Raw genomic sequence first — 56,979 nt, forward strand, 5'->3', positions numbered from 1 at the left:
AAGAGCGATACTCTGTAATGTCAACCAACCTCGCGAAACCCAGGAGCAAACCTCCCCGTCGCCAGCAGCGTCGCCGCCGTCGTTGGTGAGCGCCTTATAGACCCCACAAACCAAAACTGTCAACGACCATATTGCAGTTTTTTGACAGGACACCCGTCACGCTGGGGAAAACGAAACGGAAGCTTTGGGCCGTCTCTTACGCGTGCGCGCGCGTGCCTAATTACGGCCCGAATGACCCGGCACCCACACAGATCATGGGAAGCCACTTCACAAGTGCCGCCCTTTCGTTGACTTCGCGGGCAGCGGCAGGCAATTGTCGCTTCCACGAGCTGCAAATCTGCCGCCGAACGGCGCGCTCCTCTTGAAGAGATGGCATGAACGACCACGATCTGGCCGCACGCGAATTGGGAGATGAGCCGCCGCTCAACGGCGCCGGCCGCAGCGGGCCGCCCGATCGCCGTGAGATTTCCGCGCGCTGGTTGTCGGGCACGTTCCTCACCGGCGTTACCTCCAGCATCCTTATGGGCGTTGCGTTGTTCGCCGCGCTCGATGCAGGCAATGTTGTCCTGCGCTCCTCCGCGGCGGTCGCTCCCCGCACCAATGCCGACGCCATGGCCGGCGAAGCCACCAAGACCGGACGTGTCGCCGCGTCGCGCATTTTGACCAACACGTCCGACCGGCGCCGAATGGAGATTTCGACGCTTCTGCGAGACGACGATGTCGACATCGTACGGACCGTGCCGTTCGTGCATGTCGAAATGGCGCTTGCCGCCGGACATTCCACGGATCGGGACTATCCCGCTTTTGATCCGCTCGACGTGTTCGCCGAGGAAGGCGCGCCCGCCGCCCCCAGCGTTGCTATGGGCCAGATCTATGGTGCGCGGGTCGAGAGCGAGGTCAGCCTGCGAATGGACGCCTTTCCGCTCGGATCGGCGACATACGACACGCGCAGCGAATTGTCGGCCGAGGAAGTCGAGGCGGTCGTGCGCAATACGGGTGCGATCCTGACCGATGGCGATATCCAGGTCGCGGCCCTTCATTATGTCGATCCCCAGCGCTTCGGCGATGGACTGCCTGGAACCTCGCTCGGAAATTACGGCATAAGGGTCGTGCCCGAGAACGTGTCGATCGCGCCCCGCGAACGCGCCGTCGCCGAAACGTCGGAATTCGCCGAGGACATGGTCATCGCACGCCGGGACGAGCCGATCGTCGACCTGTTGGCCGAAGCGGGCTACGACGACGAGCCTTCGGTCGCCATGGCCGGAGCGGTCGCACGGATGATCGAGAGCGACACGGTTCCGGCAGGTTCGGTGCTGCGCATCGGACTGGAGATCGTCGACGACAATTCGCGTATCATGCGTGCGAGCCTTTATCGCGATGCCGAGCACTGGGCGACGGTCGCCATCGACGATGGCGGGCAGTTCGTGCCGGGCGACGAGCCGGAGCCCAATCCTGCGATCTCCATCGCCATGCAGGGATCCATTCCGGTCGTCGCATCATCCGGCTCGCTGCCGACCGCCTATGACGGCATCTATCGCGCCGCCTATTCCTACGGTCTCAACCGGGATATGACGCGCCAGCTCATTCGTCTTCTGGCGGCCGATGTCGATTTCCAGTCGCGGTTGAGCCCTACCGACCGGATCGAACTGTTCTTCTCGCACCCGGACACCGACGACAACGCCACGGGCGATTCGGAGCTTCTCTATGTCGGCGCGACCTTCGGGTCGACGACGCGTAATTTCTACAGGTTCGAATACGAAGACGGTTCGGTCGACTATTTCGACGAGGAGGGGCGCAGCGCACGCCAGTTCCTTTTGAGAAACCCGGTGCCGAACGGTCGCTTCACGTCGGGTTTCGGCGGCCGCCGCCATCCGATCCTGGGCTATGTGCGCGCGCATACCGGCGTCGACTGGGCAGCCCCGCGCGGAACGCCGATCATCGCCGCCGGCAACGGCGTCGTGGAAGAGGCCGGCTGGTCGGGCGGCTATGGTCGCCACACCGTGATCCGTCATGCCAACGGATACGTGTCGTCCTACAGCCACCAGCACGCCATCGCCGACGGAATAAAGGTCGGCGCGCGCGTCCGGCAGGGACAGGTGATCGGCTATGTCGGCTCGACCGGACTGTCCACCGGCAATCACCTTCACTATGAGCTGATCGTCAACGGCACGAAGGTTGACCCGATGCGGGTTCGTCTGCCGCAGAATCGCTCCCTTGAGGGCGAAGAGCTCGAGGCCTTCCAGTATGAGCGCGAGCGCATCGTCGCCCTTCTCAACGGCGATCCGGTTCCTCCCTTGCGCATGGCGCAAAGCAGCAACTGATTTGCATCCGGCGGATCACATGAAAAGGGCGGCCATGCGAGCCGCCCTTTTTCATGATGGGATTTGCCGATGGCCGATCCTATTCCTGGAACTCCACCGTCACACCCTTGGAAACGAGCTTCGCCAATTCCTGCGCGTCCCAGTTGGTCAGGCGGATGCAACCGTTGGAATAGGTCTTGCCGATCTTCGACGGGTCGGGCGTGCCGTGAATGCCGTAGGTCGGCTTCGACAGCGCGATCCAGACCGAACCGACAGGTCCGTTCGGGCCGGGCGGAATGCGCAGCACGCGGTCGTTGTCGCCCTGCTGGAAATTGATCTTGGGATTGTAGGTGTATTCGGGGTCGAGCGCGATGCGTTCGACCGTATGCGTGCCCGTCGGCGACGGCGTTCCCTGCGATCCGATCGTCGCGGGATAGGCAACGACGAGACCCCCCGACGCATCATAGGCGCGAACCTGCTTGGCGCTCTTGTCCGCAATGATACGCGCGACCTGCTCGCGCTTGGGACGCGGCACGTTGGCGACGCGGATACGCGTTCCCGGCCGGTCGAAATTCAGCCCCGGATTGAGGGCGCGCAGATAGTTTTCGTCCATGTGAAAGCGCTCGGCGAGCTTTTCGGCGACAGAAGTGTAGCCGAGATGCTCGAGCTGCGCCTTCTCGCCATAATCGGCCGGCACCGACGCGATGAAGGGACCGGCGGCGTCGACGGCGGTGATTTCATAGTCGACGAAGGCATCGCCCCCCGTCTCCTGAAGGATCGCTTCGATGGACTGCGTATCGTAAGTTCTTAGCGCTTCGCCGCGCAGGTCGCGATAGGCGGCGATCGCCTTGTTGACGTTGTCGCCCATGCGTCCGTCGACCACGCCCGGCGATGCACCGATGCGCGACAGGACGATCTGGATTTTGGCGACATCCTCGCTCGCGCCGGAAACAGTGGCGCGCGGGGTGGAAATCGAAGGCGGCTGGTTCTGCGGATTGACCTCGATAACCGAACCGGGCTGGGTCAGGCCCGGCTGCGTCACGTCGGGCTCGTTGCCTAGGCTCGCAGTCGACGGTTCGTCGAGCGGCTGGCGTGTCACGCCACCGTCAGGCTGTGCGGGAGCGGCCAAGCTCGGCTCTTCGCGCGGAGCGACCTGAGGCGCCTCGCGCACATCGGGAAAGCCGTTGGGGCGCGCGCCGGGGTAACGGCCAAGCTCACGCATCCGCTGCTCGCGCCGAAGCCGGCGATCATCTTCATAAGGCTCGTATGCGTAAGGATCGCGTTCATAGGGATCGACATATTCGCCGCCCCATGGATCGGGCTCGACATAGCGTTCCCGCGCGACCGGTCCTCCCTGCTCCCCGACGATGCCGACGATTTCGCCGGTATACGGGTCGACCAGAACTTCGCGGCCGAACTGGTCGTAATAGACGTCGACTTCACGCTGCGCGAGCTGGACATGCTCCGAAGCCTTTGCACTGGGCTGCGGCCGCTCGCGATCGGGCAACGCCGCCGAAGCGGCCCCTGCCGAAACGAACAGCGCGAGAAGTGAGAAAGAAAACGGTCGAGTGATCATTTTATCCTAACAGGCCAGAAGCGTAGCGGTTGCAGACAGAGACCAAACGTGACCCGGTCGTGCCGACGAGCGGTTGACTATGGTTCATGAAGGATGAACGGGACATGAAAATGGCCGGAATCGCGCCGGCCATTTTCTTTTGCCCTATCCGAGGATCGCCGGTCAGGCAGCCTGTTCGACCGCCCCGCTTTCTCCGGTGACCGTGCGGAAGTTCAGGCGGTCGGAACCCGCCGTTACCTTCACGGTCGACCCGTCGAGGATTTCGCCGAGCAGGATGCGTTCGGCCAGCGGGTCCTGGAGTTCCTTTTGCATCACGCGCTTGAGCGGGCGTGCGCCATAGGCCGGGTCGTAACCCTTCGCCGCCAGCCAGTCGACTGCATCCTGATCGAGTTTGAGAACGATCTTGCGGTCGGCCAGAAGCGCTTCGAGCCGGGTGAGTTGGATCGCGACGATCTTGCCCATGTCCTGACGGCGCAGGCGATGGAACAGGATCACCTCGTCGACCCGGTTCAGGAATTCCGGCCTGAAAGACGACCGCACGACAGCCATCACGTCGTCGCGGGCAGCGTCCGCATCCTGATCTTCGCCAAGAGCGACCAGATATTCGGAGCCGAGATTCGACGTCATGATGATCAACGTGTTGCGGAAGTCGACCGTGCGCCCCTGCCCGTCCGTCAGGCGGCCGTCGTCGAGCACCTGAAGGAGCACGTTGAAGACATCGGGATGCGCCTTTTCGATCTCGTCGAAGAGAACGACCTGATAGGGCCGCCGCCGCACGGCTTCGGTCAACGCCCCGCCTTCGTCGTAGCCGACATAGCCGGGGGGCGCGCCGATCAGGCGCGAGACCGAATGCTTTTCCATGTACTCGGACATGTCGATGCGCACCATCGCGCCTTCGTCGTCGAACAGGAAATTGGCGAGCGCCTTGGTCAACTCCGTCTTGCCGACGCCGGTCGGGCCCAGAAACATGAACGATCCGAGCGGCCGGTTCGGATCCTGAAGACCGGCGCGCGCGCGGCGCACCGCCTTCGATACGGCCTGAACGGCTTCGCCCTGCCCGACGACCCGCTGGGCAAGTTCGTCTTCCATGCGAAGCAGCTTCTCGCGCTGACCTTCGAGCATCCTGTCGACCGGGATTCCGGTCCAGCGCGACACGACCTGCGCGACGTGATCGGGCGAAACGGTTTCCTCGACCATGGAGCCGACGCCGTCTTCATCCGCCTCAGCGTCCTTCAGTCTTTTTTCCAGTTCGGGAATGCGGCCATAAGCCAGTTCGCCGGCGCGCTGGAATTCGCCTTTGCGCTGTGCGATGGCAAGTTCGTTGCGCGCTTCGTCGAGTTCGCCCTTCAGGTCCGCCGCCAGACCGAGCTTCTGCTTTTCCGCCTGCCATTTGGCAGTCAGCGCGTCGGACTTTTCCTCAAGCCCCGCCAGTTCCTTTTCCAGCCGATCGAGACGGTCCTTGGACGCGTCGTCGCGTTCGACCTTCAGCGCCTCGCGCTCGATCTTGAGCTGCATGATGCGCCGGTCGAACTCATCCAGTTCCTCCGGCTTCGAATCCACCTGCATACGCAGCCGCGATGCGGCCTCGTCGACGAGATCGATCGCCTTGTCCGGCAGGAAACGATCGGTGATGTAGCGGTTCGACAAGGTCGCGGCCGACACCAGCGCGGAGTCGGAGATACGCACCTTATGGTGCTGCTCGTATTTTTCCTTCAACCCGCGCAGGATCGAGATCGTATCCTCGACCGTCGGCTCTTCGACGAAGACCGGCTGGAAGCGGCGGGCAAGGGCGGCGTCCTTTTCCACATGCTTGCGGTACTCGTCGAGCGTGGTCGCGCCCACGCAGTGAAGTTCGCCGCGCGCCAGCGCCGGCTTCAGGAGGTTCGACGCATCCATCGCACCGTCTGCCTTGCCGGCACCGACCAGCGTGTGCATCTCGTCGATGAAGAGGATGATGCCGCCTGCAGCCGACTGCACCTCCGACAGAACGGCCTTCAACCGCTCCTCGAACTCGCCGCGATATTTCGCGCCAGCGATCAACGCGCCCATGTCGAGCGCCATCAATTGCTTGTCCTTCAGGGATTCAGGCACGTCGCCATTGACGATGCGCAGCGCGAGCCCCTCGGCGATCGCGGTCTTGCCCACGCCCGGCTCGCCGATCAGAACGGGATTGTTCTTGGTACGGCGGGACAGGACCTGCATGGTGCGGCGAATCTCGTCGTCGCGGCCGATCACCGGATCGAGCTTGCCCGCCCGTGCATCGGCGGTCAGATCGCGCGCATATTTCTTCAAGGCGTCATAGGTCTGTTCAGCAGATGCAGAATCGGCCGTTCGCCCCTTGCGGATGTCGTTGATGACCTGGTTGAGCGCGACCGGCGTCAGCCCGGCCTTCGTCAGAATGTCGGCGGACTTGGCCGACTTCTCCATCGCCATAGCCGTCAACAGTCGCTCGACGGTAACGAAGGAATCGCCGGCCTTCTTCGCCAGTTCCTCGGCGGTGGAAAACACCTTCGCCAAAGGTTGCGCAAGATAGAGCTGGCCGTTCCCGCCCTCGACCTTCGGCATCGCCTCGAGCGCGGTTTCGACGCCGAGCCGCACGTCGCGGACATGCCCGCCGGCACGCTCGATGAGCGAGGCGGCAAGCCCATCCTCGTCGTCGACGAGAACCTTGAGCAGATGCTCCGGCGTGAACTGCTGATGATTGCGGGCGAGAGCCATGGTCTGCGCCGACTGTATGAAGCCGCGAACCCGCTCCGAATACTTCTCGATATTCATGTCTTCGATGTCTCCATTCCGTCCCCGGCCTGCCATGCAGCGCCGGTTCAGATTGCGGTGACGGACCCCCGGCTTCACCGGCAGGTCCAATTGAGAACGATATGGGAAGCGGACCGCGACCGCTCAAGTGAGCCGAACATCCAGGCAACAAAAAAGGGCGGTGAATGATCACCGCCCTTTCGCAATTCCTGAATGGAGAATTACGCTGCCGCCTCGCCGACATCGTCGTCGGACTTTTCTTCGGCTGCCGCGCTCTCCTGGTCTTCCGCCGGCTTGAGACGCGGGCGGCGGGTGCGGCGCGGCTTTTGCGGTGCGTCCTCGCCGGTCTCGGCGTCCTGCACCTTTTGGGCAAGCTCAGCCGGCGAAGCAGTCGCAGCCGCTTCTTCCGTCGGCGCGGCGCGCGGGCGGCGCGGCGCACGGGTGCGGCGTCCCTCGCTCGCCGTCCCCGCTTCACCGAGCGCGACTTCGGCAGGAACGCCTTCGATCACCGGCTGCGGCCCCGAGCCCTGCACGACCGGCGCGTCCGCACCGGCATCGCTGTTCCGCTCGTCGCGCCGATTGTCACGCTGGCCGTTGCCGCCGTCGCGCTGGTCACGGTTCTGGCGTTCTCCACGCGGCTGTTGATCGCCGCGCTGCTGGTTGTCGCGAGGCTGGCTGTCGCCGCGCGGCTGCTGCTCGCGCTGGTTCTGGCCGCCCTCGAAGTTGCCGTCGTTGTCGTCTTCGTCTTCGTCGTCACGCGAATCGCGCTGCTGCTGCTGGGTTGCCGCCTGCTGCGCGAGCGCGGTCGCGATGATGCGGTTGTAATGTTCCGCGTGCTGGAGATAGTTTTCCGCAATGACGCGGTCGCCGGAACTCTGCGCATCCCGCGCCAGCGTCGTATACTTGTCCGCGATCTGCTGCGCCGTTCCACGGATTTTTACGTCCGGGCCGTTACTCTCATAGCTGCGGGTCAGCGGATTGGGGCCTTTGCGGTTGTTATTATTATTGTTGTTATTGTTGCTATTGTTGTTGTTACCGCGTCCGCGCATGCGCCTGTTTTGCTGTGGCCTCATCAGTTTCTCTTCATTGCCTTGTGGAGGAATATCCATGCGGCATCCGGGCCCTGCCCGTTCCGCAACATCGCTAGGGCGAACAGTCGCATCAAGCGCTATCGCCAGTGTTTCCCGCTTCGGTTTCGCGTCACGCACCGGACATCCCCGCACGAAGCTAAAGGCGTCATCTACGCATGAAGGCAGTTTGTATCTCGGGATACCGAATCGATGACAGCACTGCCTGCTTCGTTACATCCGGTATTTGAAACCTAGCTGGATTGATTGGTGTTGCCAAGTCCTTTTTGCGCGCGTTTCACAGGCCGCCGCTCGGCCCGAAGATCAACACGCGATCGTTTCCGCCCAAGTCTTTCCTTGCCTCGCGGCAGGGGAATCCATGGTGTTCGAAAACTGTCCTGACCGGGTCGTTCTGATCGTACCCGATCTCGACGGCGATCCGCCCGTCATCGGTCAAATGACCGCCAGCACTTCGCGCGATCGCCCGGTAGCAATCAAGCCCGTCTCCACCTCCGTCGAGCGCCCTCGCGGGGTCGAACAATCGAACTTCCGATGCGAGATTTTCAACATCACTGGACGGTATATAGGGCGGATTTGAGACGATCAGGTCGAACCTGCCTGAGATGTTCGAAAACCAGTCCGACCGGGCGGCGTCAAAACGACCGGCCACACCGTTAAGGTCGGCGTTGCGTGCGGCCGTTTCAAGGGCATCGGCCGAAATATCGACCGCGAGGCCCGTTGCCTTTGGCACCTGAGCCAGAATTGCGATCAGGATCGCGCCCGTTCCCGTGCCCAGATCGAGGACGCGGCACCCGCCGGCTTTTGCCCGCGCACGCGCGAAAGGGATCACGGCATCCACGAGGGTTTCGGTGTCCGGTCGCGGTTCCAGCGTCTGCTGCGAAAGCATCATCCGCAGCCCGTAAAACTCGCGTTCACCGAGAATACGGTGAACGGGCTCATGCGCGATGCGTCGCGCGAGCATGGCTTCGATCCGCTCTGCCTGGACCGGCGAAACGGGCTGGTCGGCGCGCGCGATCAGGTCGAGCCGCGTTGCCCCCGTTACATGCTCGACGATCAGTTGGGCATCGATCCCGGCATTGTCGATGCCCGCCGCTTCGAGTCGTCGGCGCGCCTCGCGGATCATCGCGCCGAGAGCGAAGGTGTCAGGCATTGGCTCCCATATCGGCCAGAAGCTTCGACTGGTGGTCGGAAATCAGCGCGTCCACCACCTCGCCGATTTCTCCCTGCATGACCCGATCGAGTTTGTAGAGCGTCAGATTGATGCGATGATCGGTCAACCGTCCCTGCGGGAAATTGTATGTCCGGATACGCTCCGAACGATCGCCCGATCCGACCTGGCTGCGCCGCGATTCCGAACGCTCGTCGGCAAGACGCGTCCGTTCGATGTCGTAGAGGCGGGCGCGCAGGATCTGCATCGCCTTGGCGCGGTTCTGGTGCTGCGACTTCTCCGCCGATACGACCATGATGCCGGTCGGGATATGCGTGATCCGCACGGCCGAATCGGTGGTGTTGACGTGCTGCCCGCCCGCGCCGGATGCGCGCATGGTGTCGATGCGGATATCCTCCGCCTTGATGTCGATGTCGACATCCTCGGCTTCCGGCAGCACCGCGACGGTCGCCGCCGACGTATGGATGCGCCCGCCCCCTTCGGTTTCCGGCACGCGCTGGACCCGGTGAACACCCGATTCGAATTTCAGCTTGGCGAAGACGCCGCGCCCCGAAACCGTCGCGATGATTTCCTTGTAGCCGCCGACCTCGCCTTCGCTTGCCGAGACGAGTTCGACACGCCAGCCCTGCTCGGCAGCGAAGCGCTCATACATACGGAAAAGATCGCCGGCGAAAAGCGCTGCCTCATCGCCGCCGGTGCCGGCGCGGATTTCGAGGATCGCATTCTTCTCGTCGGCCGAATCCTTGGGCAGCATCAGGATTTGAATTTCCTGTTGCAGCGCCTCGACGCGATCCTCCACGGCAGGACGGTCGAGTTCCGCAAGATCGCGCATTTCCTTGTCGAGCGAGCGGTCGGCGAGCATGGCTTCGAGGTCGGCGAGTTCGTTTTCGGCCGCCAGCAATTCACGCACCCTGGCGACGATCTCCTGCAACTCGGAGTATTCCGATGCCAGCTTCACATAGGCGTCGGCCTCCGGCCCGGCCGCCATCTGCGCTTCGAGCATTTCGAAACGCTTGATGACCTGATCCATCCGGTCGCGCGGCAGTTCGATCATGAATTGAGTTCCTAAAGGGAGACGGCGTGCTCGGCGGCGAAGCCGGTCAGCAAGGCACGTATATCGGCATGATCTGCCGTCGAGTCGAGGGCCTCGTCGAGCAAGCGGCCCAATTCGCCGAGCGGCAGGTCGCACAACATCGTCTTGACCGGGCCGATCGCGGCCGGCGACATGGAGATCGACCGAAACCCGACGCCGAGCAGCGCCATCGCCGTCAGCGGACGTCCGGCCATCTCCCCGCACAGCGTCACCGGGGTTTCCAGACGCACCCCGGCCCGCGCGACATGCCGCAAGAGCCGCAGGAACGGCACGGAAAGCGGCGTGAAGCGATCCGCAAGAAGCGTATTGCCTCGGTCGGATGCGGTGACGAACTGGAAGAGGTCGTTCGAGCCGACCGAGACGAAATCGACGCGCGCCATCAACTCGTCCAGTTGCCACAGAAGCGAAGGCACCTCCAGCATCGCGCCCAGCTTGAAGCTGGTCGGCAGATGATGCCCGAATCGGGCGAGATGCCGCACTTCCCGGTCGATGATCGCACGCGCTGCATCGATCTCGGTGAGTTCCGTGACCATGGGCAGCATGACACGCAGCTCCCGTCCGCCGGCAGCCTTCAGCAATGCGCGGACCTGCGTGCGCAACAGCGCCGGGCGATCGAGCGTCAGGCGGATCGCGCGCCAGCCAAGCGCCGGGTTCTCTTCCTGACCCGCGCCCTTGAAGTAAGGCAGCACCTTGTCGCCGCCGATATCGATCGTGCGGAAGGTGACGGGCTTGCGGTTCGCCGCTTCCAGAACGTCCCGGTAGAGCCGTTCCTGCGCTTCGGCGCGCGGGAAGGTCGCCGCCACCATGAATTGCAGTTCGGTGCGGAAAAGGCCGATGCCAACGGCGCCGGATTCGGCAAGCTGCGGCAGGTCGACGGCAAGTCCGGCGTTCATCATCAGATCGATCGCGACGCCGTCCCTCGTCACCGAAGGCTTGTCGCGCATCTCGCGATAGAGTTCCTGCCGGCGGGCGCGGAACTTTACCTTCTCCGCGTAGGCCGATTCGACGTCGGGTTGCGGGCGCAGATGCACGCGCCCTTCCTCGCCGTCGATGATGATCGCGTCACCGTTCTCCGACATGGAGACGACGCCCTTCATCTGGCCGGTGACGGCAATGCCCATCGCCCGCGCCACGATCACGACATGGCTGGTGACCGCGCCTTCCTCCAGCACAAGGCCGCGCAGCTTGTCGCGTGGGTAGTCGAGAAGTTCGGCTGCGCCCATCGAGCGTGCCACGATGATGGCATCGCGCGGCATCAAGGTGGCTATCGCCTCCGGCCCGCGCCCCAGAAGCTGACGCAGGAGGCGGTTGGCGAGATCGTCGAAATCGCTCATGCGCTCGCGCAGATAGGGGTCGGTCATGTGCATCATGCGCGCACGCATGTCCGACTGCACTTTTTCCACAGCCGCTTCGGCGGTCAGCCCGTTGCGCACCGCCTCTTCGAGCCGGCGCACCCATCCGCGATCGTTGGCGAACATGCGATAGGCTTCCAGCACCTCGCGATGCTCACCCTCGAACGCGACTTCACGGCGCGAAAGCATATCGTCGATCGACAGGCGCAGCGAGCCGAGCGCCTCGTTCAGCCGTTCGAGTTCGGCGTCCGAATCCTCGTTGAACAGATTGGTGACGACGATGCGCGGCTCGTGCAGCACGACATGCCCGAGCCCGACGCCGTCGTTGAGCGGCAATCCGGTAAAGGAAACCGGCCGCGACAGGTCGAGTTCGAGGCCGGGCCGCGTCAACCGTGCCAGATCGCCGGTCGCGATCATCTCGGCGATCACCATCGCGATCGTCTCAAGCGCTTCCAGCTCGTCCTCGCGATACTGGCGCATGGTCCGGTTCTGGACGGTCAGAACGCCGAGCGTGCGGCCCGCGCGCAGCACCGGAACGCCGAGGAAGGAGTTGTATATCTCCTCACCTGTCTCCGGGAGGTAGGCGAAGGCGGGATGCGTCTGCGCGTCGGACAGATTGAGCGCCCGCGCGCTCGCCGCGATCGTGCCGACGAGGCCCTGCCCGAGCTTCAACTGCGCAAGGTGGACCGAACCGGGATTCAGACCTTCGGTTGCATAGAGTTCGAGGATCGAATCGGCACGCAGCACGTAGAGCGAGCAGACTTCGGCGACCATGTTCGACGCGATCTCGCGCACGATACGGTCGAGCCTTTCCTGCGGCTCGAGCGCTTCCGCCATGAGTTCGCGCAGCCGTCTCAGCAATACGCGCGGTCCCGCCGCCATGTCACGCATCGACCGTTTTCTCCAACGGCGCTTCGAGGCCTGTCCCGTGGGCAGGCCCGGCAGCCGGCTCGCGTGCCGGCTGTTCCCCTGACTACTGCTTATCGAGCCCGTAGACGGAATGCAAAGTCCTGACTGCCAATTCCGTGTAGGCAGCGTCGATCAGGATGGAAATCTTGATCTCCGACGTGGTGATCGCACGGATGTTGATGCTGCGCTCGGCGAGCGCCTTGAAGGCGATCGCGGCGACGCCCGCATGGCTGCGCATGCCGATGCCGATGACGGAAACCTTCGCCATCCCGTCATCGTGCTGGATCACGTCGAATCCGATCGTTTCGCGGTTCTCGTCGAGGACCGCGATCGCCTTGCCGACATCGGCCGAGGGCACGGTAAACGTCATGTCGGTGCGCGAACCGTCTTCAGAAATGTTCTGGACGATCATGTCGACATTGATATTGGCCTCTGCGAGCGGCCCGAAGATGCCGCCTGCAACGCCCGGCCGGTCGGCGACGCGCCGCAGCGAAATCTGCGCTTCATCCTTGGCGTAGGCGATGCCTGTTACGACTTGCTGTTCCACGATTTCATCCTCGTCGCAAATGAGCGTACCGGGCGGGTTGTCGAAATCGCCCATGCCGGGGGCGTCCGGGTCCTCGAAAGAGGACCGCACGAAAGTGCGCACCTTGTGCACCATGGCGAGTTCCACCGAGCGCACCTGCAGGACCTTGGCTCCCAGCGAGGCCATTTCCAGCATTTCCTCGAAGGAGATGCGGGCGAGCCTTTTCGCCTTGGGTTCGATGCGCGGGTCGGTCGTATAGACGCCGTCGACATCCGTATAGATGTCGCAGCGGTCGGCCTTGACGGCGGCGGCGATGGCGACCGCGCTGGTATCGGATCCGCCGCGACCGAGCGTTGCGATGCGGTTGTCCGGCGCAAGCCCCTGGAAACCGGCGACGACCGCGACCTGTCCCTCGCCGAAACGCTTGACCAGGAACGAGCCGTCGATGTCCTGAATACGCGCCGCGCCATGGGCGTTGTCGGTCAGAATAGGAATCTGCCAGCCCTGCCAGGATCGCGCATGAACGCCCATAGACTGGAGCGTGATGGCCAGAAGCCCGGCGGTCACCTGCTCGCCCGAAGCGACGATAGCGTCATATTCGCGCGCGTCGTGCATGGGCGAGGCCTCGCGGCACCATCCGACGAGTTCGTTCGTCTTGCCGGCCATCGCCGAAACGACGACGGCGACCTCATGGCCGGCGTCGACCTCGCGTTTGACGTGGCGCGCGACGTTGCGGATACGGTCGAGGTCGGCGACGGACGTTCCGCCGAACTTCATCACGATGCGCGCCATTTACGGAAGGTCCCGGATCAGAGAATGCAATTTCCGCCGCCTTTCGCGGGCGGCGCGGGTTGCATACTCAAATCATGTTCGCCGTGCAAGCAAGACCGACTATCCGTCAGGTCTTCAGCCGGTAGCCGGTGCGGAATATCCAGGCGGTGATGGCGAGGCAAACGGCCAGGAAGACGAGCGTCATGCCAAGGCTCACCCAGACATTCACATCCGACGTGCCGATGAAGCTCCAGCGGAAGCCGGAGACGAGATAGACGACGGGATTGGCGAGCGAGATCGTCTGCCAGACGGGCGGCAGCATATCGAGCGAATAGAACGTGCCACCCAGAAACGCGAGCGGCATGACGATGAGCAGCGGGATGATCTGCAACTTCTCGAAGCCGTCCGCCCAGATGCCGATGATGAATCCGAACAGCGAAAAGCTCACCGAGATCAGCACGAGGAACAGCATCATGACGAAAGGATGCTGGATTTGCAGATCGACGAAGAAAGCCGCCGTGGCAAGGATCACGAGGCCGATCATGATCGATTTGGTTGCGGCCGCGCCGACGAAAGCCAGCAATATCTCGCCATAGGAAATCGGTGCCGACAGGATTTCGTAGATCGTGCCGGTGAATTTCGGGAAATAGATGCCGAAGGAGGCATTCGAGATCGACAGCGTCAGGAGTGACATCATGATCAGCCCCGGCACGATGAACGCGCCGTATTCGACACCGTCGATCGTCTCGATGCGCGAGCCGATCGCCGCGCCGAATACGACGAAATAGAGCGAGGTGGACACCACCGGCGAGATGATGCTTTGCATGATGGTGCGGAAGGTGCGCGCCATCTCGAACGTATAGATCGCCTTCACGGCCTGAAAGTTCATGTCCGGTCCCTCACCAGGTCGACGAAGATGTCCTCGAGCGAGCTTTGCCGCGTCTCGAGATCGCGGAAGCGGATATTTTCGGCAGCAAGATCGGCCAACAGAGACGTAATACCGGGGCGCTCGGCCTGCGTGTCGTAAAGATAGACGAGACGCCTTCCGTCATCGGCCAGTTCCAGCCCGCGCCCTTCGAACGAGGCCGGCAGGGCCGCGAGCGGCTCGACCAGTTCCAGTTCCAGCCGCTTCTTGCCGAAGCGCCTCATCAGCGCAACCTTGTCCTCGACCAGGATGACCTCGCCCTTCGAGATGACACCGACACGGTCGGCCATTTCCTCGGCTTCTTCGATATAATGGGTGGTCAGGATGATGGTGACGCCGGTGGCGCGCAATTCGCGCACCATCGCCCACATGTCGCGCCTGAGCTCCACATCGACGCCCGCCGTCGGCTCGTCGAGGAAGAGCAGCTTTGGCTCATGGGCCAGCGCCTTGGCGATCATTACGCGCCGCTTCATCCCGCCGGACAGGTTGATGACCTTCTCGTCCTTCTTGTCCCAGAGCGAGAGCGTGCGCAGAATTTTCTCGATATGCGCGGGATTCTTGCTCTTCCCGAACAGCCCCCGGCTGTAGGAGATCGTTGCCCAGACGCTTTCGAATGCGTCGAGCGACACCTCCTGCGGAACGAGCCCGATGATCGAGCGGGTCTTGCGATAATCAGTGACGATATCGTCGCCATGGACGCTCACCGCGCCGCCGCTCGCATTGACGAGGCCACACACGATGCCGATCAGCGTCGTCTTGCCTGCGCCGTTGGGTCCGAGGAGCGCGAAGATTTCGCCGGGTTGGACTTCGAGATCGACGCCTTTCAGCGCTGTGAACCCCGAAGCATAGGTTTTCGAGAGATTGCGGATCGATAATGCGGGCTGCATGGAATTCTTTTCTACTGGAGCGTGCGAGACGCATATAGGCGTCTCCTTCAAGGACGCAATCGACCATCGCGCGCCGACACCTCGCTCCTGACATTCCAATGCGACGGCTTGACATTTCCGCCCCCTCGCCCGACTTCACCTCTTCCGAAGGAGACAATCATGTCGGATGCACAGCGCACCACCATCGACGCCGGCGAGATCGAGAGGTTCTCGAAACTCGCTCAGGAATGGTGGAACCCGAGCGGCAAGTTCAAGCCGCTGCACAAGTTCAATCCGGTCCGTCTCGCCTATATCCGCGATCAGGTCGCCGCCCATTTCGGTCGTGACCCGCGTTCGGCGAAACCGCTCGAAGGTTTGCGCCTGCTCGATATCGGCTGCGGCGGCGGCCTCTTGTGCGAGCCGATGGCGCGCCTCGGTGCCGATGTCGTCGGCGCGGACGCCTCGGAAACGAATATCGAAGTGGCGAAGATCCACGCAGCCGAATCAAAAGTCGCGATCGACTACCGCGCGACCACGGCCGAAGCCCTGGCCGACGCCGGCGAGAAATTCGACGTCGTCCTCAACATGGAAGTGGTCGAACACGTCGCCGACGTCGATCTTTTCCTGGGCAAATGCGCCGAGATGGTGAAGCCGGGCGGGCTGATGTTCGTCGCCACCATCAACCGGACGATGAAGGCTTGGGGCCTTGCCATCATCGGCGCCGAATACGTGCTCCAGTGGCTCCCGCGCGGCACGCACCAATATGACAAGCTGGTCACGCCGGCCGAACTCGAGGCCGGACTGACCCCCGGCGGCATGACGATCATCGACCGTTCGGGCGTCAGCTACAATCCGCTGACGGACCAGTGGAACCGCTCGGCCGATCTCGACGTAAACTACATGGTTCTGGCGACGAAGCCGTCGGCGTAGTCCGTTCGATCAATTGTGATCGTCGGGAAATACCGGCAACGGCATGAATTCGACGCCGTCCTCGGCGAGGCTCTTGACCTCGTCGACTGACGCCTCGCCGTAGATGCCGCGCTTTTCCGTTTCCCCGAAATGGATCTTGCGCGCTTCGTCGGCAAACTTGTCGCCGACATAGTCGGCGTTCTGGCGCACCGCGTCGGCCATTTCCTTGAGCTTGGCGAGCACCTGCTTCTGCTCCTCGCCGACGGCCAGCGCGATCTTTTCCTTCTTCCGTCCGGTCGATACGGCGGGCGCCATCAGCGCCTTGCCGACCTTTTCGGAATGGCAGACGGGGCAGGAAACGAAACCGCGCGCCTGCTGGCCCGTGAAGTCGTCATTGCTTCGAAACCAGCCATCGAATTCGTGGCCGGCGTCGCAAACCAGATTGAACCGGATCATGATGCGTTTCTCAGCCCGCCTTCCGCGATGGTGAAATCCCGGGCATTCTTCAAATTGGGAACCTTGCCGCGCGCTTTGGCCACTTCGGCAATATCGATCTCGGCGATCACCACGCCGGGCGCGTCACCATCCGCCTCGGCAAGGATTCTCCCCCACGGATCGACGATCATCGAGTGACCGAACGTCTCGCGCCCGTCCTCGTGCCTGCCGCCCTGAGCGGCGGCGATGACGAACGCGCCATTTTCGATCGCGCGGGCGCGCAACAGGACATGCCAGTGCGCTTCACCCGTCTGGCGCGTGAAGGCCGCCGGCACCGTCAGGACCGATGCACCGGCCATCGCCTGCGCACGAAACAGTTGCGGGAAGCGTAGATCGTAGCACACCGCAAGCCCGGCCCGGCCGAACGGCAGATCGACGACCGTCGACTGCTTTCCCGGCTCGTAGGTCGCCGATTCGCGCCAGCTCTCGCCATTGTCGAGATCGACGTCGAACATATGAATCTTGTCGTAAGTCGCCATCAGCGCGCCGTCCGGACCGAAAACGAAGGCCCGGTTGGCCACCTTGCCATCGGCCCGAGCGATTGCCGTGGAGCCGACATGAATGATGATGGAAAGTTCCCGCGCGAGCTCGCCGGCACGTTTCACCAGCGCGTCCTCGTCATTGGACGTTATGATCGAGCGCAGCGCCTCGCGGTCCTTGACCAATGCGCCGGTCATTTCCGGCGACTGGACATAGGTCGCGCCCTGCGCCGCCGCTTCGCGCACCAGCGCCTCGAAATCGGCGATGTTGCGTTCGGGCGACGTGGTGGAGCGCATCTGAAGCGCGGCGACCTTGATCGTCATGAGGAGGCTCCGACAAGCATGGCGTCGAGCCTGCCCTCGCGGTCGAGCGCGTGCAACTCGTCGCTGCCGCCGACATGGCGGCCGTCGATGAATATCTGCGGAAAAGTGGATCGACCGTTGGCCTTGGCAATCATCTCCTGACGCAGTTCGGGCGAAAAGCTGGCATCATGCTCGACATAGGCCGCGCCCTTCTTGTCGAGCAGCCGCTTTGCCGCTGCGCAATATCCGCACATCATGCGCGTATAGATTTCGACGTCCGCCATCGTGATCCGTTCGGTGTTACCTGGTTAAGCCTATATAGGCGCTGGCCGCTCGCGCCGGAAGTCCCCCGGCAGGACGCGCGCGAAAGTCAGCACCGAGATTTCCCGCGCACCCGCCTTGCGCAGGCACGTCGCCAGCGCGGCCACCGTCGCCCCGGTCGTATAGACATCGTCGACGATGCACACATGCTGATCGCGCACCCGCTCCGCCGCTCGGTCAGGCACCTTGAAGGCGGCGCGTACATTGTCTTCACGCTCTTTCGATTTCAGCCCCACCTGCGGCACGGTCTTCTTGATGCGGATCGCAGCTTCTGGAACGAAGGCGACGCCCGAAATCCGCGCGACCGCACGCGCGAGTTCCGCCGACTGGTTGAATCGGCGGGTAAGAAAACGCTGGCGATGAAGCGGCACCGGCACGAGCATGTCGGCATCGGCGAGGATTTCGCGCCCGGCGCGCGCCATCCATCGGGCAAGCCAGGGCGCAAGGTCGGTCCGGTCCTGATATTTGAGACTCTGGGCGAGCCGCCGCGCCGCGCCGTCATAGGCGACGGCCGCGCGCGACCGGTCGTAGGCAGGCGGCGACGCCATCACCGCCGGAGAGATGGCCCCCTCCCCCATATCCATGACGAACGGAACACCCGAAACGGCGCACCAGGGCTGTTCGAGAAAATGAACCTCGCCCCAACACGATCCACAAAGCGTGCCGCCCGCCGCCACGATCCGCCGGCAGCCAAGGCAGATGGGCGGAAAGAAAAGCGAGGTCGCGCCATCGGCGAGAAATCGCCCGGCGGACTTGATCTTCATCAATCGATCGGCAACGTGCATCCTGCCTCGCACCACCCCATATGCGGCTCTTTGCCGATATCATACCAACGAGCCCATGGACGCAATCTTCGATCCCCGCCGTGTCTTGAACCACAAGCTTCGCGCCCTCGCACAGACAGGGCGGCACGGCGATTTCCTCATGCGCGCCGCGGCGGCGGAACTTGGCGAACGCCTGTCGACGGTGAGCCGGCGTTTCGAGCGCGGCACTGTGCTTCATGGCGTGATCGAGACCGCAACCGAGGCGCTTGAAGCGACCGGCAAGGTCGACCGGATCGAACGCGTCGAGGCCGACAAACGGCTTCTTGGTACAGAAGCCGGAACGATTTCGCCTGTCGACCATCTCGATCTCGACGCCGAAAGCTTCGATCTGGCGATCTCGCTCTACGCGTTGGGCGAGGTGGACGACATTCCCGGTGCGCTCGTCCAGATCAGGCGAGCACTCAAGCCGGACGGCCTCTTTCTCGGCTGCCTTGCCGGAGCGGGCACGCTGGGCGAACTGCGCGAATCGCTTCTCGCAGCAGAAGCGGAAGTGACCGGCGGCGCGGCATCGCGCATCCATCCCTTCGTCGATATTCGCGACGCGGGCGCACTTCTCCAAAGAGCGGGTTTCGCATTGCCGGTCGCCGATATGGACGAAACGATCGTGCGCTACGACACGATGTTTCATCTCATGCGCGATCTGAAGGCGATGGGCGCGACCAACGCGCTTTTGGGCGCGCGGCCCTTGCGCCGATCGGTTCTCGGCAGGGCGGCGGAAATCTACGCGGAACGGTTCGCCGACCCCGATGGGCGCATCCGCGCGACCTTCGCGACGATATGGCTGTCGGGATGGGCACCACACGTCTCGCAACAGAAGCCTGCACGACGCGGCAGTGCAACAGCTTCGCTTGCAGATGCGCTGAAAAATCCGGGCTAGAAGAGCCCGGTTAGGGCGTGCCCCTCATCGCTTCGGAAATTTCGGCGCTGTTGTTCGTCCACATGGTGACGACATTGCTGCTCGTTCCGGTCAGCGCACCCAGGATGCCGACGCCAATGAGCGCGACGATCATGCCGTATTCGATCGCGGTCGCGCCATCTTCATTCTTCCAGAATCGATACGGCATGACCGGCCCCGCTGATAAGATGGCGCGGTTTTACCAGCCAAATATTAGGAAGCTGCCAAGCAATATCGTTAAGCGGGCGTTGACTGCCATGCGCGCAATTTCAGCACGCACCCGTCCGTTCGCCTGTGTCGCGAATGATGCAGACGGCATTCGGGTCCGGCTGAAGCACGCTGCGGCGGATCGTGTAGCTGTCGCCTCCGCGCGCGGCGATCGAGCCTGTCGACATCATATCGACGCCCTGCGGAGGCACGGAGGCAACGGAACGCTCGTTTGCATGCCTGTCGGCGATCGGCACGAGGATGAGGGTCAGTGCAATCGCTGCCGAACCGAACAGAAGCGTGACGCGCAAAATTCCCGCGCTCGTGTCCGAAAAGCGCAGGTGCCCCGAAAAATCGTCCCAGCGGCGTGCCATGCAAATCCCTGCCTGCCCTATGAAATCCACGGGAATTTCGCAGGATTGACTGAATCATCGATTAACGCGGCCACACAAATTAGATCAATTCGACGTCAAAGCAGATCGATCAGGAACGGGATCAGCGGTTCGTCGGCGGGCGGCATCGGATAGTCGCGCATTTTCGTCGGCCGCACCCATTTCAGTTGCTGGCCTTCCTGCGGCTGCGGGATTCCCCAGAAACGGCGGCACACGAAGAGCGGCATCAGGAGGTTGAAATCTTCGTAGGAATGGCTGGCGAAAGTGAGCGGCGCAAGGCAGGCCGTCTTCGTCTCGATGCCCAGTTCCTCGGCAAGCTCGCGCACGACGGTCTCTTCCGGCGTTTCGCCAGGTTCGACCTTTCCGCCTGGAAACTCCCACAAACCCGCCATCTGCTTGCCGGGCGGGCGCTGCGAAAGAAGCACACGGCCATCCGTGTCGACCAGTGCGCAGGCCGCAACGAGCAGCAGACGTTTGGACATATCGGCATTCATGCCGGCTTGATCCTGTAGTGATAGGGATAGACCATGTCGAAGCCGAGCGAACGATACAGCCCGAGCGCGACCATGTTGTCGGCCTCGACCTGAAGCCAGCCGATCGAGGCACCTTGCCTGCGCGCCCAGCCGAAAGCGGCCTCGACAATTTGCCGGCCGAGACCATGCCCGCGAAACCGGGACGCGGTGACGACTTCGAACAAGCCCGCAACCTGCCCGTCACAGACGCAGATCGCATTGGCGGCGGGTTCGCCGCCGATATCGATATGAAAAAGTCCGACCTTGGCCCGGATACGTCCGATCAACGCCTCGAAGCCCGCGGCATGGGCGGCATCGAGATTGTCCATGGCGATCGCAACCCTGCCGAATTCCCCGACCGGGACCTCACCTGCTGACGACGTCGAGCCGAGTTCCATGTCGCCAAGATCGGCGCGCATGACCAGCGATGGGCTTTCCGTCTTCCATCCGGTCCGGTCGAGATGCGCCACCAATTCGGGGCTTGCCAGCGGGGACAGGCGAAAGGCCACTTGCCGTCCCGCATCTGCAAAACGTTCGCGAAGCGCGTCGATGCGCGCATCGATCCGCTCGCCATCGCCGCGATCGAGCGGATTGATCGAATTGAGCCGCCGCGCTTTCATGTCGGGCGTCAGGCGCACCGACCAGGTGCCGTCATAAAAAGTTGCCTGCGCCGGCCATGCACGAAAACCCGCCGCCTCGAAACGGCGCACGGACGGCAGATCGACCTTGGAGCCGACCGGGCTCAACTGCGGTAGTCGCCGTTGATGGCAACATACTCCTTGGTGAGATCGCAGGTCCAGACCGTCGCCTGCCCGTCGCCAAGACCGAGATCGACCCGAATGTCGACTTCATCGCCGGTCATATAGGCCGACACGGCTTCCTCGGAATAGCCGGGATCGCGCTCGCCCTGATGCGCCACGCGGATATCGCCGAACCAGATCGCCAGAAGGTCGCGGTCGGCGGGTTCGCCCGCCTTGCCGACGGCCATGACGACGCGGCCCCAATTGGCGTCCTCGCCGGCGACCGCGGTCTTGACCAGCGGCGAGTTGGCGATCGAAAGCGCGATCTTCTTTGCCGATACGTCGCTTTCCGCACCCGTCACTGTGATGCCGATCTGCTTGCGCGCGCCCTCTCCGTCGCGCACGACCTGCAAGGCAAGCGCCCTGAGCAGCCCGTCGAGGGCTTCGCGGAAGTCGGACAGCCTTGGATCGGCCGCGTCCTCGATATGCGGTGCGCCACGCTTTTCGGCGGCTCCCGTGGCGAACAGCATCAGCGTGTCCGAGGTGGAGGTGTCGCTGTCGACCGTGACGGCGTTGAACGTGCCGTCGACGCCATTGCCCAAAATGTCCTGCAATGCCTGCGCGCCGATCGGCGCGTCGGTGGCGACGAAGGACAGCATCGTCGCCATGTCCGGCGCGATCATCCCCGCGCCCTTGGCGATGCCGTTGATCGTGACGGACACGCCGTCGATCTTCACCGTCGCGGTCAAATATTTCGGGTAGGTATCGGTCGTCATGATCGCCTTGCCGGCCTCGGCCCACAGGCCCGGCTCGGCGCGGGCGACCATGTCGCCCAGAAGATGTGCGAACTTCATCGCATCGAGCGGTTCGCCGATGACGCCCGTCGAAGCCAGGAAAACCTCGGCTTCGGCACCGCCGGCGGCCCTGGCCGCGATTTTCCCCGTCAACGAGGTTGTCTCGCGTCCCTTCTTGCCGGTGAAAGCGTTGGCGTTGCCCGAATTGACCACGAGGATGCGCGCCTTGCCGCCGGGCAGATTGGCCCGGCAGAAATCCACCGGTGCGGACGGGCATTTCGAGCGCGTGAAGACACCCGCGACCGTGGTGCCTTCATCGAAGACCATCGCCAGCAGGTCCGTGCGGCCCTTGTATTTGATGCCGGCCTCCGCAGTCGCGATCCGCACGCCGTCGATGGGCGGCATCTGCGGATAGGTTTTCGGAGCGAGCGGAGAGACGGTATCGGACATGCGCGGACCTGCCGAAGCGTGCGTTTACTGGGCGGGTTCTGTGGTCTCGTCGGACGGCGCCGTTTCGAGCGGGCTTTCGGCGCCTGATTCGGCGTCCGATTCGCTGGCCGCACCTGGCTGCGATGCCGCTTCCATCGCGTCCAGCGTCGCCTTGAGTTCCGCATCGGCGATTTCGACATCGGCGGCGGCGCGGATGTCCTCGACCGCCTCGAAATAACGCTCGCGCAACAGGACCGAGCGGATCTGCGGGCCGACCTGCTCGAAAGCGGGCGGTTGCTGCTGACGTTTGTCCTCGACCTTGATGACGTGCCAGCCGAACTGCGTCTGGATCGGCTCGGCCGAGTATGCACCGGCATCCATCGCGAACGCAGCCTGCTCGAACTCCGGCACCATCTGGCCTTGAGCGAAATAGCCGAGATCGCCGCCCTGCGCTGCCGCTCCATCGGTCGAATGCTCGCGCGCGAGTTCCTCGAAATCCGCGCCGCCATCGAGCTGCTCGATAAGCGCCTGCGCCTCTTCCTCGGTTTCGACGATGATGTGGCGCGCGCGAACCTCTTCGCCGGTCGGCGCATTTGCAATTTCCTGGTCGTAGCGGGCGCGCACTTCCTCGTCGGTCACGCCGGCTGCGATGGTCTGTTCGATGAATGCGCTGTGCAGGGCGCGCTCGCGCAGGAACGTCATCTGACGCTGGAATTCATCGCCGTCGGCCAGTCCCTCTTCCTCGGCCCTGTCGGCGAGAAGACGGATTTCAATGAGCGCGGAAAGGGCGGCGGCGCGGCGCTGTTCGGGCGAAAGCTGTGCGAATTGCTGCTCCAGTCCCTGAAGCGCCAACTCCAGATCGCCTTCCGTCACATCCTCGCCATTGATGGTCGCGACGACCGCGCTAGGGTCGACGGCGGGAGCCGCCTCGTCCTGCGCCAAAGAAGCCCCCGTGGTCAGCGCCACGAGCGCGACGGCGGTGGACAGGCGACGGATCATACTGTTCATGAAGACACTCCGGTGAAGGTTCGATGTTCTTTTCAGCCGTTGCGAATGTGGCGGAATTCCGCATTTGACGGCATTTGCGGCGGCGTTGACATCGCTTGTGCCCCCTCTTATCTGTCCTTCGACTTGGCGTCCAGAACCCATTTCCGGACGCTTTTTATTGTTTAACGCGCCCTTGCATCAGCAAACCGGCGCACCGGTTCACCCGGTTGGCTTTCTTATTGAAAGGACCTTTGATGGTCAGTCTCGCTGGCTTTGCGCGCAAGATTTTCGGTTCCTCGAACGATCGGCGCATCAAGGGACTGCGACCCCGGGTCGAGGCAATTAACGCTCTGGAAAGCGAAATTTCCGCCCTCACCGACGAGCAGTTGCGTGCCCGCACCGAAGAATTTCGAAAGCAGATCGCGGACGGAACGTCGATCGACGACCTTCTCATTCCGGCCTTCGCGACGGTTCGCGAAGCCTCGAAGCGGGCGCTCGGCCTGAGGCCGTTCGATGTCCAGCTCATCGGCGGCATGGTTCTGCACGAAGGTGGAATTTCCGAAATGCGCACGGGCGAAGGCAAGACGCTCGTCGCCACGCTTCCCGTCTATCTGAACGCGCTTGCCGGCAAGGGCGTCCACGTCGTCACGGTCAACGACTATCTCGCCCGCCGCGATGCCGAGTGGATGAGCAAGGTCTACGGCTTCCTCGGTCTGTCGACCGGCATCATCGTGCATGGTCTTTCCGACGAGGAGCGCAAGGCGGCCTACGCATGCGACGTGACCTACGCGACCAACAACGAACTCGGCTTCGACTACCTTCGCGACAACATGAAGTACGAACGCGCGCAGATGGTCCAGCGCGGCCATCATTTCGCGATCGTCGACGAGGTTGATTCGATCCTAATCGACGAGGCCCGCACGCCGCTCATCATTTCGGGTCCGCTCGAGGATCGCTCCGAACTCTATAACCAGATCAACGCATTTATCCCGAATCTGGTCGCCGAAGACTACGAGATCGACGAAAAGCAGCGCACGGCGACCTTCACCGAAGAAGGCACGGAAAAGCTCGAGAACCTGCTTCGCGAAGCGGGACTTTTGAAGGGCGCCTCGCTCTACGACGTCGAGAATGTCGCAATCGTCCACCACGTCAACAACGCGCTCAAGGCGCATCGCCTTTTCCAGCGCGACAAGGACTACATCGTCAGGAACGGCGAGGTCGTCATCATCGACGAGTTCACCGGCCGCATGATGCCGGGGCGGCGCTTCTCCGAGGGGCTGCATCAGGCTCTGGAAGCCAAGGAACGCGTCAAGATTCATCCCGAGAACCAGACGCTCGCCTCGATCACCTTCCAGAACTATTTCCGCATGTATTCGAAGCTGGCCGGCATGACCGGCACGGCTCAGACCGAGGCGGAAGAATTCGGCAATATCTACGGCCTTGGCGTTTCCGACATTCCGACCAATCTGCCCGTCCAGCGTCTCGATGAAGACGACGAAGTCTATCGCACTGTCGAGGAGAAATACCGGGCGATCGTTCGCGAGATCAAGGAAGCGAGCGAGAAGGGACAGCCGGTCCTCGTCGGCACGACCTCGATCGAAAAGTCCGAACAGCTCGCGGAACGTCTCAGGAAAGACGGATTTACCGATTTTCAGGTGCTGAACGCGCGCCATCACGAGCAGGAAGCGTCGATCGTCGCGCAGGCCGGCAAGCCCGGCGCGATCACCATCGCGACCAACATGGCCGGCCGCGGCACCGACATCCAGCTCGGCGGCAATGCCGACATGCGCGTCGCCCAGGAACTCGGCGACATGCCCGAAGGCCCGGACCGCGATGCCAAGGAGGCGGCGATCCACGCCGACATCAAGCGCCTGAAGGACAAGGCGCTGGCAGCCGGCGGCCTTTACGTCCTCGCCACGGAACGCCACGAATCGCGCCGCATCGACAACCAGCTACGCGGCCGCTCAGGCCGTCAGGGCGATCCGGGCCGGTCCAAGTTCTTCCTGTCGCTTCAGGACGATTTGATGCGCATTTTCGGCTCGGACCGCATGGATTCCATGCTGACCAAGCTCGGGCTCAAGGAAGATGAGGCCATCATCCATCCCTGGATCAACAAGGCTCTGGAGAAGGCGCAGAAGAAGGTCGAGGCGCGCAATTTCGACATCCGCAAGAACCTTCTGAAATACGATGACGTCATGAACGACCAGCGCAAGGTCGTCTTCGACCAACGCATCCAGTTGATGGAAGGCGGCAGCGTCACCGAGACGGTCTCGGAAATGCGCGAGGACGTCGTCGACGACCTCGTGGCGCGCCACATTCCAGAGAACGCCTATGCCGAGCAGTGGGAAATTCCCGAACTGAAGGAAGCGGTCCGCGAGGGGCTCAACCTCGATCTGCCCATCGACGAATGGGCGGCCGAGGAAGGCATCGACGAGGAAGCGATCCGCGAGCGCCTCATGGAGGCCGCCAATGTCGCCGCCGCGGACCGCGCCGAGCGGTTCGGGCCGGAGGTCATGACCTATGTGGAAAAGTCGGTCATGCTCCAGACGCTCGACAGCCTGTGGCGCGAGCATCTGGTCAATCTCGACCATCTGCGCTCCGTGGTCGGCTTCCGCGGCTATGCCCAGCGCGATCCGTTGAACGAGTACAAGACCGAGGCGTTCGAGCTGTTCCAGTCGATGCTGACCAGTCTGCGCCAGGTCGTCACCAGCCAGTTGATGCGTGTCGAACTCGTCCGCCAGGCGGCAGACGCCCCGCCGCCGCAGGCCCCTGCGATGCAGGGCCACCACGAGGATCCGCTGACCGGCGAGGACGAGTTGTCCTCGCAATCGCAAGCCGACGATAATCGCATCGTCGCGCCCGAAGACCGCGATGCGAACGATCCGGGCACCTGGGGCAAGGTCGGCCGCAACGAGGCGTGTCCCTGCGGCTCCGGCAAGAAATACAAGCATTGCCACGGCGCGTTCGCCTGAAGCGCGGTTTCCTCTGATCTCATGGGCAAAGCCGATGCCGGTCACGATTTTGACCGGCATCGGCGGAAACCCGTCTTTAGGAAAAGTGCGAACCGCACTCCGAACCGTTTCTTAAAGTCTTTGGCCCTATTCAATCAGGCTTGGGCATAGGAACGGAAGGCTGAAGCGTGCGAGTATCCGCTGCAATGACAGCCGAGCGCATTCTGCCGCGACGGCTCGCAGTGCGCGCGCGTCCCTATCTGGAAACCTTCGACGCGCTCGCTTTCGGCAAGGATGAGCGCAGCCATGCGGCGCGCATGTCGATGACGGCGTTCGCAGTGCGCATCGCATCGGCCGCGATCGCATTCGCAAGCCAGGTATTTCTGGCCCGCTGGATGGGCGGCTTCGAATATGGCGTGTTCGTCCTGGTCTGGACGGCCATCCTGATCCTCGGCAATCTGTCCTGCCTCGGGTTCCACACATCGATCATCCGCTTCATTCCCGAATATCGAAGCCAGTCACGCCATGGCGAACTTCGGGGCGTGCTTCTGGCAAGCAAGCTGATAGTGCTCCTCGCCTCGACGGTGATCGCGATCGCCGGCGCGTTCCTGATCCACACGCTCTCCGACCGGATCGAATCGCACCATGTCGTCCCCTTTCTGCTCGGTATGATCTGCCTGCCGATGATGGCGCTTTCGGACCTGATGCAGGGCGTGGCGCGCGGACATGCCTGGCCGTTCAACGCCATGCTGCCGACCTACATCATGCGTCCGCTGCTGATCATCGCGGTCATGGTCGCGGCCGTCGTCGCGGGTGCGCCGGCGACCGCCGAAACCGGCATGTATGCCGCGATCGCCGCTGTCTACGTTACGACGCTCTTCCAGCTTCTGACCGTCTCCAACCGCGCCGAGCGTCTGGCGGAACCGGTAAAGCGGGTCTTCTTCGTGCGCGGCTGGATCGTCGTCTCCCTGCCCGTCTTCCTGATCGAGGGCTTCATCTACATCGTGACGAACGCGGACGTGCTCGTCGTCGGCTTTTTCCTTGAGCCGACCGACGTCGCCGTCTATTTCGCGACGGTGAAGACGCTGGCGCTCGTCCATTTCGTCTATTTCGCGGTCAAGGCCGGGGCAGCACAGCGCTTTTCGAGCCTGGTCCACGGCAAGCAGATGGAAGAACTCTCCGTATTCGCCCGCGACACGGTGCGCTGGACCTTCTGGCCGACGCTCGCGATGGCCGTCCTGCTGCTTATGGTGGGCGAACCGCTCCTCTGGCTGTTCGGAACCGAGTTCACGGCGGGCTATCCGCTCCTTTTCGTCCTCGTAGCAGGCGTCCTGGCGCGCTCGACCGTCGGCCCGGCCGAAAGCCTCCTCACCATGAGCGGCTATCAGAACGTCTGCGCGCTCGTCTTCGCCCTGGTCCTTGCCCTCAATGTCGGCCTGAGTTGCCTTCTCATTCCCGCCTACGGGCTGTGGGGCGCGGCATTCGCGACGGCGCTGGCGATGATGTGCGAGGCGGCGATGCTCGCCTTCACCGTCAGGCGCAAGCTCGGCATCGACATGTGGATGGGTGCAGGCGCGCCCGTCGCAAAGGAGGCGTCATGGTAGCGAAAGCCCCTGCCCCCGCGGCGATGCTCGGCCATCTCGCGGACGCGCCCGATCGCGGCAACGACATACCGCCGATCATTTCGGGACGACGGCTCGACATCTATCCGGCCTCCAACGGCTACGATCTCGTGACCGAACTCGACCATCTGGCGTTGCGGGCGATCGAGCCGAACGTGTTCTTCAATCCGCGCTTTCTGGCGCCCGCCATGCCTCGTCTGGAAGATCGTGAGGTGCGGCTTGCCGTCATGCGCGACGAGCGCGACACGCGAAGCCGTTTGCGGCTGCTCGCGCCGTTCTCTGTCGAGCGCCCGATGTTGCGGATGGGTCCGCCGATGATCCGCATATGGTCGAGCCCTTTCGGTCCGCTGGGGACGCCGCTGGTCGACCGCGACGACCCGCAGGCGATCATGGAAGACTTTCTGCGCATGATCGCAACTTCCGAAAAGGCCCTGCCGAAACTGCTTCAGTTTCCCGACATACGAACGCAAGGCGTCTTCGCCGCGACGCTGCGCGGTGCGAGCGAGGCGCTGAACCTGCCGATGATCAAGGTGCTGGAATATGAGCGCGCGACGCTGATCTCGGACCTCGACGGCGACGCCTATCTGCGTCTGTCGCTGAGCAAGAATCATTACCGCGAATTGCGCCGGCTCGAACGGCGGCTCGCCGAGACGGGCGAGATCGTCTACGACATCGCCGAAACGCCCGCCGACACGCGTCTGGCGATCGAGACGTTCCTTTCGCTGGAAGCGGGCGGCTGGAAAGGTCGAGCGGGCACTGCGATGATCACCGACCGTTTCCGCGCCGCCTTCGTGCGCGAGGCGATCGCCGACCTCAGCGAGCGGGCCATGTGTCGCATTCACACGCTGTCCATCGCCGGCCGCCCGATCGCATCGCTCGTGGTGCTGCTCGAATCCGGAATCGCCTATACGTGGAAGACGGCTTTCGACGAGACCTATTCGGCCTATTCGCCGGGCACCCTCCTGATGATGGCGGTAACCAGGCACCATCTGGAGGACTTGAACGTCGCGATGAGCGATTCCTGCGCGGTTCCCGACCATCCCGTGATGAATAGGCTCTGGCAGGAGCGCGCCCCCATGGCCACGTTCGTCGTCGGCCTCGAGCCGGGCTCGGATCGCCTGGCGAACGCCGCCGCGCGAGGCCTTGCGCGCGAGGCCCGCATGCGAAATCTAATGCGGCAAGCGCGCCGACGCTTGCGCCGGCCATTCAACTGATCGATCTGCAACGCTTGCTTTTCGATGATGACCGGACGATGTAGAACATGCGGGTGCCCAGAGCCTTCGCCACGAAATTGCGGTGCGACGAGAGAATAGCCGATGGATTCCGATAGATTTGCCCTGAACCTGATGATCGTCTTCGGCAGCCTGATCGTTGGTGGCCTGATGCTCGCCGGCCTCATCTGGCCCGATAAGCCCACATTCCTCTACGCGCTCGGCAGCGCCGTCTCGATATGGTTCTGCTCCTTCGCCGTCATGTTCGACCGCAAGGGCGTCTATCTTCTCCTGCTGGTCATCGCGATCGGTCTGGTCGGCGCGTCGGTCACCGCCTTCGTTCGGTAGTACCGTCAACGCATGGAACGGCCCGTGCGGTCGCGCGGGCCGGCACGCATAAAACTCACGTCTTTTCAGCCGGTGCTACGTGTGCTTACCTTGCGGCAAAGGAAGGGGACACGTTATGCGAGCATCCGTGGTGAGCGCGCTGTCATGCGCTGCCTTCGTTCTGGCCGGCTGCGTCACCGAGCGAAGTTACGGGCAGGCTCAGGAGATCGTCAGAGGCAGCCCCGCCGCGCGGCAGGAAGCAATCAATCGATGCGCCAGAGGCATCAATGAAGGTTCGGCGGCTCGCCGGGCCGAGATTGCGCGTATCGTCAATGTCAGCCCTCGCAGCAATGTCGGACGCACCTATTGCACGCGCGCCTTCACCGGCATCGCGAACGGCCGCATCAGCTACGAAGACTTCCGTACGCGAAGCCCACAATTCATCCGTGTCGTTCAGGGCAGGTAGCGGCGGACAGCGATTCAGCGCCGATGAGGCTCGCGTGATTTTCAAAGCCGGCTCCTTTCCAATGCATATTTCGCTCGCGATGGCGCTTGGTTGCATCGTCACGCTGGCACACGCGCAGGACGACATACATACCGGCCAGCGCCCTGTCCTTTGCGCCTGGGGCATCTATGTCGAGTTGGCGAAATATGGCGAGATTTGCAAGCTGGACGAAAACCGCGACTTTCTCGATGCGCTCGACGCCAACATAGCTCGCATGGACGAATTCATCCTGCGCAACTCCGATTTCACCCGCGAGCAGCTCGATGCGTGGCAAGCGGTGCCGACCGACGTCGATGCCGATATCTGCGAAGCCGGTAGCGAGATGAGGATGATATTCGAAAGCGTCCTCGACTACCCGATCGAGCAGATGAACGCGCAAACCGACGAATTACTCGCGGTCGATCGCCCTCCGCTCGCCGATCCCTGTCTGTGATCGTGTGCCGTGACTGTCGGTTCGGGCATCACCCTCGCCTCTCCGGACATCGGCGATTGCCCGCACACGGGAGGGCTGACCCTGCGATTCGAAGCGACAATCCGCCTGCCTTGCGCTGCCCTCGCCCCGCGCGTTCCTGACACAGGCGGCGTGCATCGATGCTGATGCTCTATCTCTTTCCCCTCGCTGTCCTTGGTGCCTTTGTCGCCGTGGTCGCCGACGCCGTCCGGTTTCGCTCGCTACTGGAAGTTCGGGCAGGTGTCGGACTCGTTCTCGGCGGGCTGGTCGCCTCCTACGGGCTGGCGCTCGTCCTCCTCGCGCTCAATCCCACATTTGAGCACAACAATTCCGTGTCCCGGATGAACGTGCGGGAAATCTTTGTCTGGGCGCTGGAGATTGCCGGCTGGCTGGCGCTTGTGATCGTGCCGGCCGCCTTCGGCCTGTGGTCCTTGCTGCGTGCGTGGGAACGACGTCGCCACGAGCGGGGCGACGCTTCGGCGTTGCGGCGCATGGGCGAAGGCTTCGAGCCTCATGTCAACGAGATCGGCGGTCGTCTGTATTATTCCCAACTCGTCGGCTTCGGTCCATCCGAAGTGGAGTTCCGGTTTCCGATCCGGCAACGCGATCTTGCGGTTCTGCTCGATGAGCCCTGGCGTCGCGCCGTTCTCGAAGTCGCAGGCCATTATATGCTTCAGCACTCGACGATGCCGGGCAGGATCAGGATGACCGAGGCGGATTTCCGCCGGGTCGTGCGTGCCGTTCTCCACTCGACACCCGAACAGCTCCAACGTTTCATCACGCGCGTGGGTCGCGACTACAATGTCGACGTGATGTTCTTCGCCAGCGAGGCGATGGCGCGCCGAACAGCACCGTCCTCAACAGACAAGCGCGCGGCATCGTGCACCGAGACGTGAAGGCTTACACGTCATCTTCGTACTCCCCGATGACCAGCGGCCTGTCGAGCGCCGTGGCGATCGTGCGACCGATGTCGTTCAACGCGTCGGGCTTGCTTCCAGCCATGATGCGCACCCGTTGGGATGAGACCTTCGGACAGGTCGTTCGGCACACCACGTAAAGCGACGATCCGCCCGGACCCTTGGCCCGTTGCAGGCGCTCGATCTCGAAGGCGATGATATCCTCATTGGGAATGACGAAGAGTTGGTAGTCGCAAAAGATCAGCGCGCGCCGATCCCGCGAATGTCCAAGCTTGTCGAAGAACGGGGCGACGTCGGCGGGAGGCTCGCGCACATATTCGAGATCGACTTCATTCGCGGGAGTGTTTTTGACGCTTCCAATCGCGACACGCGGTCCGACGCCGAGCGCGGCGACTGGCTCGAAATCGTCGAGCCACGCTTGCTCACGGGCGGAAAGAGGCGGGCGGAACGCGGTCCGTATCGAGATGCTGCAGGCTGTCTTCAGGCGCGGATCGCGCTCGTGCGCCTCGTTCAGCAGGGCTGGTGACTGCCATCGCGGCGGCCAGGTTATCAGCCCGATCGAGGCGGCGCCCGCCTTCCATTCGCATCTGATCGTGTTGTACTGCCGGCCGATTGGCGCCGGTCCCAGGCGCTCGCCAAGGCTCCGCGCCGTGCGGCGCAAATTGACCCGCGCATCGTCCTCGAACCAGACTTCGCCGCCGAACGTTGTAATGGGCAGATGTGGCGCTAAGTTCAGGAACGTCTGCGCGCTGAGCGGCCGCAGCAGACCCGGCACGATCGGGGTGGCCGTATCGAAGCTGATGACCTCCCACCGGTAGAACGGATCGGACGAAACGCCGAAACGCGCCTCAACGATCCCGCGCGGCTCACGCCATGGCAGGCCGATCTCGTCGAGCAGTGCATGGATCGGATTGCCTCCGTCCGCAAGTGGCGCGAGCTCGAGCGGCTTCGGGCCGGGCTCGCGGAACGCCGTGCCCGCCTTGCCGACAGCGAACATACGTGAAAGCAGGCGCATCATCGCCACTCCTTCCGCCTTCCACGCCCCAGGCTGCGCCATGGCGTCACGAAGGCGACAACGATGGTCGCGAGACCGGCCAGAAGCAGAACCGCGGGCCACGGGCTTGTCCATTTGTCCATGTTCGCCGTTCCGCCATAGTGCGGCGGGCCCGAACCATAAGCTTCTCCCATCAGGCCGATACCTATCCACAAAGCTCCAGCCAGCACCGCCACCACGATCACCCAGCGAAACGCATCCAGTCCGGTCATCGGCAAGTAACGCTCCTATTGCTCGCCAGAGAAAGCTCGATCTGTCCGGGTAATGTTCCTGATCGTCGGGCTACGCCACTTCCATGGTTCTTAGACTTGTACACTGCCGCTGTAACCACATGAATGTCGGCGGTTCGCACACCGATCCTCGCAATAGCCATATCCGACGACGAATTGGGCACGTTGCCGGCAACCCGCCGCGCGCTCCGGCGCTACACGCAGGCCGAGCGCAGCGTGGTGCTGATCCGTCCCGACGACTATTCGCGCAATGCCATCGGTCATTTCGGCCTGTTCCACGTCAGCCACATTTACGGCTTCTGGCTGGACACATTGCTATGGCTCCAGGACGGTCGCAATCACGATCATACAATCGGCGCAAAGCTTGGGGTGCGGTTTCGATTGCAGAGCGTTTTGGATGTCCGCCATCCTAACCAAGCTCCTCAAACCGGATAGCGTGTGGAGGACCAGCACCGCGAATGGCGGATCTCGGCGGAATTTTCAACCGTCCAAGACGCTCAGCGTTTCAGGCCCTCGATGAAGATATCGAGAAGACGCAGGACCTGTGGACGCCAGGTTGGACCGGGTTCTCGCGCATAGCACAGGGCGTACATGGTCTGGAGCAGATCGTCGCCCGTCACGTCCCGGCGGATCAGGCCGGCGTCGGCGGCCCGCTTCAGCAAACGATCGACGGCCGTGCTTACACGGTTGAACTGATCGGCATAGGTCTTCTTTGATTCTTCCGTCATCGCGATGGCGAGTGCGCCCAAAAGGCCGCGCTTGGTTTCCACCAGTGCTACATTTGCATGGAGCCAGCTTCGCAGCGCCTCGACGGGGTCGTTCGCGTCGACCAGTCCCTCCGCCGTTTCGACGAGTTGCTCCATATCCTTGCTGAAGACGGCGTCGAAAAGCGTCTGACGCGTCGGAAAATGCCGGTAGAGCGTCCCGATCCCGACGCCTGCCTGCCGCGCCACCGCCTCAAGGCTGGCCTCCGGACCGCCTTTACCCAGGACATCCTTCGCCGTCTCGATGAGCCGATCACGATTTCTCAAGGCATCGGAACGCGGCTTGCGCTTGCGCATTTCCACTGAAATTCAATCTCCATCTTGAAAAACGGAGGGCTCCTCCGTATAGTCTCTTTCGTGTCTACTCGAACATCTCGGTTATCGGGCGATCATACGGGCTTCTCCGCCCCGGCGCGAGTAGCTGACCACCAGCAAATCCCCAAGGAAGGAAGCAAGATGCCACTTTCCATAAATCTGACGATAAATGGCGGCGCCCGCAACGTCGCGCTCGACGATCCGCGCGTAACGTTGCTCGACCTGCTGCGCGAGCGCCTTGCGCTGCCCGGAACGAAGAAGGGCTGCGATCGAGGCCAGTGCGGGGCCTGTACGGTCCTCGTGAACGGACGGCGGGTCAATTCCTGCCTGACGCTGGCGGCGACGCTGGACGGTGCCGAAATCACTACCATCGAGGGCCTTTCGAACGGCGAGCTTCACCCGGTTCAGAGCGCCTTCATCGAGAACGACGCGTTCCAGTGCGGCTACTGCACGCCGGGCCAGATCATGAGCGCGGTGGGCCTGATCATGGAAGGCAGCGCTGGCGACGATCCCGAGCGGATTCGTGAAGGCATGAGCGGCAATCTTTGCCGATGCGCCGCCTATCACGGCATCACGCTCGCCGTGCAGGAGGCGACCCGCCGCATGGCAGAGAACCGAAGGGAGGACGCAGCATGAAAAGCTTCGATTTAATCCAGCCCGCCACCATCGACGAGGCTTTGGCCGCGTGGCAACCGGGTGCGTCATGGCTGGGCGGCGGCACGAATCTGGTCGACCTGATGAAAGCAGGTGCATTGCAGCCCGACACGGTGATCGACGTCAACCGTCTGCCGGGCCTGCGGGAAATCGAGACGCTTTCGGACGGGGCCACCCGCATCGGCGCTCTCGTCAGCAATGCGGAACTCGCCAGCGATATGGAATTCGCGCGAAGCTTTCCCGCGATCGCCGAGGCCGTCCTGTCCGGCGCCTCGGGTCAGCTTCGCAACGCGGCGACGGTCGCCGGCAATTTGATGCAGCGGACACGTTGCGCATACTTCCAGGACCCGAACGCGGCCTGCAACCGGCGCGAGCCCGGCTCCGGCTGCGACGCCCGCGCCGGCGAAAACGCCAATCTGGCGGTGCTGGGCTGGAGCGATGCCTGCATCGCGACCAGCCCGTCGGATTTGTGCGTTTCCCTTGCCGCACTCGACGCGGTCGTCGAAATCCGGGGACGGGAAGGGCAGCGCGAGATCGCCATTGCAGACTTCCACCTTCTTCCCGGCGATACGCCGGAACGCGAGACCGCGCTGCAGCCCGGTGAACTTATCGTCGCGGTCCGCTTGCCGGCCGAAGCCAGGCAGTTTGCCGCCAACGCGCGTTATCTCAAGGTGCGTGAACGCACGTCGTTCGCGTTCGCGGTCGCCTCTTGCGCTGCCGCATTGCAGATGGAGGGTGGCCGCATCTCGAAGGCAAGGCTGGCGCTCGGTGCGGTCGCGGCCAGGCCGTGGCGCGTTGCCGAGGCCGAAACGCTTCTGGCAGGGCATCTGCCGGACACCGATCTCTTCGCCCGCGCGGCCGATGCCGCCCTTGCCGGGGCGTCACCTTCCGGCGCCAATGCGTGGAAGATCGAACTTGCCCGCCGCACGGTCATCCGTGCGCTCACGCTGGCTGCCGCGGGCACACCTGCGCGCATGCCCGCACTTCCTGCCTCTCCTTTCGGGGAACTAGCCGGAGAACTCGCTCATGTCTGACATTCTCGCCCGCCCCGTCCGGTTCGGCTCCAATTCGGGCCAGCCGGTCACCCGCCGTGACGGCATCGCCAAAGTGACCGGAGCTGCGGTTTTCGCCGCCGACAACGCGCCGGAAAAACTGCTCTACGCCGTCTACGTCCCGGCGACGATCGCGCGCGGCCGCGTCGTTCATCTGGACACCGATGCGGCTAAGGCGCATCCCGGCGTCACCCTCGTCATGACGCCGCAGAACCGTCCGGCGTTGCAGGGCGATCCGTCGGAAAAACCGACCATGTTCTCCTTCCGCGTCGAGGTGCTGCAGGACGATACCGTCCGCTATGCCGGCCAGCCGATCGCATTGGTGGTCGGCAAAACGCTGGAGGCCGCCACCGAGGGTGCGCGCCTGCTCAAGCCGCGCTATACGGCCGACCCGGCGCGCACGGCGCTCGACGACAATGAATCGTTCGGCTTCGAGCCCGAAGGGTTCGGTCTTCCGGCAGGCGCTGAACACGGAGACGTTGAAGCTGGACATGCCGCTGCCGACAAGTCCGTGGACGTGATCTACGAAACCGCGTCGCAATACCACAACCCGATGGAGACCCATGCGGTCGTCGCCGCCTGGGAAGGCGACCGGCTCACCCTCGACATGCCGAGCCAGGCACTGGCGATGTCGTGTGCCGGCTATGCATTCTTCTTCGGCATTCCCGCCGAGAACGTCACCTTACGCAGTCCGTATCTGGGTGGCGGGTTCGGCTCCAAGGCAATCCCGACAGGTCCGCAGGTGCTGGCGATACTCGCAGCTCGTGAAACGGCACGGCCCGTAAAGCTGATGCTCACCCGCCAGCAGATGTTCGGCCCGGTCGGCCATCGCGGAGCGACGCGTCAACGGCTTCGCCTCGGCATCGGTGCGAAAGGCGCGCTGACCGTCATCGACCACGAGGGCGTTGCCGAAACCTCCACCTTCGACGACTTCGTCGAGCCGGCGGCAAATGCATCGCAGGGGCTCTACGCCGCGCAGGCGCTGCGCTCCACCCATCGGGCGGTCCGTCTTGACGTTGGAACCCCCGGCCCGATGCGCGCGCCGGGCGAGGCGTCCGGGTCGGCCGCCCTCGAATGCGCCATGGACGAACTCGCCGAGGCCGCCGGTATCGATCCGCTGGAATTCAGGTTGCTCAACTATGCGGAAACCGAACCTGGAACCGGCAAGCCTTATTCCTCGAAGGCCCTGCGCGACTGCTATTTGCAGGGTGCGAAACGGTTCGGCTGGGCCGGACGCCCCCTTCAGTCGGGGCAGATGCGCGACGAGAACGGTCTGCTCACGGGCTGGGGAATGGGCACCGCGCTCTTTCCCTGTCCGATGTTCGCTGCCGAAGCGACCGCCACGCTGCGCGCCGATGGAACTGCGCTCGTCGAGACATCGGCGGCCGACATGGGCCAGGGCGCCTGGACCGCGCTTGCTCAGATCGCGGCGGATAGCCTCGGCGTACCGCTCGACAGGCTGGAGTTTCGCGCCGGCGATTCCAGACTGCCCGATGGCGGCGTCGCGGGCGGTTCGGGTCATACCGCAACGGCCGGCAATGCCCTTCATGCGGCAGGCAGCGACGTGATTGCCCAGCTCGGCCAGATCGCCGCCGAGGACAAGGATTCTCCGCTGCACGGTGCCGGCAACGCCCGTTTCGTTGCGCGTGACGGCCGCATCCATGTCGAGGGCGACGAGACCCGAAGCGAAGCGCTGGCCGACATTTTCGCGCGTGCCGGAAAAGCAGAAGTGACGGGCAACGGGAGCGCCGCCCGCCCCCCGGAGGCGGCCGAAAAGCATGCCATGCACTCACACGGCGCCGTCTTTGCCGAAGTAAAGGTCGACCCTGAACTCTGTCAGATGCGCGTCACGCGGCTGGTCGGCGCCTTCGCGGCCGGCCGGATCATCAATCCGCGGCTGGCGGAAAGCCAGCTAATGGGAGGGATGATCTGGGGCATATCGTTCGCGCTTCACGAAGAGGCCAAGTTCGACCGTCGTTCCGGTCGTGTGATGAACGCCGATTTCGCGGGCTACCATGTGCCCGTGAATGCCGACGTCGCGGGGCTGGAGGTTATCACCGTTCACGAGGACGACCCTTACGTGAACGCGCTCGGCATCAAGGGTGTCGGCGAGATCGGCATAACGGGCACCGTCGGCGCGATCGCGAACGCCATCTGGCATGCCACCGGTCGACGCATTCGCCGATTCCCGATCCGCATCGAGGACCTTCTGAACGCGTGAGTAAGAGTGGCTCGCTGCCATGAACCTAGCAGCCCTCAATTTCGACAGGCGCTCCTGAAGCGCCTGTCGTCTCGGCCTGTCGCTCTTTTGAGAACCCTAGCCGAACATCAGCTTCAGATGGTCGTTGAGGAACATGCCTTCGGGATCGAGCTTGCGGCGCAAGGCGCGGAAATCATTGGCACGTGGGTAAAGATCTTCCACATCCCGTCGGTTGAGGAAATGCATCTTGCCCCAGTGCGGACGGGAGTTGTAGCGGCGCAGAATCTGATCGACGTCGTTAAGGTAGGCCCAGTAATCGATTCCGGGACCGCCTGAGACCGAAAGGGTAATGGAATCCTGTTCGTGGAATGGGCTCATCCATCCGGGATCGCCCGCTGTGAAGCGATATTCGATCGGGTAGATGCACTCGGGGTGCTTGGTCAGCATGAGTTCCCGCACGGCGCACAGCGCCTCTTTCGCGGCTGCCAGCGGAACCGCATATTCCAGCTCATGAAAATTCGGTACGTATTCGATTGGATAGATCTCCGAAGAATAGGCGATTTTTTCGAACGGGCCGGAAACGGAGTCCGGCGGCGCGTCGGTGAAGTCCATGACCTTCATCTCGCAGACGTCGTAATCCTTGTCCGTCGAAGAGGCTGCCGACGTATCGGGCAAGCAGTAGAGATGCCGGCTTTCCGGCCGCGGGCACCAGAAGAAGCCGAAGTGCCGGTGTGTTGCCGCCAGTTCGTCATGCTTGGCGAGCATGGTGTCGAAATCGTCGCGCCAGAGCTTTTCATGCAGATTGTAGGCGTCCATCACCTGAAGCGTGAACTCGGTGATGACGCCCATGACGCCGACGGAAACCTGCACGGCGCGCAGCATCTCCTCGTCTGTGTCGAGGGAAACGTCCAGCACCTCGCCCGAGGGCTGGACCAGACGCATGCCACGTATCTGGGACGCCATGTTGCCGAGCTTGATGCCGGTGCCGTGGGTGCCGGTGCACAGCGCGCCAGCGAGCGCCTGCGTGTCGATGTCACCCTGATTGATCAGCGACAGGCCCTGCTCTTTCAGCGCGCGCCCCACATCGCCGATACGCGTTCCCGCTTTCACGCGGATGGTCTTGTTCGTCTTGTCGATATCGATGATGCCGGTCAGCTTTTTCGGTGAGAGAAGCAACCCGCTCGTGGCGACCACGGGCGTAAAGGAATGGCCCGAGCCCTGGCAACGCACGCCGATGCCGCGTCGGCCCGCTTCGGCCACAACCTCGCTCACATGGGCTTCATCCTCGGGCTCCGCCATGTGTTGCGCAATGAAGGACTGGTTGCCCACCCAGTTGCGCCAGTGTCCACCCCTGCCGAGTTCAGTCATGCCGTTCCTCACATTGCCGTAAAACAATTGTCGACGAAAAGATGCGTGCCGGACACGAAGCTCGACCGGTCGCTCAGCAGGAAAAGTGCCGCCTCGGCGACTTCCTCCGGCTCGCACATGCGCCCCTGCTGGGCGGCGATCGCAGCGTCCGAGACATCGACGCCGTACCGCGTCAGCGCTTCGACCTCCCGGTTGCCATGCGCGGTCTTGATGAAGCCGGGGCACACAGCGTTGCAGCGGATATTCCGGTCGCGAAACTCGACGGCGATCGCGCGGGCGAACATGTGACAGGCGCCCTTGGTGGTATCGTAAAGGACTTCCATCGGCGTCGCCGCGACAGCCGAAATCGACGAGGTGCAGACGATCGATCCGCCGCCCGCATCGATCATTCCCGGCAACACGGCTTTGGTCATCAGGAACATGGAGCGGACATTGATCGCCATGAGGCGATCCCATTCTTCCTCGCTGGTATCGAGAAACGGCTTCACGATCAGCGTTCCGGCGTGATTGAACAGAGCCGTGACGGGACCAAGTTCGCCGGTAACATGGGCGACGGCCTGCGAAACGGCTGCGCCGTTCGAAACATCCGCCGGTGCGAAGACGGCCCGCCCGCCAGAGCGGATGATCTCCGCAGCGACGGCCGCACCATCGCTGGTGGGAAGATCGACGATGCCGACCAAGGCACCTTCGCGGGCAAAAAGCCGTGATGCGGCAAGGCCGCATCCTCCGGCGCCGCCGCTGACCAGCGCCACGCGCCCTTCAAGCTGTCCACTCAATGAATGGCCTCCCTGCTCTTTTCCGGCAGCAAGGTTGCAAGCATCGAGGCCACCGTCAACCGAACTATATCAGCGCTTGCCTTTACGGAAGCTCCACCCATAAAGTCTCCCGATAAATGAGGGGACAAATCCATGGAATTCATCGGCAATCTGGTGATTTACATCATCATGGCATGTGCGCTGGCAGGAGCCATCGCATCGATCATCGACGACGAAAGCGGACTGGGTAAGGAGTTCCTGTCCGGCCTTTACACGATCGGCATCATCTTCGTGCCGGTCGCGGGCATCATGGCTGCCCAGCCATATGTCTCGATGGCCATCCCGGCGATCTTCGGACCGGCCTTCGCGGCGGTCGGCGCGGACCCGTCCATCGCTGCCACGACATTCATCGCGGTCGATATGGGGGGATACCAGCTAGCCGATGCGCTGGCGCGGTCGCGCGAGGACTGGATCATCGCCATGGTCGTCGGCTATCTGGCCGGCGCGACGATCATCTTTTCCATTCCCATCGGCCTGACCATGCTGAAGGTGGAGGATCACCCTTATATGGCGCTCGGCGTCATGGCGGGCTTCCTGTCGATCCCCGTCGGGGCTCTCGTTGCCGGCATCCTGCTCGTCGTGACCAATCCGGTCATCCGCGACGTGGTTTCGACGAATGCGGACGCGACGTTCACACTGGCGATCGAGATGGGACAGCTTCTTTCCAATCTCATTCCGCTGGTCGTCATCTGCGGCGCATTCGCACTCGGCCTTGCCGTCATTCCCGGCGCGATGATCCGTGGCTTCCTGATCTTCGGCAAGGTTCTGACCGCTGTTTTGCGCATCATCCTCGTCTTGTCGATCATCGAATATTTCACCAGCGCGTTTTCCACGATCTTCGGTGGCTGGGGCTTCGATCCCATCATCGCGGACGAAGCGGACCAGTTCCGCGCTCTCGAACTCGCCGGCTATATCGGTATCATGCTCGCTGGCGCATTTCCGATGGTCTATCTCATCACCCGGTATCTGTCGGGACCGATGGAGGCGATGGGCAGGCGCCTCGGCCTTCAGGCGGAAGGGGCCGCAGGACTGGTCGCGGCCTGCGCCAACATCATCGCGCTTTTCCGACTGATCGAGGACATGACGCCGCGCGACAAGGTTCTGACGCTCTCCTTTGCCGTGTGCGGTGCCTTCCTGTTCGGTGACCATCTGGCGTTCACGGCGAATTTCCAGCCAAGCCTGATCGTCATCATCCTGCTCGGCAAGCTGGCCGGCGCAATCGCCGGATTCTACATCGCTTTGTACATCGCCGTACCCCGCGCCGAGACGATGCATCAGAGCGCCGGGGGAGCTATCCGGGTTCCGGCGGAGTAGAACAACGGTCAGCAGCCTATGCGGATGGGCCTTGAAAGCCCATCTGCCGCTCGGACTAAATTCTCCATCAGATCATGCGAAGCATTTTCGAAGAGTCAGGATCGCGCTTCATCTCCCCTTGCAAGTAATTGCGCATGGCTTCGACGAATATGGCACTGCGCCTCGATCGCGGTCCTTTGGGATGAAGCGTGGCGTAAGTGATCCAGATTTCCTGGACGAGCGGTTTCAAAACGAGCGGTTCGCCTTCATGGACACGTCCACAAATCTTGTCCGCGATCATCACACCCGCGCGATCGCCCACAAGGGCCTTGGCGACCGGGGTTGAGGTCGTCTCCACGCCGATTTTCGGGATAGCACCGGCATCCGTGAAAAGACTTTCCAGTCTGTCACGCCACCGCTGACCTTTCGTGAGCGTGATCATCGGCTGGTCGCGCAAATCCTCTACGGAAATCTGCGGCCTTTTCGCGAGCGGATGATCCGTTCGCAACAAAACGCCCAGTCGTGTTTCCATAAACGGCTCGACCGCCAGGTCGAGTATGGCGTTTTCAAGAGGCAGGGAAATGATCCCGATATTGTAGGCGCGCGCAGCGACCTTGCTTTCCAGGTCGAAGCGGGTCTCGACGTTCAGGACGCATTCGAATGTCTCGTTGCGCTCCTGCATCAGCGCAAGCGTCGGCGAGATCAATCCCATCGCAAGCGGCGCTGCCGTGACGAGGCTGAGCAATTCGTCGGCGCGCGAACGGATATCCGACGCGACCAGGTCCATTTCGTCCAGCCCACGCAATATATGCTCGGTCTGCCGGTAGAACCTGTCGCCTTCCTCTGTCAGTTCGAGGCGTCGCTTCGATCTTGAGAACAGTCTCAACTTGAGTTCGGCTTCGAGGATCGTCAGCAGCCTGCTTGCCGCAGATGGCGAGATATTCAGATCCTGCGATGCCTGTGCCAGCGATCCTGTCGTGACGACCCGCCGAAATATTCTGAGCGATCGCAGGTTCATCCACTATCCCTTGCTGTGGCCGACGTCTCGAATGCTATCATTTCGGGTCGGGCGCAGCATTTCGAATGTATTTTCAACGACAATATAGTCTCCGCGATAGCCGCAACGCGCTATGGACCGTGCGCGCACTATATCGAAAAGACCGTCCGCCAGGCAGGCTTTGGCTATGTGGACACGCATGACTTCGCCGATCACCAGATGCGAGCCGATGGTCCGGCCGCTCGCATCGGTCAGTTCCTGCACGCTAACCAGCTTGCATTCCATGGCGGCGGCGATATTGGCGACGCGCGGGACCGAAACGGTTTCGGAATCCGCCATGCCGAGACCGGCGGCGGCAAATTCGTTCACGTCGGCAGCGTGGGGCAGCGAGGTCCGGTTGAGCGCGTCGGCGAAATCTTCCGTTGCCAGGTTGAAGACGAACTCGCCCGTCTCGCTGACATTGCGCACCGTATCCTTGCAGCCTTCGCTTCCGAAGATCAGGATCGCAGGCTTGTGAGAAAAAAGGTTGAAGTAGCTGTAGGGGGCAAGATTGATCATGCCCGCCCTGTCGATCGAGGAAATCCACCCGATCGGCCGGGGAGCGACGATCGCCTTGATGGGATCGTGAGGCAGGCCGTGGCCATCGGCCGGTGTGAACGAATGATAGGCGTCCATCCTCTACCTGGCTGTCTGGTGCAGGCCGGACGCGGCGCGTGATCTCATCGCCGTCGATGTTTTCGCCGCGAGTTCGGCGGCTTTGCGCGCAATGACGATGCTGTCGCCGAGATAGCTGGACGGATCGAGCGACGCCTCCAGATCGTCCCGCGTCATCATCTGCGAAATCCGGGAGTTCCGAAGAAGCGTGTCGCTTATGGAGGTGCCGTGGGAATTGAAATCCATGACCGCCTCATGCACCAGATCATGCGCGACCGTCCTCCCGATCTTCTCCGCAAGAGACATCATGAGATTCTCGGTCGCAATGACCGATCTGTTGATCTGAAGATTGCGGCTCATCCGTTCGGCGTGGATTTCGATACTGGCGATCGTCGTCGACAGTCGGCTCGCAACTTCCCATCCCAAGGCGGAAGCGCTCTCCAAAGTAGACGACATCAGTTGATTGCAGACCGCGTCACCTTCGTGCGAGGGCATGCCTGCCTCCAGAGCAGGCGCCGCCTTCGAGCGAAGCTGTGCCGACGACGAGATCAGTCCTACGACGTGCTTCGGATTGACCTTATGCGGCATGGTCGAGCTGCCGATGACGGCATGGCCCAGATTCTCACTGATCTCGCCGGTTTCGTCCGCCATCAGACGATAGAGTTCGGAACCGATCCGACCGGCTGCCATGGCGAAAAGCGCGAGGCTGGTGACATATTCGGCTTGCCCATCGAGTGAAACGCGATCCGGCACCAATACGGGCGCGAGCCCGAGACGTTGCGCGATTGCTGCGTTGAGTTGAGCCCCCTTGCCCGCGAAGGAATGCATCGCGCCGATCGCACCACCGAAGTGAAGCGCGAATGCGCGGCTTTCGGCCGCAATGAAGCGATCGTTTTGCCGGGCCAGTTCCTCGATCCATCCGGCAACCTTGAATCCGAACGTTATGGGGAGTGCCTGACGGCGGTTGGTGCGCCCGGCCATCACCGTTTCGGCATGTTCTTCGGCAAGCGTTCCCAGACGCTCGATGGCATCGGAAAGGTTGTCCAGCATGCCGGTATGCGACTGGCGAACGAGAAGCAGCCTTCCTGTCGTCATGATATTCTGCGTCGTTCCACCCCAATGGACGTAGCGTCCCGCATCTCCGCTCACCTGCGACAGGGCGCGCACCAGAGAAACGATCGGAGCCATGGTTTCGGCAACGGATTTTTCGAGCATGGCCATATCGAAATGCTCGAGCCTGGCCTTTCGGGCGATCTCGTCGGCGGCCCATTTGGGGATCAATCCGACCTCGGCCTGGGAGAGTGCCATCGCCGCTTCGACATCCAGCCACGCCTGCCACAAACTGTTACGTGAAAAGAGAGTCTGCGGCGTCATTCTGTCGGCATGCATATTCACGATGGGCCTACTCTTCCACCAACGGTGGAGCGTTCGCGCGAACCACTATGCAGCGGCTCGACCTGAAAAGGGGAATTGTCGAATTCCGGTACGGAGGACAGCAGCAATCGCGTGTAGTCGTGCCGGGGCCGGCGCAGCACCTGATCGACCTCGCCGACCTCGACGATCTGGCCCTTGTTCATGACGGCCACGCGGGTGGCGACCTGATGAACGACCGCGATGTTGTGCGTGATCAGAAGGTAGGTGAGGCCGAGATCTCGCTGCAAATCCGTCATCAGATTGAGGATCTGCGCCTGGACGGAAACATCCAGCGCCGACGTCGGCTCGTCGCAGACCAGAAGGGCAGGCTTCATGATCAGGGCACGCGCAATCGCAACGCGTTGCCTCTGTCCACCCGACATCTGGCTGGGATAATTGTTCATCACACGCTCGGGCAGGCCGACGCGCTCCATGACGGAGGCAACCGCCTTCCGTCTGGACGTCGCGTCGCCGATATCGTGGATTTCAAGTGGTCGCGCGATGATCCTTGCGATCGTGTGTCTTGGGTTCAGGGACGAGTACGGATCCTGAAAGATCGGCTGCATCAGGCGGGCGCGCTCACGCGGGTCGACACGGCTGACGATCCGGCCGCTCAGCCGCGCTTCGCCCTTGTCGGCGGTCTCAAGCCCCAAGAGGATGCGGGCCAGCGTGGACTTTCCGGACCCGGACTCGCCCACCAAAGCGAAAGTCTCTCCGGGATGGATCGCGAACGACACGTCATCCAGCGCATGCAATGCCGTGCGGCGGCTGAAAAGCCCTCTCTTGACCTGATAGACCTTATGCACATTGCGTGCCTCCAGCAGGGGCTGCCCGCCGCGTTCGATCTTTGATGCGCGGATAGCCTCATCGGGCTGAGCGGCCGGCAGGGCATTTATCTCAGCGGTCGACAGGATACATTTGTAGCTGCGGTGCCCATCGTCCCGCACAGGTGGTTTGGCGGTCCGGCATTGCGGGCGCACCTGAGCGCAGCGCGAGGAGAATACGCAATAATCGACGTTGCCCAGCAGCGCCGGCACGATACCCGGTATCGCGCCGAGGCGGGTCGGGGCGTGATCCATTTTCGGAACGCACGCCAGGAGGCCCCGCGTATAGGGATGCCGTGGTTCCGTCAAAATGTCACGGCATGGCCCGCTCTCGACCACTTCGCCCCCATACATCACGGCCACCTTGTCGACGGTTGCGGCGACGACGGCCAGATCGTGGGTGATCAGCATCATGGCCATTCCGAATTCGCGCCGAAGCTCGGCCAGCAATTCCATGATCTGCGCCTGAACCGTGACATCCAGCGCGGTGGTGGGTTCGTCGGCGACGATCAGTTCCGGCTCGCTCATCAAAGCCATCGCGATCATCACGCGCTGCCGCTGACCACCCGAGAGCTGATGCGGATATTGGTGCATGCGGCCGGCCGGGTCGGGAATGCGAACCCGATCCAGCAGTTCGATCGCGCGCTTGCGCGCTGCGCTGCGCGACAGCCCGGAGAAGCGGACGACCGTCTCCGTCATCTGCCTTCCGATCGTGTAGACGGGGTTCAGGGATGTCATCGGTTCCTGGAAAATCATGGAAATCTTCCGGCCCGAAATCGACCGCGCAAACTCGCCGTCGCTTAAAGCGACGAGCGATCGATCGTCCAGGGTGATCGAACCGGCGCGTGTTCGGGCGATGCGCGGCAACAACCTCATCAGGGCCAGCGCCGTCATCGACTTGCCTGATCCGGACTCGCCCACAATCCCGATTGCTTCACCGGCCTTCAGATCGAAACTGGTTCCACGAACGGCCTTGAGCTGACCGGCGGGCGTGTCGAGGATCACTTCGAGATCTTCGACGGACAGGATCGTTCTCGCCTCGCTCATGTTCAATTCCTCCCTTCGGGCGAAGTGACGTCGCGCAACCCGTCGCCCAGAAGATTGGCGCCGATCACCAGCAGAAAGAGGAATGCGCCCGGCAGGATCACCAGCCACGGACGGAAGAAAAGCGCTTGCTTGCCCTCCGCGATCATGAGGCCCCAGGAAGGCGTGGGCGGCTGGATGCCGACGCCCAGAAATGACAGGGCGGACTCGGCAAGGATGGAGATGCCCAGTTCGAAAGTGAAGATGACGATGATCTGGTTCGTCAGGTTGGGCAGGATTTCGGTGCGCAGGATTTGCCATCTGCTGGCGCCCATGGCGCTCGCCGCAGCCACGAAATCCTGCGATTTCAATCTCTGGGTCGCAGACCTTGTGACGACAAGGAAATAGGTCCAATGTAGGACGCCGATGATGCCGATCACGACCCACAATGACGGGCCGATGATGAAGACCAGCGCCATTGCAAGAAGAATACCCGGCAACGCCAGTTGCGCCGTCAGGAAGAAGCTGACGACGTGGTCGACCCAGCCGCCGAAATAGCCGGCGCAGATGCCCAGCGCGACACCGATGACCATGCCGATCATGGCGGCGCCGAAGCCGATCATCAGCGACACGCGAGCGCCGTAGATGAGACGGCTGAGATAGTCGCGGCCGACCTGGTCGGTGCCCAGCAGGTACTCCCAGCGTCCCCCGTCCTCCCAGACGGGCGGCAGAAGCCGGTTCGCGAGAGACTGCGCAAACGGATCGTGAGGTGCCAACAGAGGCGCGAACAGCGCAACAAGTATCAGCGTCAGGACGATTGCCGCTCCGGCGATGAAGCCGAGATGCCCGCGCGCACGCTGGACCATGAGCGACCGCGGCGAGGGCGCGCCCGCTTCGTTCGAGGCAATGGTGTGGGACGACGATGTGATGCTCATGAAATACGAATCCTGGGATCGAGCGCCGCATTGAGAAGGTCGGCCAGAAGGTTCATCAGCACGAAGGTCAGGGCGAAGATGAAGATCAGCATCTGAACCGTCGGGATGTCCGATCCAAGGATCGACTGGAGCGCCAGGCGGCCAAGTCCGTTGATGGCGAACACGGTCTCGGTGATGACGGAGCCGCCGAATTTCTGTCCCAGTTGCACCGCAAGGACGCTGACGACGGGAAGAATGGCATTGCGCATCGCATGACGATGCAAGAGCGCGTAGCCGCGATAGCCCTTGGCTTTTGCGGTGCGGATATAGTCGGATTCCATAACTTCGATGAGGCCCGTTCTGGTCAGGCGCATCACTGCCGGAACCGAGCTTGCGCCCAGAACGAAGGCCGGCATGACGAAGTGCTGCCATGTGCTGTCGCCGGAAATCGGAAGGACGGGGAACATCACGCCGAGCAGGATGATCAGCATCAGGCCAAGCCAGAAATTGGGTATCGCCTGCGCCGAAACGGCGAATGTCAAAGCGAAACGATCGATCCAGGAATTGGGACGCAATGCTGCAAATGCCCCCAGAGGCACGGCAATCACGATGGTGACCAGAAGAGCGGACAAAGCGAGCGTGATGGTGACCGGCGCCCGGTCGAGCACAAGAGCGGCGACCGTCGTGTTCCAGTAATAGCTTTCGCCGAAATCGCCGCGAACAACGCCGCTCAGCCACTCCAGATAGCGGACCATGACGGGTCGATCGAACCCATAGGCCTGCCGGATCTGCTCGATCACCTCCGGCGTCGCATCTTCGCCGGCCATCGCCGTGGCCGGATCGACGGAATAGTTGAGCAGCATGAACGTGGCGAACGACACCACGAAGGCCACGGCGAGCGCGAGAGCACTTCGCTGAAGGATGTATTTGAGCATTGGTCAGCCCCCTGCCCGAGCCGGCGCGCATGCCGCCTCGGGACGCACGGTAAGATCTACTTCCAGCCGGCGGCGTAGAAGCGAGGCAGGCCGTCCGGGTAGAGCGGGAAGTCGAGTTCCGGATTGACCAGATAGTTGATCGAATAGCTGACGAGGGGTAGCCAATAGGCTTCTTCGCCGATGATGGTCAGCGCCTCCGAGTAAAGACGAAGCCGCTCGTCCTGATCGCTGGTGGCTTCCGCCGCCAGGACGAGTTCCGTCAGTCCCTCGTTGCCGGTCAGGTTGCGATCGGTCGTGGCATTGAAATGCACGTTGGCGATCATGGCCGTGTCGGCGGTGCCGCCCGAACCCCAGGTGCCGATATAGGCCGGAATGTCCCGACTGGCGCGCGCCTGGTCGAGCGAAGCAAGCTGCACATAGCGCAGGTTGACGTCGATGCCGATATTCTGAAGGTCTGCGGCCACCGCTTCTGCCATCGGACGTTCGCGATAGGCCCACAGATCGAGCGGGAAGCCATTGGGATACCCGGCTTCGGCCAGCATTTCGCGGGCGCGATCGGGGTCGTAATCGTAGGACGGAATGGTCGTGTCGCAGCCGAACTGAGCGGGATGGCATGCCGTCGAAATCGCCTCCGCCGATCCGCCGACGAGATATTCGGCGATGTCCGGCTTGTTGACGGCATGGTTCATCGCCTGCCGCACGAGACGGTTGGTCAAAGGGCCGTCGGGGTCGGTATGCCCCGCCGCGTCGAGGACGACGAAGGATACACGAAGGTCCGGCCCGGACAGATGCTCGACCATCGGCAGGCCGGCCACGCTCTGCGCAACGTCCAGCGGCACGTTGTACATCCAGTCTATGCCGCCGCTCATGAGCTCGGCCTGCTGGGTGCCGATGTCGGGAATCGTACGGATGACGATGTTCTCGATCGGAATGTCGCCCTTGGGACTGTCGGCGTAATAGTCCCCGAAACGCTCGAGCACCAATTGCTGCCCCGGCTGGAACCGGGCGACGCGATAGGGACCAAGGCCGACAGGTTCGCGTGCGGCTGCATTACGGACCGGCTCGCCGTCGACGTGATAGGTGTTTTCCGGTCGAATGCTTACACGGGTCGAAAGATCCCGTATGGCAAGCGGGTAATCGTGCAGCAGATGGAAGCGGACTGTGTGATCGTCGATCACCTCGACCGAATCCAGCCATGTGGCGTGGCTGGGACCGGGATGGCTCTGGCTGTCGGGATCGATGATCCAGTTATAGGTATAGGCGACATCGTTCGCCGTGAGCGGCTGACCGTTGTGAAAGGTGACGTCGTCGCGCAGATTGACGTCGATCGTCAGCGCATCGACATACTCGTAATCGGTCGCGATGGCGGGCCGGAACTCGTTGGTTTCCGGATCGACGTCGAAAAGGTTCTCATCGATGAGATCCGAAATGATGATGTATTCGCGCTTGGTCGTGTAATTATAGTCGAGTTCGAGGATTTCCTCAGTGAACGCTGCGCGAAGCGTGTTATCGGCTTTCCCTGCAATGACTGGGCCGAGTGCGGGCGCGGTGAAGATTGCGCCGACGAGCGCGACTTTGATGAATTGCATTTGGCTCCTCCCTGCCATTCATACTGCAAACTTGGCAAAGCGCGCGACTTTCGAAAAGTCGAGACTTCGACGTCAATGTTCGAATTTGTCGAACATTGACGGGAAGTTCGGTGTGGTGGGCTCCCGTTTGAAGCGCGACTTTGTAGCGATACCAATGGTTTATCGCCCAGCGAGAATGCTGAAAGCAAATCTCACAGCGTCCGGCATCCGATGCCTGGATCGATTCAGGGAAATCGTCGGATCAATGCTATCGCTTTGGAAAAGCTACTCTTAGCGGATCAGCAGGACGTCGACGCCGACATCTTCGGCAATATCCGCCCAGGCGGTGTCTGCGGTCAGAGCTGGTCGCTGAAGCTGCCGTGCCAGAGCAAGGCAGGCCCTGTCCCCATGGCTCAGCCCTTTCGACCGCGTGAGCGCAATAAGCGTGCCAGCGTCGACCGCCAGATCGAGGTCGAGGATATGAACCTCGAGACCAAGCGCTTCGATCATCTCCAGGGCGGAATCCCGATCCACATTGCGGCGAACAAGGTTGGTAATCGTCTCCTGCACGCAAAGGGCAGAGATAGCCGCCCCTTTTTCGAGCCATTCTTCGGCAAGATCGGCACCGGCTTCGTCGTTCAGGTATGCCATTACCGCTGAGGTATCGATGACACATTCGCTCATCGCTTCAAGCCGCGAGAAGAGTTCTGTGCGGATGTATCGAATTCAGCTTCATCGCGCAGCGCCTCATCCCGTCTATCGGCGATGACTTCATCGACGATAGGCTCGCCGGCCGGAACGAACTTACGGAACATCGTCTTCGCACGCTGCCGCTCCCGTTGAGCTGTTGTCAGCTCAACGCGATCACCTTCGGTTTCAATGATGACCTTATCCCCTTTTTTCAGGTTCAGGGCTCGTCGGATATCAATGGGCAGGATCATGCGCCCATTTTCCTGCAAGGGAACTGCATAGCGCATTGGGTCAATCTCCATGATATGGGTCATTGACGCAAATATGGGCCTTCAACGTCAGTTTGCCAAGCAATTCCCTGCTAAGCTTCAGCGGCGACGTACCGCATCGGTATAAGCGCTCCGCGATGACGCACGACCGTTGCAGCCAGCAGGTGTCCCCGAACAGCCGCGTCTCGGCGATCGGCACCCATGAGGCGGGCAGAAAGATAGCCGCCATTGAACGCATCGCCGGCACCCGTGGTGTCAAGCGCGTCAACGCGCTCGACTTCCAGCGTTTCGATGGGCGCATTCACCGCAGTTATCGCCATGGCCGCGCCCGCGTTCTTAACGGCGACTTCGGTGGTCCCCCAGTCGAGCCAGCGGCGGGCACATTCCTGGACGCTGCTATCGCCAAACAGCACAGCTTCGTCCTCGAAACTCGGCAGCCCGATGCTTGCCGCGCGCGCGCCTTCGCGAAGCCAGAACCGCAACGCGTCCTCGCTTTCCCATAGAGCGGGACGGATGTTGGGGTCGAACACTGCCAGCCGACCGTCCGCCCTGGCTTCGGCCAGCGTCGCGATCAATCGTTTCCGGCCTTCCTCGGGAAGGATCGCCAGCGTGATGCCCGAAGCGTAGACGACATCCGCGGCCTTTGCCGCGATGTGAAGGGCATTGGCGTCATCTGCGAGCAACCTCGCGGCGGAGTCCGAACGCCAGTAGGAAAACCGTCGCTCGCCGCCGTCGAGAATCTCTATGGCGTAGAGGCCGACGCTGCGCTTCGAATCGGTTTGGACATAGGTCGTGTCGATACCGTTCTCGTTCAGAAACGATTTCAGCCGGTCGGAGAACGGATCGACGCCGAGGCGGGTGAACAGCGAGGTCTGCCAGCCATTTTCTTCCCTTTCGGCGGGAAGGCAGGCCCGCGCGTACCAGAGCGTGTTGAGAACGTCGCCGGCATAGCCCATGCGCCAGAGCGGTGCCTCATCGCCGTCATGCTGCCCGGCTCGGCCGAGTTCGACCATCGGCTCGCCGATCGACAGAAACAGGCGAGGAGAGTTCGTCACGCGGCCGCCTCGCGTCGCACGGCCTCGGTCATCCCATGCGTCAGCATCGCCGCGAGCCGGCTTTCCACCGCCGCACGCCAATTCGGGTCCACCGTCAGTTCCTGGGGTGCAAAGCCCGGAAGGGCGAGAAGAGCGGTCATGATCGAACCTGCATTGCGTTCGGCATCGGCAAGACGCGCCACAATCAGGTTTTCCTTCGGATCGCGCAGGGAATAGGCGTTGCCGGCCTCGTCTGTGCCCAGTGCATAACGCGTCCACGCCGCGGTCGCAAAAGCGTAGGTGGAAAGATCGCGCCCTGCACGCAATGCGCAAAGCGCGGGGGCGAAAATGCGCTGCGGCAGTTTCTCGGTCCCGTCCATGGCGATCTGATAGGTCGCATGGGCAATGGCCGGATTGCGGAAGCGTTCGGCAAGGTCGCCCGCATAGGCCGACAGATCGATGCCGGGAAGATCGCCGACTTCGAGTGCGGCGGCCTTGAGGTGCCGCTCGACCAGAGCCGCCAGCACCGGGTCACCCATCACGTCGCGAACATAGGCATGTCCCGACAGAAAACCCGCATAGGCCAGCATGGAATGCGTGCCGTTCAGCATGGTGAGCTTCATGCGCTCATAAGGAGCGACATTCTCGACGAAGATCGCCCCGCCTGCTTCCCAATACGGGCGGCCATTCGGGAAGCGATCCTCGATCACCCATTGCGTGAACGGCTCGGTTTCGATGGCGGCCAGATCGGTACAGCCGGTAAGCCGCTCGGCTTCGGCCAGCGTCTGCGCGGTGGCGGCCGGCGTGATTCGATCCACCATCGAGGACGGGAAAGTGATCTCGCTCTCGATGAATCGCGCCAGATCTTCGTCGAGAGCCCGTGCGAAACCGACCACGCCGGCGCGCAGCAGCGCCCCGTTTTCGGGAAGGTTGTCGCAGGAAAGGATAGTCAGGGGGACGGAGCCTGCGTCACGCCGCGCCTTGATGGCGGCGGTAAGCAGCCCGAGGACGCCGACCGGCGCATCGGGAGCCTTGCGGTCGGCGGCGACGGCGTCGTGGTTCCAGTCCGGCCCATGGGTCGCCCGATCGATGCCGTAACCCTTCTCGGTGACCGTCAAGGTTACGATGCGGATCGCCGGATCGCGCAACGCTTTCAGCGTGGCTGCCGGATCGGCTCCAATCCCGTGAGAGATCGCACCGACGACACGACCACTGATCCCGCCGGGACCGCGCTCGATAAGCGTATAAAGGCCGTTCTGCGCGTTCAGCGCCTCGCTGGCTTCGCGGCTGCGCAGGCTGACGGGCACGATGCGCCAATTGCCGCCATGGGCGGCCAGCGCGTCATCCGTCGCGACGGCCTGATGCGCCCGGTGAAACGCGCCGAGCCCGAGATGAACGATGCCTGTGCCGTGATCAGCCGGCTCATAGGCCGGACGCCGCGCCGGGCCGGTGACATCGCAAAGCGCGCTGAGACGTTGCACGGCCATTAGACGCGCAGCCCTTCGGTGTGGTGGGTGAGTGCGGTAATGATGCCGCGCAATTCGGCCAGACCCTTCAGGCGGCCGATTGCCGGATATCCGGGCTGCGCACCGCGCTGGTGATCGTCGAGAATCTCCTGTCCATGATCGGGACGGAACGGGATCGACACATCCGCGCGGCCCGCTTTACGACGCTTGGCCTCTTCGCGCACGACGGCTGCCAAAAGGGCGACCATATCCGTGCCGCCGCCCAGATGCTCCGCTTCGTGGAAGCTGCCCATGATATCGGAGCTTTCGCGCGTGACGTTGCGCAGATGAAGAAAGTGAACTCTGTCGCCGAGCCGTTCCATCATGCCGGGCAAGTCGTTGTCCGGGCGCGCGCCGAGCGAGCCGGAGCATAATGTCACCCCATTGGCGGGCAGATCGACGGCATCGAGCGCGGTTCGATAATGCGCCTCGGTGGACATGACGCGCGGCAGGCCGAGCAGCGGGAACGGCGGATCGTCCGGGTGGCAGCAGATGCGCACGCCCAGTTCCTGTGCCAGCGGTGTCACTTCCGACAGGAAATCGATCAGATTGGCGCGCAGCCGCTCTTCGCCGATCGCGGCGTAGCGTTGCAGATGGTCACCGACATCCTCGAGCGTGAAGCTCTCGGCCGCGCCCGGCAAGCCGCAGACCACATTGTCGACCAATGTCTTGCGCCGCAGATCCGGCATGTCCGCAAAGCGTTCGGCGGCCGCCTCGCGCACGTCTTCGCGATAGTCGTCACGCGCGCCGGCGCGCTGGAGCAGATGGATGTCGAACACGGCGAAATCCAGAAGGTCGAAGCGCATGCATGTCGCACCATTGTCAAGGCGATACGCCAGATCCGTGCGGGTCCAGTCCAGGACAGGCATGAAATTGTAGCAGATGGTCTCGATGCCCGCGCTCTTCAGATTGCGCATGGACTGACGCCAGGCGTCGATATGCGCGCGCCAGTCGCCGGTCTGGCGCTTGATATCCTCGGAAACCGGGAGGCTTTCGACCACTTCCCATGCCAGGCCGGACGGCGCTCCGTCCTGCATCTTCGCGACGTCGTTCTGGCGCTTTGCAATTTCATCCGGCGTCCAGAGCGCACCCGTCGGCACATGATGAAGCGCGGAGACCACGCCTTCCACGCCCGCCTGCATCATGTCGTCTACCGACACCTTGTCGTGTGGTCCGAACCAGCGCCATGTCTGCCGCATAGGACACGCTCCTCCCCGCTTCGTATTCGCTATCGGTCTTTCGAATAGCATCGTCGAAAGCTGTTGACTAGTATGGTAGTATGGTTCATCTGTGGTGAAGGGAGGAACCATCAGCCGATGTCCAACATGGCTTTGACATTGCGAGATGCCGATCGCAGCCAGCCGGTCGCGCCGCGGCTCTATCGGCTGTTGCGTGAGCGCGTCGTGCGCGGCGATCTGCTCCCAGGAACCCGTCTGTCCGAAGTCGAGATGGCGGGTGAATACGCCGTCAGTCGCCAGCCTGTGCGTGAGGCTTTCATAAAGCTCGCCGAAGAAGGGCTGGTCGAAATTCGCCCCCAGCGCGGAACCTTCGTCAGCCGCATTCATGTGCCGGCCGTGATGTCCGCCCGCTTCGTGCGCGAGGCGGTCGAGGCGGATATCGTGCGCATCCTCGCCGACCATGCCGACGCCGCCTTCATCGGCCGTCTTCGCGCGCATCTGACCGAACAGCAGGCGGCTGTCGAAAGCGGCGATCCGCAGCGATTCCTCGTTCTCGATGAAGCCTTTCATCGCATGCTGGCGACGAAGGCGGGCCATGCGGCGAGTTGGGACGTGTTGCAGCCCTTGAAGACGCAGATGGACCGGGTGCGTCATCTGAGCGCCCACGCGTTTCCGCTGCGCGAGCTTCTCGCGCAACATGGCGAGGTCGTGGAAGCCATCACATCGGGCAGCGCCACCGGCGCGGATCGTGCCATGCGCGGACATCTGCGCAAGATCATCGACGACCTGCCTCAGATCATCGCCGCGCAGCCGGCTTTTTTCGAAGGTGTCGAGGAGGCCAACATATGAACGCCTCCACGTTCGCTCTCGATTTCGTGCCGCGCTGGCTGGAGGCGGTGCGCGCCCCGTCAGGTGGGCTTTTCGAGCGGCTCGATCTTCAAGGTCGCCCTGTGGCGGCTGACGAGCCGAGGACCAGCCTCGTCCATGCCCGCACCGCTTTTGCCCTTGCGCATCTGTCGATGGCGACGGGCGATGCGCGGCTGCTTGACGGCGCGCGACATGCCTATGTCTTTCTCGACGGTTCTTTGCGCGACGAGAACGGGGGCTATCGGCTCAGCACAGCGTCCAGCCTTCGTCGCAGCTATGATCAGTCATTCGCTCTTCTTGCGCTTGTCACGTTGCGCAAGGCCGATCCGCAATCGGTTCCGCAAGAGCGGATCGATGCGTGCGTCGCCTTCATAGATGGCGTGCTGACGGATGCCCGCGACGGCTCTCTGTTCGAAGACGACACGATGGCGCGTTCTGGCCCGAACGCAGATGATTTGCGCGCACAGAACCCGCATATGCACATGCTCGAAGCCTATCTTCAGGCGTTCGAGATGACCGGCGAAGATCATTGGCTCGCGCGCGCCTCGGCGCTTGTCGCGTTGGTCCGCCGCCACTTCATCGATCCGGCGACCGGAGCGGTACGCGAATTCGTCGGGCATGATCTTGCGCCTGCCACTGGCGAAGCAGGCGCCAGGCGCGAGCCTGGTCACCAATATGAATGGGCGTGGTTGCTCCACCGTTTCGCAGACCTTGGCGGCGATGAAAGCGCCCGGCAGGATGCCGCGCGCATGCTTGCCTTCGCCGATCGCTTCGCGCTTCGCAATGACGGCCCGCTGGCCGGCGCGCCCTTCGACGCGCTCGACGCGGACGGGCATATCGTCGAGGATACGCATCTGCTTTGGCCATTGACCGAGGCCGGCAAGCTTCATTCCGCTCTTTATCTGCGCACGGGCAACGACGCCCATCGCATCCGTGCCGAGCGCATCGAAACGCTCATCTTCAACTGCTTCTTCACTACATCCGATCATCCGGTTTTCGTGAACCGGGTGAACGGAACAGGGAAGGTGCTTTGGCCCGAGGCGTTGACGCGTCTCGTCTATCACGTCGCGCTCTTCGTCACGGAGGCGGAGCGCGCCGGCATTCGGCCCCACGCGGCCCGGCCATCCGTCGCGGCCGCAACCAAACCGATTCTTGAGGAGGAAAGATCATGAACACGACCATCAGGCTTCTGGCGTCCACAGCCATCGTTCTCGCCACGGCGAGTGCAGCTTCCGCACAATATTCCTTGAACCTGTCGTCTTCTCAGCCGACCACCGACCCGCTCGTGATCGCGATGATGGAAGCGGAAAAGCGCATCGAGGAGCGCACGGAAGGTCAGGTAGAGGTGACGGTCTACCCGTCGTCACAGCTCGGCGAGGACAATGACGTGCTCGAGCAGATCCGCAACGGCGCGCCGATCGCCGCGCTCGTCGACGCCGGACGTCTCGCGCCGTTCCATCCCGCGCTCGGCATTCTTTCGGCACCTTACCTGGTCAACGACTACACCGAATATGCCGCGATCACCGACTCGCCGGTCTATGCCGAATGGGTCGAGGAACTGGCCGAAGGCTCCGCGCTGCGCTTGCTCAACTACAATTGGTTCCAGGGTACGCGACAGACATTCACCAATCGCGAGATCAACCAGCCATCCGACCTGTCGGGAATTCGCGTGCGCACGATCGACGCGCCGATCTGGGTGTCCACTGTCGAGGCGATGGGCGCGACGCCTGCACCGATGGCGTGGTCGGAGGTCTATTCCGCCCT

The 56,979-nt window shown here is 62.6% G+C and carries 54 protein-coding genes (1 of these 54 only partly in view); 18 read left to right on the forward strand and 36 right to left on the reverse strand.

From position 1 onward, the window contains the following. Positions 1–374 precede the first annotated feature (374 nt). Positions 375–2,321, forward strand: coding sequence for a M23 family metallopeptidase (locus GTW25_RS16070; protein ID WP_252913230.1), 1,947 nt, complete (start codon positions 375–377; stop codon positions 2,319–2,321). Positions 2,322–2,400: 79 nt separating this feature from the next. On the opposite strand, the gene GTW25_RS16075 is transcribed toward GTW25_RS16070, so the two are convergent. The 9 genes from GTW25_RS16075 to GTW25_RS16115 all read right to left on the reverse strand — a co-directional run bounded on the left by GTW25_RS16075 (position 2,401) and on the right by GTW25_RS16115 (position 15,349). Continuing rightward, entirely contained in the window at positions 2,401–3,876 is a 1,476-nt protein-coding gene (locus GTW25_RS16075) for a L,D-transpeptidase family protein (RefSeq protein ID WP_252913231.1), read from the reverse strand. Positions 3,877–4,038: 162 nt separating this feature from the next. Continuing rightward, the gene (gene clpB, locus GTW25_RS16080; protein ID WP_252913232.1) at positions 4,039–6,651 is read right to left on the reverse strand and encodes an ATP-dependent chaperone ClpB; all 2,613 of its coding nucleotides are present in this window, start codon (positions 6,649–6,651) and stop codon (positions 4,039–4,041) included. A 200-nt stretch (positions 6,652–6,851) separates the two neighbouring features. After that, positions 6,852–7,703, reverse strand: a complete 852-nt coding sequence (locus GTW25_RS16085) for a DUF4167 domain-containing protein (protein ID WP_252913233.1) — start codon at positions 7,701–7,703, stop codon at positions 6,852–6,854. 292 nt (positions 7,704–7,995) lie between these two features. Next, a complete protein-coding gene (gene prmC / locus GTW25_RS16090) occupies positions 7,996–8,880 on the reverse strand; it encodes a peptide chain release factor N(5)-glutamine methyltransferase (protein ID WP_372493218.1) in 885 nt (294 codons plus the stop codon). Beyond that, positions 8,861–9,940 carry a peptide chain release factor 1 gene (prfA, locus tag GTW25_RS16095; protein ID WP_252913235.1) on the reverse strand — a complete coding sequence of 360 codons (1,080 nt, stop codon included), beginning with the start codon at positions 9,938–9,940 and terminating at the stop codon, positions 8,861–8,863. Before prfA ends, prmC begins: the two co-directional genes overlap by 20 nt. 11 nt (positions 9,941–9,951) lie before the next feature. After that, positions 9,952–12,222 (reverse strand): phosphoenolpyruvate--protein phosphotransferase, encoded by a 2,271-nt coding sequence (ptsP, locus tag GTW25_RS16100; protein WP_252913236.1) that lies wholly within the window; start codon positions 12,220–12,222, stop codon positions 9,952–9,954. Positions 12,223–12,304: 82 nt separating this feature from the next. Next, on the reverse strand, positions 12,305–13,558 hold the full coding sequence (locus tag GTW25_RS16105) for an aspartate kinase (RefSeq protein WP_252913237.1): 1,254 nt from the start codon (positions 13,556–13,558) through the stop codon (positions 12,305–12,307). Between the two features lie 106 nt (positions 13,559–13,664). Beyond that, on the reverse strand, positions 13,665–14,426 hold the full coding sequence (locus GTW25_RS16110; protein WP_252913238.1) for an ABC transporter permease: 762 nt from the start codon (positions 14,424–14,426) through the stop codon (positions 13,665–13,667). Then, complete coding sequence (locus tag GTW25_RS16115) at positions 14,423–15,349, reverse strand: ABC transporter ATP-binding protein (RefSeq protein WP_252913239.1); 927 nt, start codon at positions 15,347–15,349, stop codon at positions 14,423–14,425. The genes GTW25_RS16110 and GTW25_RS16115 overlap by 4 nt, the downstream gene beginning before the upstream one ends. A gap of 159 nt (positions 15,350–15,508) precedes the next feature. On the opposite strand from GTW25_RS16115, the gene ubiG reads away from it, so the two are divergent. Beyond that, positions 15,509–16,258, forward strand: coding sequence for a bifunctional 2-polyprenyl-6-hydroxyphenol methylase/3-demethylubiquinol 3-O-methyltransferase UbiG (gene ubiG, locus GTW25_RS16120; protein ID WP_252913240.1), 750 nt, complete (start codon positions 15,509–15,511; stop codon positions 16,256–16,258). A 9-nt stretch (positions 16,259–16,267) separates the two neighbouring features. Here the strand turns inward: ubiG and GTW25_RS16125 are convergent, their stop codons facing one another. Genes GTW25_RS16125 through GTW25_RS16140 form a run of 4 tightly spaced genes read right to left on the reverse strand, consistent with a single transcriptional unit; the run spans position 16,268 to position 18,599 of the window. Next, on the reverse strand, positions 16,268–16,693 hold the full coding sequence (locus GTW25_RS16125; protein ID WP_252913241.1) for a DUF1178 family protein: 426 nt from the start codon (positions 16,691–16,693) through the stop codon (positions 16,268–16,270). Then, positions 16,690–17,535 (reverse strand): carbon-nitrogen hydrolase family protein, encoded by an 846-nt coding sequence (locus tag GTW25_RS16130; RefSeq protein WP_252913242.1) that lies wholly within the window; start codon positions 17,533–17,535, stop codon positions 16,690–16,692. The genes GTW25_RS16125 and GTW25_RS16130 overlap by 4 nt, the downstream gene beginning before the upstream one ends. Next, positions 17,532–17,798 (reverse strand): glutaredoxin 3, encoded by a 267-nt coding sequence (grxC, locus tag GTW25_RS16135; protein WP_252913243.1) that lies wholly within the window; start codon positions 17,796–17,798, stop codon positions 17,532–17,534. Before grxC ends, GTW25_RS16130 begins: the two co-directional genes overlap by 4 nt. A 30-nt stretch (positions 17,799–17,828) precedes the next feature. Continuing rightward, on the reverse strand, positions 17,829–18,599 hold the full coding sequence (locus tag GTW25_RS16140; protein ID WP_252913244.1) for a ComF family protein: 771 nt from the start codon (positions 18,597–18,599) through the stop codon (positions 17,829–17,831). Between the two features lie 76 nt (positions 18,600–18,675). Here GTW25_RS16140 and GTW25_RS16145 point away from each other — a divergent pair, with 76 nt between their 5' ends. Then, positions 18,676–19,536, forward strand: a complete 861-nt coding sequence (locus tag GTW25_RS16145; RefSeq protein ID WP_252913245.1) for a methyltransferase domain-containing protein — start codon at positions 18,676–18,678, stop codon at positions 19,534–19,536. A gap of 10 nt (positions 19,537–19,546) precedes the next feature. Here the strand turns inward: GTW25_RS16145 and GTW25_RS16150 are convergent, their stop codons facing one another. The 6 genes from GTW25_RS16150 to GTW25_RS16175 all read right to left on the reverse strand — a co-directional run bounded on the left by GTW25_RS16150 (position 19,547) and on the right by GTW25_RS16175 (position 23,636). Continuing rightward, positions 19,547–19,723, reverse strand: coding sequence for a Flp family type IVb pilin (locus tag GTW25_RS16150; protein WP_252913246.1), 177 nt, complete (start codon positions 19,721–19,723; stop codon positions 19,547–19,549). 100 nt (positions 19,724–19,823) lie between these two features. After that, the gene (locus tag GTW25_RS16155) at positions 19,824–20,135 is read right to left on the reverse strand and encodes a hypothetical protein (RefSeq protein ID WP_252913247.1); all 312 of its coding nucleotides are present in this window, start codon (positions 20,133–20,135) and stop codon (positions 19,824–19,826) included. A 95-nt stretch (positions 20,136–20,230) separates the two neighbouring features. Continuing rightward, the gene (locus tag GTW25_RS16160) at positions 20,231–20,635 is read right to left on the reverse strand and encodes a (deoxy)nucleoside triphosphate pyrophosphohydrolase (RefSeq protein ID WP_252913248.1); all 405 of its coding nucleotides are present in this window, start codon (positions 20,633–20,635) and stop codon (positions 20,231–20,233) included. 8 nt (positions 20,636–20,643) lie between these two features. Continuing rightward, the gene (locus tag GTW25_RS16165) at positions 20,644–21,411 is read right to left on the reverse strand and encodes a GNAT family N-acetyltransferase (RefSeq protein ID WP_252913249.1); all 768 of its coding nucleotides are present in this window, start codon (positions 21,409–21,411) and stop codon (positions 20,644–20,646) included. Beyond that, positions 21,408–22,649, reverse strand: coding sequence for a bifunctional glutamate N-acetyltransferase/amino-acid acetyltransferase ArgJ (argJ, locus tag GTW25_RS16170; protein WP_252913250.1), 1,242 nt, complete (start codon positions 22,647–22,649; stop codon positions 21,408–21,410). The genes GTW25_RS16165 and argJ overlap by 4 nt, the downstream gene beginning before the upstream one ends. A gap of 24 nt (positions 22,650–22,673) precedes the next feature. After that, positions 22,674–23,636: a peptidylprolyl isomerase gene (locus GTW25_RS16175; protein ID WP_252913251.1), complete on the reverse strand. Its 963-nt coding sequence runs from the start codon at positions 23,634–23,636 to the stop codon at positions 22,674–22,676. A 233-nt stretch (positions 23,637–23,869) separates the two neighbouring features. On the opposite strand from GTW25_RS16175, the gene secA reads away from it, so the two are divergent. From secA to GTW25_RS16210, 7 genes are all read left to right on the forward strand, one after another. Further along, positions 23,870–26,587 (forward strand): preprotein translocase subunit SecA, encoded by a 2,718-nt coding sequence (gene secA, locus GTW25_RS16180; RefSeq protein ID WP_252913252.1) that lies wholly within the window; start codon positions 23,870–23,872, stop codon positions 26,585–26,587. Between the two features lie 167 nt (positions 26,588–26,754). Next, complete coding sequence (locus GTW25_RS16185; RefSeq protein ID WP_372493206.1) at positions 26,755–28,170, forward strand: lipopolysaccharide biosynthesis protein; 1,416 nt, start codon at positions 26,755–26,757, stop codon at positions 28,168–28,170. Continuing rightward, entirely contained in the window at positions 28,164–29,402 is a 1,239-nt protein-coding gene (locus GTW25_RS16190; RefSeq protein WP_252913254.1) for a GNAT family N-acetyltransferase, read from the forward strand. Before GTW25_RS16185 ends, GTW25_RS16190 begins: the two co-directional genes overlap by 7 nt. Positions 29,403–29,504: 102 nt before the next feature. Beyond that, a complete protein-coding gene (locus GTW25_RS16195) occupies positions 29,505–29,747 on the forward strand; it encodes a hypothetical protein (RefSeq protein ID WP_252913255.1) in 243 nt (80 codons plus the stop codon). Between the two features lie 130 nt (positions 29,748–29,877). Then, on the forward strand, positions 29,878–30,192 hold the full coding sequence (locus GTW25_RS16200; protein ID WP_252913256.1) for a hypothetical protein: 315 nt from the start codon (positions 29,878–29,880) through the stop codon (positions 30,190–30,192). Positions 30,193–30,253: 61 nt separating this feature from the next. Then, complete coding sequence (locus tag GTW25_RS16205) at positions 30,254–30,664, forward strand: hypothetical protein (RefSeq protein WP_252913257.1); 411 nt, start codon at positions 30,254–30,256, stop codon at positions 30,662–30,664. Positions 30,665–30,822: 158 nt separating this feature from the next. Beyond that, the gene (locus tag GTW25_RS16210; protein WP_252913258.1) at positions 30,823–31,578 is read left to right on the forward strand and encodes a hypothetical protein; all 756 of its coding nucleotides are present in this window, start codon (positions 30,823–30,825) and stop codon (positions 31,576–31,578) included. A 4-nt stretch (positions 31,579–31,582) separates the two neighbouring features. On the opposite strand, the gene GTW25_RS16215 is transcribed toward GTW25_RS16210, so the two are convergent. Beyond that, the gene (locus GTW25_RS16215; protein ID WP_252913259.1) at positions 31,583–32,617 is read right to left on the reverse strand and encodes a hypothetical protein; all 1,035 of its coding nucleotides are present in this window, start codon (positions 32,615–32,617) and stop codon (positions 31,583–31,585) included. Next, on the reverse strand, positions 32,614–32,865 hold the full coding sequence (locus GTW25_RS16220; protein WP_252913260.1) for a hypothetical protein: 252 nt from the start codon (positions 32,863–32,865) through the stop codon (positions 32,614–32,616). Before GTW25_RS16220 ends, GTW25_RS16215 begins: the two co-directional genes overlap by 4 nt. Before the next feature lie 123 nt (positions 32,866–32,988). On the opposite strand from GTW25_RS16220, the gene GTW25_RS16225 reads away from it, so the two are divergent. Next, complete coding sequence (locus tag GTW25_RS16225; protein WP_252913261.1) at positions 32,989–33,318, forward strand: hypothetical protein; 330 nt, start codon at positions 32,989–32,991, stop codon at positions 33,316–33,318. Between the two features lie 62 nt (positions 33,319–33,380). Here the strand turns inward: GTW25_RS16225 and GTW25_RS16230 are convergent, their stop codons facing one another. Further along, a complete protein-coding gene (locus GTW25_RS16230; protein ID WP_252913375.1) occupies positions 33,381–33,944 on the reverse strand; it encodes a TetR/AcrR family transcriptional regulator in 564 nt (187 codons plus the stop codon). A 159-nt stretch (positions 33,945–34,103) separates the two neighbouring features. Between GTW25_RS16230 and GTW25_RS16235 the strand changes: the two genes are divergently transcribed. Genes GTW25_RS16235 through GTW25_RS16245 form a run of 3 tightly spaced genes read left to right on the forward strand, consistent with a single transcriptional unit; the run spans position 34,104 to position 37,889 of the window. Further along, the gene (locus GTW25_RS16235) at positions 34,104–34,598 is read left to right on the forward strand and encodes a (2Fe-2S)-binding protein (protein ID WP_252913262.1); all 495 of its coding nucleotides are present in this window, start codon (positions 34,104–34,106) and stop codon (positions 34,596–34,598) included. Beyond that, positions 34,595–35,650 carry an FAD binding domain-containing protein gene (locus GTW25_RS16240; protein WP_252913263.1) on the forward strand — a complete coding sequence of 352 codons (1,056 nt, stop codon included), beginning with the start codon at positions 34,595–34,597 and terminating at the stop codon, positions 35,648–35,650. Before GTW25_RS16235 ends, GTW25_RS16240 begins: the two co-directional genes overlap by 4 nt. Then, entirely contained in the window at positions 35,643–37,889 is a 2,247-nt protein-coding gene (locus GTW25_RS16245; RefSeq protein WP_252913264.1) for a xanthine dehydrogenase family protein molybdopterin-binding subunit, read from the forward strand. The genes GTW25_RS16240 and GTW25_RS16245 overlap by 8 nt, the downstream gene beginning before the upstream one ends. 96 nt (positions 37,890–37,985) lie before the next feature. On the opposite strand, the gene GTW25_RS16250 is transcribed toward GTW25_RS16245, so the two are convergent. Both GTW25_RS16250 and GTW25_RS16255 read right to left on the reverse strand, forming a co-directional pair. Next, positions 37,986–39,236, reverse strand: a complete 1,251-nt coding sequence (locus GTW25_RS16250; protein ID WP_252913265.1) for a D-arabinono-1,4-lactone oxidase — start codon at positions 39,234–39,236, stop codon at positions 37,986–37,988. A gap of 8 nt (positions 39,237–39,244) precedes the next feature. After that, positions 39,245–40,012: an SDR family NAD(P)-dependent oxidoreductase gene (locus GTW25_RS16255; RefSeq protein WP_252913266.1), complete on the reverse strand. Its 768-nt coding sequence runs from the start codon at positions 40,010–40,012 to the stop codon at positions 39,245–39,247. Between the two features lie 132 nt (positions 40,013–40,144). Between GTW25_RS16255 and eutH the strand changes: the two genes are divergently transcribed. After that, the gene (gene eutH / locus GTW25_RS16260) at positions 40,145–41,365 is read left to right on the forward strand and encodes an ethanolamine utilization protein EutH (RefSeq protein ID WP_252913267.1); all 1,221 of its coding nucleotides are present in this window, start codon (positions 40,145–40,147) and stop codon (positions 41,363–41,365) included. A 67-nt stretch (positions 41,366–41,432) separates the two neighbouring features. Here eutH and GTW25_RS16265 read toward each other — a convergent pair whose 3' ends face one another. From GTW25_RS16265 to uxuA, 12 genes are all read right to left on the reverse strand, one after another. Next, complete coding sequence (locus GTW25_RS16265) at positions 41,433–42,362, reverse strand: LysR family transcriptional regulator (RefSeq protein ID WP_252913268.1); 930 nt, start codon at positions 42,360–42,362, stop codon at positions 41,433–41,435. Between the two features lie 3 nt (positions 42,363–42,365). After that, on the reverse strand, positions 42,366–43,016 hold the full coding sequence (locus GTW25_RS16270) for a flavin reductase family protein (protein ID WP_252913269.1): 651 nt from the start codon (positions 43,014–43,016) through the stop codon (positions 42,366–42,368). Between the two features lie 3 nt (positions 43,017–43,019). Further along, positions 43,020–44,369 (reverse strand): lyase family protein, encoded by a 1,350-nt coding sequence (locus GTW25_RS16275; protein ID WP_252913270.1) that lies wholly within the window; start codon positions 44,367–44,369, stop codon positions 43,020–43,022. A gap of 17 nt (positions 44,370–44,386) precedes the next feature. After that, entirely contained in the window at positions 44,387–46,279 is a 1,893-nt protein-coding gene (locus GTW25_RS16280; protein WP_252913271.1) for a dipeptide ABC transporter ATP-binding protein, read from the reverse strand. 2 nt (positions 46,280–46,281) lie between these two features. Then, positions 46,282–47,190: an ABC transporter permease gene (locus tag GTW25_RS16285; protein ID WP_252913272.1), complete on the reverse strand. Its 909-nt coding sequence runs from the start codon at positions 47,188–47,190 to the stop codon at positions 46,282–46,284. Beyond that, entirely contained in the window at positions 47,187–48,104 is a 918-nt protein-coding gene (locus GTW25_RS16290; protein WP_252913273.1) for an ABC transporter permease, read from the reverse strand. Before GTW25_RS16290 ends, GTW25_RS16285 begins: the two co-directional genes overlap by 4 nt. Positions 48,105–48,160: 56 nt before the next feature. Beyond that, the gene (locus GTW25_RS16295; RefSeq protein WP_252913274.1) at positions 48,161–49,693 is read right to left on the reverse strand and encodes an ABC transporter substrate-binding protein; all 1,533 of its coding nucleotides are present in this window, start codon (positions 49,691–49,693) and stop codon (positions 48,161–48,163) included. Between the two features lie 270 nt (positions 49,694–49,963). After that, the gene (locus GTW25_RS16300) at positions 49,964–50,356 is read right to left on the reverse strand and encodes a type II toxin-antitoxin system VapC family toxin (protein ID WP_290128093.1); all 393 of its coding nucleotides are present in this window, start codon (positions 50,354–50,356) and stop codon (positions 49,964–49,966) included. Beyond that, a complete protein-coding gene (locus GTW25_RS16305) occupies positions 50,353–50,649 on the reverse strand; it encodes an AbrB/MazE/SpoVT family DNA-binding domain-containing protein (RefSeq protein ID WP_252913276.1) in 297 nt (98 codons plus the stop codon). The genes GTW25_RS16300 and GTW25_RS16305 overlap by 4 nt, the downstream gene beginning before the upstream one ends. A gap of 74 nt (positions 50,650–50,723) precedes the next feature. Further along, positions 50,724–51,686: a sugar kinase gene (locus GTW25_RS16310; RefSeq protein ID WP_252913277.1), complete on the reverse strand. Its 963-nt coding sequence runs from the start codon at positions 51,684–51,686 to the stop codon at positions 50,724–50,726. Further along, complete coding sequence (locus GTW25_RS16315; RefSeq protein ID WP_252913278.1) at positions 51,683–53,152, reverse strand: mannitol dehydrogenase family protein; 1,470 nt, start codon at positions 53,150–53,152, stop codon at positions 51,683–51,685. Before GTW25_RS16315 ends, GTW25_RS16310 begins: the two co-directional genes overlap by 4 nt. Beyond that, entirely contained in the window at positions 53,152–54,369 is a 1,218-nt protein-coding gene (uxuA, locus tag GTW25_RS16320) for a mannonate dehydratase (RefSeq protein ID WP_252913279.1), read from the reverse strand. Before uxuA ends, GTW25_RS16315 begins: the two co-directional genes overlap by 1 nt. 126 nt (positions 54,370–54,495) lie before the next feature. Between uxuA and GTW25_RS16325 the strand changes: the two genes are divergently transcribed. The 3 genes in view from GTW25_RS16325 to GTW25_RS16335 are tightly spaced (each overlapping or abutting the next) and all read left to right on the forward strand, a layout consistent with a single transcriptional unit that may run on beyond the window. Next, positions 54,496–55,197 carry a GntR family transcriptional regulator gene (locus GTW25_RS16325; protein WP_252913280.1) on the forward strand — a complete coding sequence of 234 codons (702 nt, stop codon included), beginning with the start codon at positions 54,496–54,498 and terminating at the stop codon, positions 55,195–55,197. Beyond that, positions 55,194–56,387, forward strand: coding sequence for an AGE family epimerase/isomerase (locus GTW25_RS16330; protein WP_252913281.1), 1,194 nt, complete (start codon positions 55,194–55,196; stop codon positions 56,385–56,387). Before GTW25_RS16325 ends, GTW25_RS16330 begins: the two co-directional genes overlap by 4 nt. Further along, a protein-coding gene (locus tag GTW25_RS16335) for a C4-dicarboxylate TRAP transporter substrate-binding protein (protein WP_252913282.1) crosses the window boundary here: on the forward strand, positions 56,384–56,979 show its 5' portion. The gene runs 385 nt beyond the window's last position; the window shows 596 of its 981 coding nt (coding positions 1–596); it begins with the start codon at positions 56,384–56,386; its stop codon lies beyond the right edge, outside the window. Before GTW25_RS16330 ends, GTW25_RS16335 begins: the two co-directional genes overlap by 4 nt.

The organism is Aliihoeflea aestuarii (genome assembly GCF_024105665.1).
Classification (GTDB): domain Bacteria; phylum Pseudomonadota; class Alphaproteobacteria; order Rhizobiales; family Rhizobiaceae; genus Aliihoeflea; species Aliihoeflea aestuarii.

Coding starts and splice junctions, on each gene's coding strand:
- GTW25_RS16070 (WP_252913230.1), top strand. CDS start 375: ATGAACGACCACGATCTGGCCGCACGCGAATTGGGAGATGAGCCGCCG.
- GTW25_RS16075 (WP_252913231.1), bottom strand. CDS start 3,876: ATGATCACTCGACCGTTTTCTTTCTCACTTCTCGCGCTGTTCGTTTCG.
- clpB (WP_252913232.1), bottom strand. CDS start 6,651: ATGAATATCGAGAAGTATTCGGAGCGGGTTCGCGGCTTCATACAGTCG.
- GTW25_RS16085 (WP_252913233.1), bottom strand. CDS start 7,703: ATGAGGCCACAGCAAAACAGGCGCATGCGCGGACGCGGTAACAACAAC.
- prfA (WP_252913235.1), bottom strand. CDS start 9,940: ATGATCGAACTGCCGCGCGACCGGATGGATCAGGTCATCAAGCGTTTC.
- ptsP (WP_252913236.1), bottom strand. CDS start 12,222: ATGCGTGACATGGCGGCGGGACCGCGCGTATTGCTGAGACGGCTGCGC.
- GTW25_RS16105 (WP_252913237.1), bottom strand. CDS start 13,558: ATGGCGCGCATCGTGATGAAGTTCGGCGGAACGTCCGTCGCCGACCTC.
- GTW25_RS16110 (WP_252913238.1), bottom strand. CDS start 14,426: ATGAACTTTCAGGCCGTGAAGGCGATCTATACGTTCGAGATGGCGCGC.
- GTW25_RS16115 (WP_252913239.1), bottom strand. CDS start 15,349: ATGCAGCCCGCATTATCGATCCGCAATCTCTCGAAAACCTATGCTTCG.
- ubiG (WP_252913240.1), top strand. CDS start 15,509: ATGTCGGATGCACAGCGCACCACCATCGACGCCGGCGAGATCGAGAGG.
- GTW25_RS16125 (WP_252913241.1), bottom strand. CDS start 16,693: ATGATCCGGTTCAATCTGGTTTGCGACGCCGGCCACGAATTCGATGGC.
- GTW25_RS16130 (WP_252913242.1), bottom strand. CDS start 17,535: ATGACGATCAAGGTCGCCGCGCTTCAGATGCGCTCCACCACGTCGCCC.
- grxC (WP_252913243.1), bottom strand. CDS start 17,798: ATGGCGGACGTCGAAATCTATACGCGCATGATGTGCGGATATTGCGCA.
- GTW25_RS16140 (WP_252913244.1), bottom strand. CDS start 18,599: ATGAAGATCAAGTCCGCCGGGCGATTTCTCGCCGATGGCGCGACCTCG.
- GTW25_RS16145 (WP_252913245.1), top strand. CDS start 18,676: ATGGACGCAATCTTCGATCCCCGCCGTGTCTTGAACCACAAGCTTCGC.
- GTW25_RS16150 (WP_252913246.1), bottom strand. CDS start 19,723: ATGCCGTATCGATTCTGGAAGAATGAAGATGGCGCGACCGCGATCGAA.
- GTW25_RS16155 (WP_252913247.1), bottom strand. CDS start 20,135: ATGGCACGCCGCTGGGACGATTTTTCGGGGCACCTGCGCTTTTCGGAC.
- GTW25_RS16160 (WP_252913248.1), bottom strand. CDS start 20,635: ATGTCCAAACGTCTGCTGCTCGTTGCGGCCTGCGCACTGGTCGACACG.
- argJ (WP_252913250.1), bottom strand. CDS start 22,649: ATGTCCGATACCGTCTCTCCGCTCGCTCCGAAAACCTATCCGCAGATG.
- GTW25_RS16175 (WP_252913251.1), bottom strand. CDS start 23,636: ATGAACAGTATGATCCGTCGCCTGTCCACCGCCGTCGCGCTCGTGGCG.
- secA (WP_252913252.1), top strand. CDS start 23,870: ATGGTCAGTCTCGCTGGCTTTGCGCGCAAGATTTTCGGTTCCTCGAAC.
- GTW25_RS16190 (WP_252913254.1), top strand. CDS start 28,164: ATGGTAGCGAAAGCCCCTGCCCCCGCGGCGATGCTCGGCCATCTCGCG.
- GTW25_RS16195 (WP_252913255.1), top strand. CDS start 29,505: ATGGATTCCGATAGATTTGCCCTGAACCTGATGATCGTCTTCGGCAGC.
- GTW25_RS16205 (WP_252913257.1), top strand. CDS start 30,254: ATGCATATTTCGCTCGCGATGGCGCTTGGTTGCATCGTCACGCTGGCA.
- GTW25_RS16210 (WP_252913258.1), top strand. CDS start 30,823: ATGCTGATGCTCTATCTCTTTCCCCTCGCTGTCCTTGGTGCCTTTGTC.
- GTW25_RS16215 (WP_252913259.1), bottom strand. CDS start 32,617: ATGATGCGCCTGCTTTCACGTATGTTCGCTGTCGGCAAGGCGGGCACG.
- GTW25_RS16220 (WP_252913260.1), bottom strand. CDS start 32,865: ATGACCGGACTGGATGCGTTTCGCTGGGTGATCGTGGTGGCGGTGCTG.
- GTW25_RS16225 (WP_252913261.1), top strand. CDS start 32,989: ATGTCGGCGGTTCGCACACCGATCCTCGCAATAGCCATATCCGACGAC.
- GTW25_RS16230 (WP_252913375.1), bottom strand. CDS start 33,944: ATGCGCAAGCGCAAGCCGCGTTCCGATGCCTTGAGAAATCGTGATCGG.
- GTW25_RS16235 (WP_252913262.1), top strand. CDS start 34,104: ATGCCACTTTCCATAAATCTGACGATAAATGGCGGCGCCCGCAACGTC.
- GTW25_RS16240 (WP_252913263.1), top strand. CDS start 34,595: ATGAAAAGCTTCGATTTAATCCAGCCCGCCACCATCGACGAGGCTTTG.
- GTW25_RS16245 (WP_252913264.1), top strand. CDS start 35,643: ATGTCTGACATTCTCGCCCGCCCCGTCCGGTTCGGCTCCAATTCGGGC.
- GTW25_RS16250 (WP_252913265.1), bottom strand. CDS start 39,236: ATGACTGAACTCGGCAGGGGTGGACACTGGCGCAACTGGGTGGGCAAC.
- eutH (WP_252913267.1), top strand. CDS start 40,145: ATGGAATTCATCGGCAATCTGGTGATTTACATCATCATGGCATGTGCG.
- GTW25_RS16265 (WP_252913268.1), bottom strand. CDS start 42,362: ATGAACCTGCGATCGCTCAGAATATTTCGGCGGGTCGTCACGACAGGA.
- GTW25_RS16270 (WP_252913269.1), bottom strand. CDS start 43,016: ATGGACGCCTATCATTCGTTCACACCGGCCGATGGCCACGGCCTGCCT.
- GTW25_RS16275 (WP_252913270.1), bottom strand. CDS start 44,369: ATGACGCCGCAGACTCTCTTTTCACGTAACAGTTTGTGGCAGGCGTGG.
- GTW25_RS16280 (WP_252913271.1), bottom strand. CDS start 46,279: ATGAGCGAGGCGAGAACGATCCTGTCCGTCGAAGATCTCGAAGTGATC.
- GTW25_RS16285 (WP_252913272.1), bottom strand. CDS start 47,190: ATGAGCATCACATCGTCGTCCCACACCATTGCCTCGAACGAAGCGGGC.
- GTW25_RS16290 (WP_252913273.1), bottom strand. CDS start 48,104: ATGCTCAAATACATCCTTCAGCGAAGTGCTCTCGCGCTCGCCGTGGCC.
- GTW25_RS16295 (WP_252913274.1), bottom strand. CDS start 49,693: ATGCAATTCATCAAAGTCGCGCTCGTCGGCGCAATCTTCACCGCGCCC.
- GTW25_RS16300 (WP_290128093.1), bottom strand. CDS start 50,356: ATGAGCGAATGTGTCATCGATACCTCAGCGGTAATGGCATACCTGAAC.
- GTW25_RS16305 (WP_252913276.1), bottom strand. CDS start 50,649: ATGCGCTATGCAGTTCCCTTGCAGGAAAATGGGCGCATGATCCTGCCC.
- GTW25_RS16315 (WP_252913278.1), bottom strand. CDS start 53,152: ATGGCCGTGCAACGTCTCAGCGCGCTTTGCGATGTCACCGGCCCGGCG.
- uxuA (WP_252913279.1), bottom strand. CDS start 54,369: ATGCGGCAGACATGGCGCTGGTTCGGACCACACGACAAGGTGTCGGTA.
- GTW25_RS16325 (WP_252913280.1), top strand. CDS start 54,496: ATGGCTTTGACATTGCGAGATGCCGATCGCAGCCAGCCGGTCGCGCCG.
- GTW25_RS16330 (WP_252913281.1), top strand. CDS start 55,194: ATGAACGCCTCCACGTTCGCTCTCGATTTCGTGCCGCGCTGGCTGGAG.